45 protein-coding genes (2 of these 45 cut by a window edge) are annotated in these 57,671 nt (G+C 71.5%); 18 read left to right on the forward strand and 27 right to left on the reverse strand.

Annotated features, from left to right (window positions below):
- The 3 genes from ACH4K1_RS05930 to ACH4K1_RS05940 all read left to right on the forward strand — a co-directional run.
- Nucleotides 1-1,330, forward strand: partial view of a DUF692 domain-containing protein gene (locus ACH4K1_RS05930; RefSeq protein WP_398087448.1) — the 3' portion only. The gene continues 35 nt to the left of window position 1, outside the view; only the last 1,330 of its 1,365 coding nucleotides appear in the window; its start codon lies off the left edge, out of view; its stop codon occupies nucleotides 1,328-1,330.
- A gap of 5 nt (nucleotides 1,331-1,335) precedes the next feature.
- Entirely contained in the window at nucleotides 1,336-2,409 is a 1,074-nt protein-coding gene (locus tag ACH4K1_RS05935; RefSeq protein WP_398087048.1) for a TIGR04222 domain-containing membrane protein, read from the forward strand.
- Between the two features lie 180 nt (nucleotides 2,410-2,589).
- Nucleotides 2,590-4,152: an alpha/beta hydrolase gene (locus ACH4K1_RS05940; protein ID WP_398087050.1), complete on the forward strand. Its 1,563-nt coding sequence runs from the start codon at nucleotides 2,590-2,592 to the stop codon at nucleotides 4,150-4,152.
- A gap of 153 nt (nucleotides 4,153-4,305) precedes the next feature.
- Here ACH4K1_RS05940 and hemQ read toward each other — a convergent pair whose 3' ends face one another.
- Nucleotides 4,306-5,034 (reverse strand): hydrogen peroxide-dependent heme synthase, encoded by a 729-nt coding sequence (gene hemQ, locus ACH4K1_RS05945; RefSeq protein ID WP_398087051.1) that lies wholly within the window; start codon nucleotides 5,032-5,034, stop codon nucleotides 4,306-4,308.
- A 4-nt stretch (nucleotides 5,035-5,038) separates the two neighbouring features.
- On the reverse strand, nucleotides 5,039-6,538 hold the full coding sequence (gene hemG / locus ACH4K1_RS05950) for a protoporphyrinogen oxidase (protein WP_398087053.1): 1,500 nt from the start codon (nucleotides 6,536-6,538) through the stop codon (nucleotides 5,039-5,041).
- A gap of 126 nt (nucleotides 6,539-6,664) precedes the next feature.
- Between hemG and ACH4K1_RS05955 the strand changes: the two genes are divergently transcribed.
- Nucleotides 6,665-7,639, forward strand: a complete 975-nt coding sequence (locus tag ACH4K1_RS05955) for a DUF4349 domain-containing protein (protein WP_398087054.1) — start codon at nucleotides 6,665-6,667, stop codon at nucleotides 7,637-7,639.
- Between the two features lie 52 nt (nucleotides 7,640-7,691).
- Entirely contained in the window at nucleotides 7,692-9,080 is a 1,389-nt protein-coding gene (locus ACH4K1_RS05960) for an FAD-dependent oxidoreductase (RefSeq protein WP_398087056.1), read from the forward strand.
- Nucleotides 9,081-9,116: 36 nt separating this feature from the next.
- Here ACH4K1_RS05960 and hemE read toward each other — a convergent pair whose 3' ends face one another.
- The gene (gene hemE, locus ACH4K1_RS05965) at nucleotides 9,117-10,214 is read right to left on the reverse strand and encodes a uroporphyrinogen decarboxylase (RefSeq protein ID WP_228988877.1); all 1,098 of its coding nucleotides are present in this window, start codon (nucleotides 10,212-10,214) and stop codon (nucleotides 9,117-9,119) included.
- Between the two features lie 92 nt (nucleotides 10,215-10,306).
- Between hemE and ACH4K1_RS05970 the strand changes: the two genes are divergently transcribed.
- From ACH4K1_RS05970 to ACH4K1_RS05995, 6 genes are all read left to right on the forward strand, one after another.
- Entirely contained in the window at nucleotides 10,307-10,969 is a 663-nt protein-coding gene (locus tag ACH4K1_RS05970; RefSeq protein ID WP_228988876.1) for a DUF3000 domain-containing protein, read from the forward strand.
- 211 nt (nucleotides 10,970-11,180) lie between these two features.
- Entirely contained in the window at nucleotides 11,181-11,843 is a 663-nt protein-coding gene (locus ACH4K1_RS05975) for a response regulator transcription factor (RefSeq protein ID WP_018491682.1), read from the forward strand.
- Between the two features lie 114 nt (nucleotides 11,844-11,957).
- Entirely contained in the window at nucleotides 11,958-13,232 is a 1,275-nt protein-coding gene (locus tag ACH4K1_RS05980) for an HRDC domain-containing protein (protein WP_398087058.1), read from the forward strand.
- Between the two features lie 140 nt (nucleotides 13,233-13,372).
- Complete coding sequence (locus ACH4K1_RS05985; protein WP_398087060.1) at nucleotides 13,373-14,080, forward strand: ferritin-like domain-containing protein; 708 nt, start codon at nucleotides 13,373-13,375, stop codon at nucleotides 14,078-14,080.
- Nucleotides 14,081-14,204: 124 nt separating this feature from the next.
- Complete coding sequence (locus ACH4K1_RS05990; RefSeq protein WP_228988873.1) at nucleotides 14,205-15,431, forward strand: acetyl-CoA C-acyltransferase; 1,227 nt, start codon at nucleotides 14,205-14,207, stop codon at nucleotides 15,429-15,431.
- Nucleotides 15,428-17,557 (forward strand): 3-hydroxyacyl-CoA dehydrogenase NAD-binding domain-containing protein, encoded by a 2,130-nt coding sequence (locus ACH4K1_RS05995; RefSeq protein ID WP_398087062.1) that lies wholly within the window; start codon nucleotides 15,428-15,430, stop codon nucleotides 17,555-17,557. The genes ACH4K1_RS05990 and ACH4K1_RS05995 overlap by 4 nt, the downstream gene beginning before the upstream one ends.
- A 107-nt stretch (nucleotides 17,558-17,664) precedes the next feature.
- On the opposite strand, the gene ACH4K1_RS06000 is transcribed toward ACH4K1_RS05995, so the two are convergent.
- The 7 genes from ACH4K1_RS06000 to ACH4K1_RS06030 all read right to left on the reverse strand — a co-directional run bounded on the left by ACH4K1_RS06000 (nucleotide 17,665) and on the right by ACH4K1_RS06030 (nucleotide 29,224).
- Nucleotides 17,665-18,618, reverse strand: coding sequence for an endonuclease/exonuclease/phosphatase family protein (locus ACH4K1_RS06000; protein WP_398087063.1), 954 nt, complete (start codon nucleotides 18,616-18,618; stop codon nucleotides 17,665-17,667).
- A gap of 47 nt (nucleotides 18,619-18,665) precedes the next feature.
- Complete coding sequence (locus tag ACH4K1_RS06005) at nucleotides 18,666-20,633, reverse strand: hypothetical protein (RefSeq protein ID WP_398087065.1); 1,968 nt, start codon at nucleotides 20,631-20,633, stop codon at nucleotides 18,666-18,668.
- 5 nt (nucleotides 20,634-20,638) lie between these two features.
- Entirely contained in the window at nucleotides 20,639-22,735 is a 2,097-nt protein-coding gene (locus ACH4K1_RS06010) for a glycosyltransferase family 4 protein (protein ID WP_398087066.1), read from the reverse strand.
- Nucleotides 22,732-24,498, reverse strand: a complete 1,767-nt coding sequence (locus ACH4K1_RS06015) for a stealth family protein (protein ID WP_398087067.1) — start codon at nucleotides 24,496-24,498, stop codon at nucleotides 22,732-22,734. Before ACH4K1_RS06015 ends, ACH4K1_RS06010 begins: the two co-directional genes overlap by 4 nt.
- A complete protein-coding gene (locus tag ACH4K1_RS06020) occupies nucleotides 24,495-26,117 on the reverse strand; it encodes a sugar phosphotransferase (RefSeq protein WP_398087069.1) in 1,623 nt (540 codons plus the stop codon). Before ACH4K1_RS06020 ends, ACH4K1_RS06015 begins: the two co-directional genes overlap by 4 nt.
- A gap of 15 nt (nucleotides 26,118-26,132) precedes the next feature.
- On the reverse strand, nucleotides 26,133-27,623 hold the full coding sequence (locus ACH4K1_RS06025; RefSeq protein WP_398087449.1) for a stealth family protein: 1,491 nt from the start codon (nucleotides 27,621-27,623) through the stop codon (nucleotides 26,133-26,135).
- A 485-nt stretch (nucleotides 27,624-28,108) separates the two neighbouring features.
- Nucleotides 28,109-29,224, reverse strand: coding sequence for a hypothetical protein (locus ACH4K1_RS06030; protein WP_398087070.1), 1,116 nt, complete (start codon nucleotides 29,222-29,224; stop codon nucleotides 28,109-28,111).
- Between the two features lie 335 nt (nucleotides 29,225-29,559).
- Between ACH4K1_RS06030 and ACH4K1_RS06035 the strand changes: the two genes are divergently transcribed.
- A complete protein-coding gene (locus ACH4K1_RS06035) occupies nucleotides 29,560-30,639 on the forward strand; it encodes an LCP family protein (protein ID WP_398087071.1) in 1,080 nt (359 codons plus the stop codon).
- A gap of 39 nt (nucleotides 30,640-30,678) precedes the next feature.
- Nucleotides 30,679-31,080 (forward strand): NTP pyrophosphohydrolase, encoded by a 402-nt coding sequence (locus ACH4K1_RS06040; RefSeq protein WP_398087073.1) that lies wholly within the window; start codon nucleotides 30,679-30,681, stop codon nucleotides 31,078-31,080.
- Between the two features lie 56 nt (nucleotides 31,081-31,136).
- Here ACH4K1_RS06040 and ACH4K1_RS06045 read toward each other — a convergent pair whose 3' ends face one another.
- The 9 genes from ACH4K1_RS06045 to ngcE all read right to left on the reverse strand — a co-directional run bounded on the left by ACH4K1_RS06045 (nucleotide 31,137) and on the right by ngcE (nucleotide 43,261).
- The gene (locus tag ACH4K1_RS06045; protein ID WP_398087075.1) at nucleotides 31,137-32,603 is read right to left on the reverse strand and encodes an amino acid permease; all 1,467 of its coding nucleotides are present in this window, start codon (nucleotides 32,601-32,603) and stop codon (nucleotides 31,137-31,139) included.
- A gap of 191 nt (nucleotides 32,604-32,794) precedes the next feature.
- The gene (gene dxs, locus ACH4K1_RS06050) at nucleotides 32,795-34,708 is read right to left on the reverse strand and encodes a 1-deoxy-D-xylulose-5-phosphate synthase (protein WP_398087076.1); all 1,914 of its coding nucleotides are present in this window, start codon (nucleotides 34,706-34,708) and stop codon (nucleotides 32,795-32,797) included.
- Between the two features lie 167 nt (nucleotides 34,709-34,875).
- Nucleotides 34,876-36,177, reverse strand: coding sequence for a sugar ABC transporter permease (locus tag ACH4K1_RS06055; RefSeq protein WP_398087077.1), 1,302 nt, complete (start codon nucleotides 36,175-36,177; stop codon nucleotides 34,876-34,878).
- A complete protein-coding gene (locus ACH4K1_RS06060; RefSeq protein WP_065477835.1) occupies nucleotides 36,174-36,962 on the reverse strand; it encodes an ATP-binding cassette domain-containing protein in 789 nt (262 codons plus the stop codon). Before ACH4K1_RS06060 ends, ACH4K1_RS06055 begins: the two co-directional genes overlap by 4 nt.
- A 294-nt stretch (nucleotides 36,963-37,256) precedes the next feature.
- Nucleotides 37,257-38,369 carry a sugar ABC transporter substrate-binding protein gene (locus ACH4K1_RS06065; protein WP_073767177.1) on the reverse strand — a complete coding sequence of 371 codons (1,113 nt, stop codon included), beginning with the start codon at nucleotides 38,367-38,369 and terminating at the stop codon, nucleotides 37,257-37,259.
- Nucleotides 38,370-38,489: 120 nt separating this feature from the next.
- Nucleotides 38,490-39,689 (reverse strand): ROK family protein, encoded by a 1,200-nt coding sequence (locus tag ACH4K1_RS06070; protein ID WP_398087079.1) that lies wholly within the window; start codon nucleotides 39,687-39,689, stop codon nucleotides 38,490-38,492.
- 215 nt (nucleotides 39,690-39,904) lie between these two features.
- Nucleotides 39,905-40,846, reverse strand: a complete 942-nt coding sequence (locus tag ACH4K1_RS06075; RefSeq protein WP_398087080.1) for a carbohydrate ABC transporter permease — start codon at nucleotides 40,844-40,846, stop codon at nucleotides 39,905-39,907.
- Nucleotides 40,846-41,766 (reverse strand): carbohydrate ABC transporter permease, encoded by a 921-nt coding sequence (locus tag ACH4K1_RS06080; protein ID WP_228988856.1) that lies wholly within the window; start codon nucleotides 41,764-41,766, stop codon nucleotides 40,846-40,848. The genes ACH4K1_RS06075 and ACH4K1_RS06080 overlap by 1 nt, the downstream gene beginning before the upstream one ends.
- Before the next feature lie 49 nt (nucleotides 41,767-41,815).
- Nucleotides 41,816-43,261 (reverse strand): N-acetylglucosamine/diacetylchitobiose ABC transporter substrate-binding protein, encoded by a 1,446-nt coding sequence (gene ngcE / locus ACH4K1_RS06085; RefSeq protein ID WP_228988855.1) that lies wholly within the window; start codon nucleotides 43,259-43,261, stop codon nucleotides 41,816-41,818.
- A 506-nt stretch (nucleotides 43,262-43,767) separates the two neighbouring features.
- On the opposite strand from ngcE, the gene ACH4K1_RS06090 reads away from it, so the two are divergent.
- Nucleotides 43,768-47,658, forward strand: coding sequence for a GH92 family glycosyl hydrolase (locus ACH4K1_RS06090; protein WP_398087083.1), 3,891 nt, complete (start codon nucleotides 43,768-43,770; stop codon nucleotides 47,656-47,658).
- Nucleotides 47,659-47,765: 107 nt separating this feature from the next.
- Here ACH4K1_RS06090 and ACH4K1_RS06095 read toward each other — a convergent pair whose 3' ends face one another.
- Nucleotides 47,766-48,383 (reverse strand): histidine phosphatase family protein, encoded by a 618-nt coding sequence (locus tag ACH4K1_RS06095; protein WP_398087084.1) that lies wholly within the window; start codon nucleotides 48,381-48,383, stop codon nucleotides 47,766-47,768.
- A 237-nt stretch (nucleotides 48,384-48,620) separates the two neighbouring features.
- Between ACH4K1_RS06095 and ACH4K1_RS06100 the strand changes: the two genes are divergently transcribed.
- Nucleotides 48,621-49,082 carry an FxLYD domain-containing protein gene (locus ACH4K1_RS06100; protein ID WP_398087086.1) on the forward strand — a complete coding sequence of 154 codons (462 nt, stop codon included), beginning with the start codon at nucleotides 48,621-48,623 and terminating at the stop codon, nucleotides 49,080-49,082.
- A gap of 100 nt (nucleotides 49,083-49,182) precedes the next feature.
- Here the strand turns inward: ACH4K1_RS06100 and acnA are convergent, their stop codons facing one another.
- Complete coding sequence (gene acnA / locus ACH4K1_RS06105; RefSeq protein WP_398087087.1) at nucleotides 49,183-51,900, reverse strand: aconitate hydratase AcnA; 2,718 nt, start codon at nucleotides 51,898-51,900, stop codon at nucleotides 49,183-49,185.
- 392 nt (nucleotides 51,901-52,292) lie between these two features.
- On the opposite strand from acnA, the gene ACH4K1_RS06110 reads away from it, so the two are divergent.
- Nucleotides 52,293-52,766: a hypothetical protein gene (locus ACH4K1_RS06110; RefSeq protein ID WP_398087089.1), complete on the forward strand. Its 474-nt coding sequence runs from the start codon at nucleotides 52,293-52,295 to the stop codon at nucleotides 52,764-52,766.
- Between the two features lie 100 nt (nucleotides 52,767-52,866).
- On the opposite strand, the gene ACH4K1_RS06115 is transcribed toward ACH4K1_RS06110, so the two are convergent.
- The 4 genes from ACH4K1_RS06115 to ACH4K1_RS06130 all read right to left on the reverse strand — a co-directional run bounded on the left by ACH4K1_RS06115 (nucleotide 52,867) and on the right by ACH4K1_RS06130 (nucleotide 54,329).
- A complete protein-coding gene (locus ACH4K1_RS06115; RefSeq protein WP_398087091.1) occupies nucleotides 52,867-53,178 on the reverse strand; it encodes a hypothetical protein in 312 nt (103 codons plus the stop codon).
- Nucleotides 53,179-53,187: 9 nt separating this feature from the next.
- Nucleotides 53,188-53,460: a hypothetical protein gene (locus ACH4K1_RS06120; RefSeq protein ID WP_398087093.1), complete on the reverse strand. Its 273-nt coding sequence runs from the start codon at nucleotides 53,458-53,460 to the stop codon at nucleotides 53,188-53,190.
- 270 nt (nucleotides 53,461-53,730) lie between these two features.
- Nucleotides 53,731-53,970 (reverse strand): hypothetical protein, encoded by a 240-nt coding sequence (locus tag ACH4K1_RS06125; RefSeq protein ID WP_398087095.1) that lies wholly within the window; start codon nucleotides 53,968-53,970, stop codon nucleotides 53,731-53,733.
- 227 nt (nucleotides 53,971-54,197) lie between these two features.
- A complete protein-coding gene (locus ACH4K1_RS06130) occupies nucleotides 54,198-54,329 on the reverse strand; it encodes a hypothetical protein (RefSeq protein ID WP_398087096.1) in 132 nt (43 codons plus the stop codon).
- A 227-nt stretch (nucleotides 54,330-54,556) separates the two neighbouring features.
- Here ACH4K1_RS06130 and ACH4K1_RS06135 point away from each other — a divergent pair, with 227 nt between their 5' ends.
- Nucleotides 54,557-54,697: a hypothetical protein gene (locus tag ACH4K1_RS06135; RefSeq protein WP_398087451.1), complete on the forward strand. Its 141-nt coding sequence runs from the start codon at nucleotides 54,557-54,559 to the stop codon at nucleotides 54,695-54,697.
- 54 nt (nucleotides 54,698-54,751) lie between these two features.
- Nucleotides 54,752-55,480: an alpha/beta fold hydrolase gene (locus ACH4K1_RS06140; RefSeq protein ID WP_398087098.1), complete on the forward strand. Its 729-nt coding sequence runs from the start codon at nucleotides 54,752-54,754 to the stop codon at nucleotides 55,478-55,480.
- Nucleotides 55,481-55,634: 154 nt separating this feature from the next.
- Here the strand turns inward: ACH4K1_RS06140 and ACH4K1_RS06145 are convergent, their stop codons facing one another.
- Entirely contained in the window at nucleotides 55,635-56,078 is a 444-nt protein-coding gene (locus ACH4K1_RS06145; RefSeq protein ID WP_398087100.1) for a VOC family protein, read from the reverse strand.
- A 9-nt stretch (nucleotides 56,079-56,087) separates the two neighbouring features.
- Nucleotides 56,088-57,671, reverse strand: the 3' portion of a protein-coding gene (locus tag ACH4K1_RS06150) for a pPIWI_RE module domain-containing protein (RefSeq protein WP_398087102.1). 1,080 nt of this gene lie beyond the right edge of the window; only the last 1,584 of its 2,664 coding nucleotides appear in the window; the start codon falls outside the window, past its right edge; the stop codon is at nucleotides 56,088-56,090.

Raw genomic sequence — 57,671 nt, forward strand, 5'->3', positions numbered from 1 at the left:
GATCGCGCACGAGGTGGAGGCGCTGGCCGGGATCGACTGGGTGGAGGCCGTCGCGGAGAACCTCTGCGCCGACCACCTCCCGGACTCCCTGGTACGGCTGCGGGAGCGCGGCGTCACCGTCGTGCCGCACGGGGTGGCGCTCGGCCTGGGCGGCGCGGACCGCCCCGACCCCGACCGCCTCGCCTCTCTCGCGGCACGGGTCGAACTGCTGGGCGCGCCCCTGGTGACCGAGCACATCGCGTTCGTCCGGGCCGGGGGGCCGCTGACCGCGTCGCCGAGGCTGGAGGCGGGGCACCTGCTGCCGGTACCGCGCACCTGGGACGCGCTGGACGTGCTCTGCGAGAACGTGCGGATCGCGCAGGACTCGCTGCCGGTGCCGCTCGCCCTGGAGAACATCGCGGCGCTGATCTCCTGGCCCGACGAGGAGTTGACCGAGGGGCAGTTCCTGGCCGAGCTGGTCGAGCGGACCGGGGTGCGGCTGCTGATCGACGTGGCCAACCTGCACACCAACCACGTCAACCTCGGCCAGGACCCGGCGAAGGCGCTGGACGAGCTGCCGGTGGAGGCCATCGCGTACGTCCACGTGGCGGGCGGGGTCGAGCGGAACGGCGTCTGGCACGACACGCACGCCCACCCGGTGACCGCCCCCGTGCTGGAGGTGCTGGCGGAGTTGCGCTCGCGGGTCGATCCGCCCGGCGTGCTGCTGGAACGGGACGACGCCTTCCCGCCGGGCGGGGAGCTGGCGGACGAACTGGACGCGATCCGGGCGACGCTGCGGGCGGCGGCGGGCCCGGCCGCTCCGGAGGCCCCGGCTGCCCCGGAGGACCCGGAGGCCCCGGCGCACCGGAAGGGCCCCCGGGGTGCACGCCCCGCCGCACGGGACGAGCACCGCCCGCCCGGCGCCACCGCCGCCACCGCCACCGCCACCCGTGACCGTACGGCCGTCGCGCAGACCGCGCTCCTCTCCGCGCTGGTCGCCGGGACGCCCGCCCCGGCGGGTTTCGACCCCGTACGGCTGCGGGTGCAGAGCCGGGCGCTGGCCGCCAAGCGCGCGGACGTGGTCGCCAAGGTCGCCCCGGAGCTGCCGGAGATCTTCGGCGACGGCTACCGCGCCGCGTTCCTCGCGTACGCCGGCGTCCGCCCGATGGCCGGCGGATACCGGCGCGACGCCCTGGACTTCGCCGAGCACGTGCTGGTCGTGGACGGGCCCGCCGACCCCGTGGCGCGGCGCGCGTTGACGCACTGGTGGCAGGACCGCTCGGGCGCCCTGCCCCCGGGCCGTGCCACCCGCCTGATCCGGGCGGCCCGCGCCGTTCTCCTGGGGAGGTGACCGCCGTGAACGCTCTCGCTCTGCTGCTGAACCTCGCGGTCCTCGTCTCCACCGTGCTGCTCGTGGCGACCGCGGCCGTCGCCCGCTCCCGCCTCCCCTCGGCCGGCCCCTCCCCCGTCGTCCACGACCTCTACGAGGCGGCGTTCCTGAACGGCGGCCCGGGCAGGGTCGTGGACACCGCTCTCACCGCCCTGCACACGGACGGCCGGGTGCTCATCGGCGGGCCCGGCGTCATCACCGTCCAGCGCCCGCAGGCGAACGACCCGGTGGAACGCGCCGTGCTCCACGAAGTGGCGGTCGCCCCGAGCGGGGCACTGCACCTGCTACGGGAAGCGGTGATGCGCCACCCGGCGGTGCAGGAGATCGGAGACGGGCTGGCGCAACGGGGGCTGCTCGTGCCGCCCGCCGCGATCCGCACCGTACGGCGCTGGGGGCTGGTCCAGGGAGTGGGCTGCCTGATCGCCCTGCCGGTCTCCATCGTGCTCACGATCGCCCAGTACATGGCGTCCCTCTACCCGTACGAGGACCTGCCGGTCCCGTTCGTCCTGAAAATGCTGCCCGCCATCGTGCTCGGCGGGATCAGCGGTCGCGTCGTCGCCTCGGCGTCGGCGAAGCGGATCACCGGGGCGGGGCGCCGCGCCGCCCAGGGGTTCGGGGCCGCCCACGCGCAGGCGACCGCCCCGGCCCAGCTGGTCGCCGTGCGGGGGCTGCGCGCCCTGCCGGACCCGGCGCTGTACGCCCGACTGGTCACGGCGGCACGGATGGGCGCCCAGCGCCGGCGGTCCCCCGCGTACGCCTCCGGGTCCACCGCGGGGGCCACCGCCGTCGCCGCCACGACGGTCTGGTGCGCCGCCTCCGGCCCCGGCGGGTCGAGTTGCGGCGGGTCCACCGGGGGCGGCTCCGGGGGCTCCTCGGGGTCGGGGTGCGGGGGCGGCTCCGGATCGAGCTGCGGAGGCTCGGGCGGCTCCAGCTGCGGCGGCGGTGGCGGGTCGAGCTGCGGGGGCGGCGGGTCGAGCTGCGGGGGCGGGGGGTCGAGCTGCGGGGGCGGGGGCGGCTCCAGCTGCGGCGGCGGTTCCTGAACCCGGTGCCGCCGGACGGAAAAAGCCCGCTATGTACGGGTATTGACCGGCCATCACGGTGGTTGACGCGGACGTGCCGGGGCGGTGCTGGACATCGCAGTCCGTCCGCTCGACCATCCCTCTCCGCAACCGCGGAGAGGCACCGCCGTCCCTCTCCTCATCCGCAGAGAGGCACCGCGCGTGAGAACAGCTGCGCTCTACACGACGATCGGCTCCCTGGTCCTGTCCGCCCTGGCCACCGCCCCCGCCGCCGCCGGTGACGGCCGGAGCCCCGCCGAGGCCCGGGGCACCGCGATCGCCGCCGCCCGCGCCGCGTCCGCCGGGATCGACTTCGGCCCCTGCCCGCAGGAGGAGATGCTGCCGGACTCCCTGAAGTGCGGCACGGTGAAGGTGCCCCTCGACTACGCCCGGCCGGACGGGCGGCAGCTCGAACTGACCGTCAGCCGCACCCCGGCCACCGGGCCGGCCGAGGACCGGCAGGGTGCGTTCGTCTACAACCCGGGCGGCCCCGGCGCGTCCAGCATCACCTTCCCGATGGCCGGGGAGCTGCCGGAGTGGAAGGAGATCGCCGAGGCGTACGACCTGGTCGGCTACGCCCCGCGCGGAGTGAACGGCTCCTCCGCGCCGCTGAGTTGCCAGGACCCGTCCGCGTACACGAAGGGCCCGACCGACGCCCCGACGCACCCGACGCGGGCGGACAAGGAGCGGCAGGTGGCCCGCGCCGAGGCGTACGCGCGGGGGTGCGCCGAGCGGGCGGGCGAGACGCTGCGGCACTACACCTCGCTGAACAACGCCCGGGACCTGGACGTCCTGCGGGCCGCGCTCGGGGAGAGCCGGCTGACGTTCATGGGGGCGTCCTACGGAACGTACTTCGGCGCGCTGTACGCGACCCTGTTCCCCTCCCACGTACGGCGCATGGTCTTCGACTCGGTGGCCGACCCGGACCCGGAGCAGATCTGGTACCGCTCCAACATGGGCCAGTCGGTGGCCTTCGAGCGGCGGTGGGAGGACTTCCGGCGCTGGGTGGCCAAGCACGACGACGTGTACCGCCTGGGCACCACCCCGGAGGCCGTGGAGAAGCACTACGACGCGGTGCGCGCCGAGTTGGCGGTGAAGCCCGCGGGCGGCAAGGTCGGGCCGGGGCAGTTGCACGCGGCGTTCCTGTCGGCCGGTTACTACGACGACTACTGGGCGATGCGGGCGACGGCGCTCTCGGAGTACGTCCGGGGCAACCCGGAGCCGCTGGTGGCACAGGCGTCCCCGCGCGCGGTGGCGGCCAAGGACAACGAGAACGCGCAGGCGGTGTACACGGCCGTCGAGTGCAACGACGCGCCGTGGCCGGAGGACTTCGCGGTGTGGGACCGCGACCACACTGAGCTGGCGCGCGTCGCGCCGTTCGAGGCGTGGGACAACGCCTTCACCAATCTGCCGTGCGCGTTCTGGCCGGCGCCCCGGCAGCGGCCGCTGGAGGTCGGGACGCGGTGGGGCGCGCTGCCGCCGGTGCTGATCCTGGCGGCGGAGCGGGACGCGGCGACCCCGTACCGGGGGGCGTTGGAGCTGCGAAGGCGGCTGCCCGGTTCGTCGCTGGTGACCGAGCGGGGCGCGGGGACGCACGGGGTGGGCGGGGCCGGGAACCCGTGCGTGGACGACCATCTGCGCCGGTACCTGCTGACCGGCGAGGTGCCGGGGCGGGGCGCGGACTGCGCCGCGCGCCCGGAGCCCAACGCGGTGTCGCTGGACTGACGCCGGGGCGTACGGAGCGGGGGCCGCCGCACCTTCACGGTACGACGGCCCCCGAAGCCGAACCCGGTGTCGCTGGAACGGCGGACGGCACGGTCGGTGCCCTGGTGCCCGCCCTTCTGATCTTCCGGGTTGGGGTGGTGCGGGACTCGCTGGCTATGCGAGCCCGGCCACCAGGTCTGCGACGCTCTTCCTGCGGCCCGTGTAGAACGGGACCTCCTCGCGCACGTGGAGACGTGCCTCGGAGGCGCGCAGGTGACGCATCAGGTCGACGATACGGTGCAGCTCGTCCGCCTCGAAGGCGAGGATCCACTCGTAGTCGCCCAGCGAGAAGGAGGCGACGGTGTTGGCGCGGACGTCCGGGTAGCCCCGGGCCATCTTGCCGTGGTCCGCGAGCATGCGGCGGCGGTCCTCGTCGGGCAGCAGGTACCAGTCGTAGGAGCGGACGAAGGGGTAGACGCTGATGTAATCGCGCGGCGTCTCGTCGGCGAGGAACGCCGGGATGTGCGACTTGTTGAACTCGGCTGGCCGGTGCAGGGCCATGTTGGACCAGACCGGTTCCAGAGCGCGCCCGAGCCTGGTGCGGCGGAAGAGGTTGTAAGCGTCCTGGAGCTGGTCCGAGTCCTCGGCGTGCCACCAGATCATGATGTCCGCGTCGGCCCGCAGACCCGACAGGTCGTAGGTACCACGGACGGTGACGTCCTCGGCGGCGAGCCGGTCGAACAGCTCCTGGACCTCCTCGGCGTATCCGTCGCGGTCCAGGGGCAGCACGTCGCGCAGCTTGAAGACCGACCACAGGGTGTAGCGGATGACCTCGTTGAGGTCCTTGGCCTTCTTGCCGGCGTTCGGACCCTTGGGTGATGTCGCAGTCTCGGGAGCACTCATACGGCTATTGTCCCGCCTCGCTCCCCGTGCCCCGAACCCGGGTCGGGGTGGCGGTGATCTCCCCCGTGTCCACGCCGGTGATCCGTCCCGCCAGGTCGCGGACGATCTCGTCGGCCGCCCGGTGCGCGCTCGCGACGCAGGCCGGGATGCCGACCCCGTCGTAGACCGCGCCGCAGACCCGCAGCGCGGGCAGTGCGGCGACCTCGTCGCGGATGCGGGCGACCCGGGCGAGGTGGCCGACCGGGTACTGCGGCAGGCCGCCGATCCAGCGGGTGACCTCGGTGTCCACGGGGCGGGCGGTGAGGCCGGTGGCGGCGGCGAGGTCGCGCTGGGAGAGGGCGACGAGTTCGCCGTCCTCGCGGTGGATGTGGTCCTCCTCGCCGTAGCGGCCCACGGAGGTTCGCAGCACGAACAGGTCGGGCGCGGCGTCGGCGACCCACTGCCACTTGTTGCTGGAGAACGTGGACGCCTTGACGGTGTGCCCGTCGACCGGGGGCACGAGGAAGCCGGAGCGGCCGCGCAGGGCCTCGTGCGCCTCGATGTCGGCGCGCCGGAAGGCGAGGGTGACCAGGGCCATCGACGCGTACTCGACGCCGGAGAGTTCGGCGGAGGCGGCCGGGGCCTCGGCGGCCAGCAGGGTGGCGGCGGACCATGCGGGGGCGGCGAGCACGATGCCGTCGGCAGCGACGGTCCGGGCCTCGGTGCGGACGGCCCAGCCGGACTCCGTACGGGTCAGGCCGAGGACGGGGGTGGCGGTGAGGATCTCGCCGCCGCCGGCCCGTACGGCGTCCGCCACGGCGGCCGGGAGGGTGCCGATGCCGCCGTCGAGGCCCTGGAAGACGGGTCCGGCCTGCTGCCGGGCGGCGGCGCGCTCCTGGACGCGGCGGACGGCCTCCAGCAGCGGGCCGCCCTCCTTGACGGCCTCGAAGAGCTGGGGCACGGCGGCACGCATCGAGATCCGGTAGGCGTCGCCCGCGTAGACCCCGCCGAGGAGGGGTTCCACCAGCCGGTCCACGACCTCGCGGCCGAGCCGGTCCGCGACGTACGCGCCGACCGCGACGTCGTCGCCGACCGGGGTGGGGGTGAGGTCGCGCTCCTCGGCGATCCGGGCCAGGCCCTCGGGGGACAGCACCTGGCCGAGGACCGCCGGGTCGCCGGGGACGCCCATGACGTGGCCCCGGGGCATGGGGCGCAGGGCGTCGCGGGTCCAGAGGGAGGCCGTGGCGGTGGCGGGCGGCTGGAGGCGGTCGGCCAGGCCCACCGCCTCGGCCAGGGCGACCGCCTCGGGACGCCGGGCGAGCATCGACTCGGCGCCCAGGTCGATCTGGACGCCCGCGATCTCACCGGTCATGAGCTTGCCGCCGAGCCGGGCCGTCGCCTCCAGGAGGGTGACGCGCACTCCGGCGGCGACGAGGCGGTGGGCGGCGGCCAGGCCGGCGATGCCGCCGCCGATGACGACGACGTGGGCCGGGGGCGTGTCCGCACGCTGTTGGGAACGCTGCATGGGTCCACTCTCTCAAACCCGTTCCGCGTCCTGACCGTGACCACTTCGCAACCCCTGTCGGCAACCGGTGACGGGGCCGCCGCGTCGAACCGTCACCATCAACCGAAGTCCTTGGGGGGACCAGCCATGCAGGGGAACAGCGGAATCGATCGACCCTTCGTCCGGGGGCGGGCCGTGCTCGTCGCCGGGGCGCTCGGCCTCCTGCTCGCCGTCGGCGGCTGCGGCGCGTCGGGCGACTCGTCGGGAAGCGACGCGAAGGCGGCGGACGGGAAGGCCGCGCCGCGCGAGGGGTTCGCGGACGAGGGCGGGGCGACGGCCTCGCAGGCGGACGGGAAGGCGTCCGGGAGGAAGGCGGCGCCGAAGCCGGGGGCGGCGGCCACCCACGTCATCCGTACGGCCGCGCTCTCCGTGGAGGTGAAGAGCGTCCCGAAGGCGGTGGCCGCCGCACGCGCCGCGGCGGAGGGGGCCGGCGGCCTGGTGGCGTCGGAGAACACCGAGCGGCTCGACGACACGTACGAGACGTCGCACCTGGTGCTGCGGGTGCCGCAGGAGCGGTTCGGGGAGGTGCTGCGGGAGCTGTCCGGTTCCGGGAAGCTGCTCTCGCGCACCTCGAACGCGAAGGACGTCACCGACCAGGTGGTCGACGTGGGGAGCCGGATCGCCACCCAGCGGGCGAGCGTGGCGCGGGTGCGGGAGCTGATGGACGAGGCGGAGAAGATCAGCGACGTGGTCGCCCTGGAGGGCGAACTGAGCAGTCGCCAGTCCGAACTGGAGGCGCTGCTGGCCCAGCAGGCGAGCCTGAAGGACCGCACCTCGCTGGCGACCGTCACCCTGGACCTGACGCCGCCGAACGCCCCGGACGACGACGGGGAGGAAGAGGACCCGGGGTTCCTGGACGCGCTGGGCGGCGGCTGGGACGCGTTCGTGACGATGCTGCGGTGGATCGCGGTGGCGTTCGGGGCCGCGTTCCCGTTCCTGCTCACCGGGGTCCTGGCCGTGGTGGTCTGGCGGGTGCTGCGGAAGCGCCGGGCGGCCCGCCGCGCGGCGGCGGCGGTTCCGGCGCGGACCGCGGGGAAGGAGGGGAGCCCGGGGGCCTCCTGAACCGCCGCGGCACCGTAGCGTGGGGGCCCTGATCGGACGGAAGGGGCCCGGCGTGGCAGCGGAGCGACTGGTGGTCATCGGCGGGGACGCGGCGGGCATGTCCGCCGCGTCCCAGGCCCGCAGGCTGAAGGGGCCGGAGGAGCTGGAGATCGTCGCGTTCGAGCGCGGCCACTTCACCTCGTACTCCGCGTGCGGCATCCCGTACTGGGTGAGCGGCGACGTGGAGGCCCGTGACGACCTGATCGCCCGGACCCCGGAGGAGCACCGGGAGCGGCACATCGATCTGCGGATGCGGACCGAGGTGACGGAGCTGGACGTGTCCGGACGGCGGGTGCGGGCGCTGGACCGGGAGAGCGGGAAGACGTACTGGACGGGGTACGACAAGCTGGTGATCGCCACCGGGGCCCGTCCGGTGCGCCCGGAGTTGCCGGGGATAAACGCGGCCGGGGTGCACGGGGTGCAGACCCTGGACGACGGGCAGGCGCTGCTCGACTCGCTGGACGCGCTGGGCACGGAGGGCACCCGGCAGGCGGTCGTGGTGGGCGCGGGGTACATCGGCGTCGAGATGGCCGAGGCGATGCTCAAGCGGGGCTTCGCGGTGACCGTCCTGAACCGGGGCGAGCAGCCGATGTCGACGCTCGACCCGGACATGGGGCGCCTCGTCCACGGGGCGATGGACGGGCTGGGCATCACCACGGTCAACGGGGCGGCCGTGACCGAGATCCTGACCGGCCCGGACGGCCGGGTGACCGGGGTGGTGACGGACGGGGACCGGTACCCGGCGGACGTGGTGGTGCTCGGCATCGGCGTCGAGCCGGAGACGGAGCTGGCGCGGGCGGCGGGGCTGCCGCTGGGCCCGCAGGGCGGACTGCTGACCGACCAGGCGATGCGCGTGGCGGGCCACGAGGACATCTGGGCGGGCGGCGACTGCGTGGAGGTCCTGGACCTGGTGGCGGGACGGCCCCGGCACATCCCGCTGGGCACCCACGCCAACAAGCACGGCCAGGTGATCGGTTCCAACGTGGGCGGCGGCTACGGCACGTTCCCGGGCGTGGTCGGTACGGCGGTGAGCAAGGTCTGCGACCTGGAGATCGCCCGGACCGGGCTGCGGGAGAAGGACGCCGCCGCCGCCGGGCTGCGCTTCGTGACCGCGACCATCGAGTCGACGCAGCGGGCGGGGTACTACCCGGGGGCGAAGCCGATGACGGTGAAGATGATCGCGGAGCTGCGGACGGGGCGGCTGCTCGGGGTGCAGATCGTCGGCCGCGAGGGGTCGGCGAAGCGGGTGGACGTGGCGGCGGTGGCGCTGACGGCCGGGATGACGGTGGAGCAGATGACGGCGCTCGACCTGGGGTACGCCCCGCCGTTCTCGCCGGTCTGGGATCCGGTGCTGGTCGCCGCCCGCAAGACGGTGGCCGCGGTGCGGGGCGCGGAGAGCTGAGGAGGGCCCCGGGGCGCCGGCCCCGGGACCTTCCGCTCAGCGCGCGGTCTGCTCGTGGACGTAGCCCACGAGGCGGGTGAGCGCGTCCGGGTCCATGGTCGGCATGACGCCGTGGCCCAGGTTGAAGATGTGGCCCTCCAGACCGGCGGCGGCGTCCAGCACCTCGCGGGTCTTCTCCTCGACGGCCGGGGTCGGCGCGAAGAGCACCGCCGGGTCGAGGTTGCCCTGGAGCGCCTTGCCGGGGCCGACGCGGCGGGCGGCCTCGTCCAGCGGAACCCGCCAGTCGACGCCGACGACGTCCGCCCCGGCCTCGCCCATCAGGCCGAGGAGTTCGCCGGTGCCGACGCCGAAGTGGATGCGGGGGACGCCGTAGGGGGCGACGGCGTCGAAGACCTTGGCGGAGGCGGGGAGCACCGCGCGGCGGTAGTCGGCGGGGGCGAGCGCGCCGACCCAGGAGTCGAAGAGCTGGACGGCGGAGGCCCCGGCCTCGATCTGGACCTTGAGGAAGGCGCCGGTGATCTCCGCGAGCCGGTCCACGAGGTCGGCCCAGAGCTGCGGGTCGCCGTACATCATGGCCTTGGTGCGTTCGTGGTTGCGCGAGGGGCCGCCCTCGACGAGGTAGCTGGCGAGGGTGAAGGGGGCCCCCGCGAAGCCGATGAGCGGGGTGGCGCCCAGCTCGGCGGTGAGCATCCCGATGGCCTCGGTGACGTACGGGACGTCCTCGGGGGTGAGGTCGCGCAGCCGGGCCAGGTCGGCGCGGGTGCGGACCGGCTCGGCGATGACGGGGCCGACGCCGGGCTTGATGTCGAGGTCGATGCCGATGGCCTTGAGCGGCACGACGATGTCGCTGAAGTAGATCGCGGCGTCGACCTTGTGCCGGCGTACGGGCTGGAGGGTGATCTCGGCGACCAGCTCCGGCATCATGCAGGAGTCGAGCATCGCGATGCCCTCGCGGACCTTCAGGTACTCGGGCAGCGAGCGTCCCGCCTGGCGCATGAACCAGACCGGGGTGTGGGGCACGGGTTCACGCCGGCACGCCTTGAGGAACGCCGAGTCGTGGGTGGCGTGGCGGACCGCGTCGAGGCTGGCGGAGGTCGTCGTCTGCTGGCCCGAAGGGCTGTCGTTGGCACTCACGCACAGAATCTTCGCACGAGGGCCCAAGGAGCCCGGCCCCGCACGGGTGTCCCTCCCCGCACGCGGCCCGCCTTCCGCCTACTCTTCCCCGCATGGCTCCGGCTCAGGGACAGTTCTCCGATCATTCCGACGGCGTTGAAGGCAAGGACCGTGCGGAGGAGGGCCCTCCCGTGCCTCCCGCCTTCCTGGCGGCGGTCGACTCGCTGCGCTCCGCGCGGCTGCGGCCGGAGTTGGAGGTGGAGACGACCAGGCCGCCGCAGCGCCTCGCCCCGCACGCGTACGCCCTGGAGGCGGCGGTGGTGGACGGCGAGGACGATCTCGCCGACGGCAGACTGGTGCTGCTGCACGATCCGGCGGGGCACGACGCCTGGAAGGGCGCGTTCCGGCTGGTGACGCTGGTCCGGGCGGAGTTGGAGCCGGAGATGGCGGCGGACCCGTTGCTGCCGGAGGTCTGCTGGTCGTGGCTGACGGGGGCGCTGGACGCCCGGGGCCTGGCGTACGGGGAGGCCGGCGGGACGGTGACGCGCGCCGGGTCGCACTACTTCGGTGCGCTCTCCGCGCGCCGTCCGGCGACGCAGATCGAGATCCGCGCCTCGTGGACGCCGCGCGAGGGCCGGGGCGGCGTCCCGGAGACGGCGTCGCACCTGATGGCCTGGGGCGACCTGCTGTGCCAGATCGCGGGGCTGCCGCCCTCGGAGACGGCGGACGCGGCGGTGGTGACGCTGCCGCAGCGGCGCGGACCGCAGGTTTCGTAACGCACCGTCACCCGTATCGCACACCCACCGGCTCTCTTTTCGTACAATCGATCGCGCGTCCTATTTGCCCGAATTGTTACTCACCAAATCGCGATCTTTCCCTAAAGGAGGACGGGCCCGCTGCCGAAGAGGTCAATGACCCTTCAAGCACGGTTCGCCCCCGGTTCCACTCCCCGAGCCGGCCCGTCCCGCCACTCCCCCAGGAGGCCTGGTGTCCGTTCTCCTTGAGCAGCCCGCAAGCCTGGTCGCCTACCGCCCGAACAAGCCGACGGCCATGGTCGTCGTGGCCGACCCGCGCGTCCGTTCCACCGTCACCCGCCATCTGTGGGCCCTCGGAGTACGTGACGTCATCGAGGCGTCGTCCATCGCGGAGGCACGTCCCCGCGTCGGCAACCCGCGCGACATCTGCATTGCCGACGTCCACCTGCCCGACGGTTCCGGGCTGACCCTGCTGTCCGAGACCCGCGCCGCAGGCTGGCCCAACGGTCTCGCCCTCTCCGCCGCCGACGACATCGGCGCCGTTCGCAACGCCCTCGCGGGCGGGGTGAAGGGGTACGTCGTCACCGGCACCCGAACCAACATCGGCCACCCCGGCCGCCCCGGCGTCGCCCCCATCGGCGCCAACGCGGCCCGTATGCACCGCCGGCCCCCCGGTTCCCCGAGCCACCCGGGCGGCTACCGCGAACTGTCCGGGCGCGAGGTGGAGGTGCTCCGCCTGGTCGCCGAAGGCCAGTCCAACAAGGCCATCGGCGTCTCGATGGGCCTCTCCGCCCTGACCGTCAAGTCCCACCTCGCCCGGATCGCCCGCAAGCTCGGCACCGGGGACCGGGCCGGCATGGTCGCCGTCGCCCTGCGGACGGGCATCATCCACTGACCCCACCCCGCCGAGACGTGCCCCGAGGCGCCTTCGGCCGGAATACGCGCATGCCCGCCCGTCGACGGAACGTTCCGTCGACGGGCTCCGCGCATACACAGATACCCTTGACACGTGACCGACGCCCAAGAGACCGCAGCAGACACTTCACTGCGAACCACCGGGGGCGCTCCCCCGGACGACGTCGCCCCGGCGCCGATCCCCTTGCTCGAACCACGCGAGGGCATTCCCCCGGTGGTGACGTCCGACGACGCCCTGGCCCAGGTGATCGCGGCCTTCGCCGCGGGCACCGGCCCGGTGGCCGTCGACGCCGAACGCGCCTCGGGGTACCGCTACGGTCAGCGCGCCTACCTCGTCCAACTGCGCCGTGAGGGCGCGGGCAGCGCCCTGGTCGACCCGGTCGGCTGCCCCGACCTCTCCGGCCTCGGTTCCGCGCTGACCGGCTCCGAGTGGATCCTCCACGCGGCCTCCCAGGACCTGCCCTGCCTGCGGGACATAGGCATGACCCCCACCTCGCTGTTCGACACCGAGCTGGCCGGGCGGCTCGCGGGCTTCCCGCGCGTCGGCCTCGGCGCGATGGTGGAGAGCGTCCTCGGGTACGCGCTGGAGAAGGGCCACTCCGCCGTCGACTGGTCCACCCGTCCGCTGCCCGACCCCTGGCTGCGCTACGCCGCGCTCGACGTGGAGCTGCTGATCGACCTGCGCGACGCGCTGGAGGAGGAGCTGGAGCGGCAGGGCAAGCTGGAGTGGGCCCGCGAGGAGTTCGACGCCATCGCCTCCGCGCCCCCCGCCCCGCCGCGCAAGGACCCCTGGCGCCGCACCTCCGGCATGCACAAGGTGCGCCGCCGCCGCCAGATGGCCGTCGTCCGCGAGCTGTGGACCGCCCGCGACCAGGTCGCCCAGCGGCGTGACATCTCCCCCGGCAAGATCCTCGGCGACGCCGCGATCATCGAGGCCGCGCTCGCGCTGCCGGCCGACGTCCAGGCGCTGAGCGCACTGCCGGGATTCGGCCACCGCACGGGACGCCGCCAGCTGGAGCAGTGGCAGGCGGCCGTGGACCGGGCCAGGGCGCTGCCCGAGACGGCGCTGCCGCAGCCCGGCCAGCAGCCGGCCGGCCCGCCTCCCCCGCGCTCCTGGGCCGACAAGGACCCGGCCGCCGCCGCCCGCCTCTCGGCCGCCCGCGCCGCCGTCTCCGAGCTGGCCGAACGCCTGCACATGCCCCAGGAGAACCTGATCACCCCGGACACCGTGCGCCGGATCTGCTGGGAGCCGCCGAAGATCCTGACGCCCGGCGCGGTCGAGGACGCCCTCGCCGGGTACGGGGCGCGGAACTGGCAGATCCAGCAGGTCGCCCCGCTCCTGGTCCGGGCGCTGGCGGCCTCCGCCTGACCCCGCGCACACCCCTTGGACACCCCCCGGCAGCCGGCCGGGGGGTGTTCGACTTGGTCCCGGGCCGCGGGGGCCGCGGCGGCCGCGGGGCTCCCTGGAGCCACGAGGACCTCAGAACTCACGGGAAGGACGGGGCGGGGATGGCGAGCACGGGGTACGGCGACTGGATACGCGTCTTCGAGACAGCGCTGCGGGAGCGCGCGGAGCGGGGCGATCCGGACTGGCGGACCGGAGTGCCGCTGCACCCCGCGATCCGGCGGAGTGTGCAGCGCTTCCAGGTCGGCGAGGACGGCGACGGGGCGGAGCTGATCACCAAAGCGGAGGCGGCCGGTGACGCGGAGTACGCGGCGGCGGTGCGGATGTTCGTCGCGGAGGAGCGAAATCACGCCAGGTTGCTGGCGCTTCTGCTCACCTCCGGCGGTGCGCCGCTGATCGCCTCCCACTGGAGCGACCGGATCTTCGTGACGGTGCGCCGGGCGCTGGGGCTCCGCCTGGAGCTGCTGGTCCTCATGGTCGCCGAGGTGGTCGCGCTGCGCTACTACCGGGCCCTGCGGGACGGGGGCGAGGACGCGCTGACGCGGGAGGTGGCGGGGCGCGTCCTGGCGGACGAGGAGCGGCACGTGCCCTTCCACTGCCACCGGCTGCGCCGGGCGCTGCGCCCGCTGCCCTCGCCGGTGCGGCTGCTGGCGACCTCCCTGTGGCGTGCCGCCGTGGCCGCGGCCTGCCTGGTGGTCGCCGTGGACCACGGTCCGGCGCTGCGGCGGCTGGGGGTGGGCCCGGTCCGGTTCGCCCGTGAGACGGTCCGCGCCTCCGGACCGATCGCGGTGGCCATGCGCCGGACGGTGTGACCTTCGACGCTCCGGCCGTGGGGGGTGGGCAGTCTGGTTACCCGCAAGTAGCATGATGGCAGGCGGCGCGCCCCCGTGGCGTGCCCCGCAGCAGTGCCATCCCGCACCCTGGAGGAGAGCCATCGTGCCTCGTACCATCCGGGACGTCGTCTTCGTCGACGGCGTCCGCACCCCGTTCGGCAAAGCGGGCCCGAAGGGCATCTACCACGAGACCCGCGCCGACGACCTCGTCGTGAAGGCCATCCGGGAGCTGCTGCGCCGCAACCCGGACCTGGACCCCAAGAAGATCGACGAGGTCGCCATCGCCGCGACCACCCAGATCGGGGACCAGGGGCTGACGCTGGGCCGCACCGCCGGAATCCTGGCCGGTCTGCCGCAGTCCGTCCCCGGCTACTCGATCGACCGCATGTGCGCGGGTGCGCTGACCGCCGTCACCTCGACGGCCGGCTCCATCGCCTTCGGCGCGTACGACGTCGTCGTGGCCGGTGGCGTCGAGCACATGGGCCGCCACCCGATGGGCGAGGGCGTGGACCCCAACCCGCGCTTCGTGTCGGAGAAGCTGGTCGACGAGTCCGCCCTGTTCATGGGCATGACGGCGGAGAACCTGCACGACCGCTACCCCACGATCACCAAGGAGCGCGCCGACGCCTACGCGGTGCGCTCGCAGGAGAAGGCCGCCAAGGCGTACGCCGACGGCAAGATCCAGCAGGACCTGGTACCGGTCTCGGTGCGCCGCACCAACGCCGAGGCGGGCGAGACGGGCTGGGGCCTGGTCACCGCCGACGAGCCGATGCGCCCCGGCACCACCATGGAGTCGCTGGCCGGTCTGAAGACCCCCTTCCGCGCCCACGGCCGTGTGACGGCCGGCAACGCCGCGGGGCTCAACGACGGCGCCACCGCCTCGCTGCTCGCCGCCGAGGACGTCGCCCGCGAGCTGGGCCTCCCGGTCAAGATGCGCCTGGTCTCCTACGCCTTCGCCGGTGTGGAGCCGGAGGTCATGGGCTACGGCCCGATCCCGGCCACCGAGAAGGCGCTGGCCCAGGCCGGTCTGACCATCGACGACATCGGCCTCTTCGAGATCAACGAGGCGTTCGCCGTGCAGGTGCTCGCCTTCCTGGAGCACTACGGCATCGCCGACGACGACGCCCGCGTCAACCAGTACGGCGGCGCGATCGCCTACGGCCACCCGCTGGCCTCCTCCGGTGTCCGCCTCATGACCCAGCTGGCCCGGCAGTTCGAGGAGCAGCCCCAGGTCCGCTACGGCCTGACGACCATGTGCGTCGGCTTCGGCATGGGCGCCACGGTCGTCTGGGAGAACCCCCACTTCAACGCTGACGGAGGCGACAAGTGAGCTCCACCACTGAGCTTCTGAAGGGTGCGGCCGAGCTGTTCCCCGGCGAGGTCGTCACGCAGGCGCACGTACGCCACCTGGACCTGCCGTACGGCGCCGGGCGGTTCGCGCTCATCACCCTGGACAACGGCCTGGACCACACCAAGCCGACCACCTTCGGACCGCAGTCGCTGGCGAACCTGAACGCCGCGATCGACCAGGTCGAGAAGGAGGCCGCCGACGGCGCCATCACCGGTGTCGGCGTCACCGGCAAGCCGTTCATCTTCGCGGTCGGCGCCGACCTCAAGGGCGTCGAGCTGCTCGGCCGCCACGAGGACGCGCTCGCCATCGGCAAGGGCGGCCACGACGTCTTCCGCCGCCTCTCCGGCCTCGCGGTCCCGACGTTCGCGTACTACAACGGCGCGGCCATGGGCGGCGGCGTCGAGGTCGGTCTGCACTGCACCTACCGCACCGTCTCCAAGGCGCTCCCGGCGTTCTCGCTGCCCGAGGTCTTCCTCGGCCTGGTCCCCGGCTGGGGCGGCTGCGTGCTGCTCCCGAACCTGATCGGCGCGGACCGCGCGGTCTCGGTGATCATCGAGAACTCGCTCAACCAGAACCGCCAGCTCAAGGGCGAGCAGGTCTTCGACCTCGGCATCGCGGACGCGATCTTCGAAGGCGCGGACTTCCTGGAGCAGTCGCTGATCTGGACCGCCAACGTCCTCAAGGGCTCGGTCGCGCCTCAGCGCGCCGAGATCGACCGCGGCGACGCCTGGGACCAGGCCGTCGCCCGCGGCAGGGCCGTCGCCGACTCCAAGGTGCACGGCGCGGCCCCGGCGGCGTACCGCGCGCTGGACATCATCGCGGCGGCCAAGGACGGCGACCTGTCCGCCGGCTTCGACGCCGAGGACCAGGCGCTCGCGGACCTGATCATGGGCGGCGAGCTGCGCAGCGGCATCTACGCCTTCAACCTGGTCCAGAAGCGCGGCAAGCGCCCGGCCGGCGCCCCGGACAAGAGCCTGGCCCGCCCGGTCACCAAGGTCGGCGTCGTCGGCGCGGGTCTGATGGCCTCGCAGCTGGCGCTGCTGTTCCTGCGCCGCCTGGAGGTCCCGGTCGTCCTCACCGACATCGACCAGGAGCGCGTCGACAAGGGTGTGGGCTACGTCCACGCCGAGATCGAGAAGCTGCTCGGCAAGGGCCGCATCAACCAGGACAAGGCCAACCGCCTCAAGGGCCTGGTCTCCGGCGTCCTCGACAAGGCCGAGGGCTTCGCGGACGCGGACTTCATCATCGAGGCCGTCTTCGAGGAGATCGGCGTCAAGCAGCAGGTGTTCGCGGAGGTCGAGGCGGTCGCCCCGGCGCACGCGATCCTCGCCACCAACACCTCCTCGCTGTCGGTGACCGAGATGGCGTCGAAGCTGAAGAACCCCGAGCGGGTCGTCGGCTTCCACTTCTTCAACCCGGTCGCGGTCCTCCCGCTGCTGGAGATCGTCCGCGGCGAGCAGACCGACGACGCCTCGCTGGCGACGGCGTTCGGCGTGGCGAAGAAGCTGAAGAAGACCGCGGTCCTGGTGAAGGACGCCCCGGCGTTCGTCGTCAACCGCATCCTCACCCGCTTCATGGGCGAGATCCAGAACGTCATCGACGAGGGCACCCCGGTCGAGGTCGCGGAGCGCGCGGTCGAGCCGCTCGGCCTGCCGATGTCCCCGCTGGTGCTCCTGGAGCTGGTCGGTCCGGCCATCGGCCTGCACGTCTCCGAGACCCTGAACCGCGCCTTCCCGGAGCGCTTCACGGTCTCCGAAAACCTCGCGGCGGTCGTGAAGGCCGGCAAGCGCGGCTTCTACCTCTACGACTCCGGCGCGCCGGTCCTCGACCCCGAGGTCGCCGCCCTCCTCAAGCAGGGCGACACCGTCCTCACCGAGGAGCAGACCCGCGACCGCGTGCTCGACGCGGTGGCGCAGGAGATCGGCCTGATGCTGGACGAGGGCGTCGTCGCCGAGGCGCAGGACATCGACCTGTGCCTGATCACCGGCGCGGGCTGGCCCTTCCACCTGGGCGGCATCACGCCGTACCTGGACCGCGAGGGCGTCTCCCAGCGGGTGAACGGGAAGCCGTTCCTGGAGCGCGGTGTGGCGAGCGTGCCCGCGTAGCTCACGCGGCGTGAAGGAGGGCGGGCCGTACGGGACGATCTCCCGTACGGCCCGCCGTCATGTACGGGCCGGAGCCGTTCCCGAAGCCCCGGCGCCCCCGCCGCCGGTCAGGCGTCCGGGGCGAGGGAGAAGACCGCCGTCACCATCGCGTGATCGGATTCCTCGAACATCTTCGCGTCGCTGTGCCCGCCGGAGAAGTGACGGGTGTCGGCGAAGACATAGTCGATCTTCCGGTCGTCGGCGGTGGGTTCGCCGTTGCGGCACCGCTCGGGCTCGCCCCCCGTGCACACCACTCCCCCGGTCGATCCCTGGGAGAACCAGGCGCGGTCCGTCTCGTCGCCCTCCCGGAACCGTCCGCCGGGCTTGTCACCGTCCCCGGAGGGGTGGGCGTAGAGGAATCCCAGCGCGGGCTCGTTCGGCTGGAGGTTCAGGTCCCCGGCGAGCAGAACGGGGACCTTCCGTGGCACGGAACCCTCCGCCAACCGGTCCCTGATCTCCCGCAGCTGCTCGGGGGCCTTGGCATAGGTGTGAGCCGTGCACGCGAGCAGGGACTTCCGGGCGACCCGGGTGGGGGCGCAGAGGATCCCGCGCCGGACGGGAACCGTCCTCCCCGCGTTGGTGTACATCTCGTCTCCGGTGTGGGCGAAGGGCCGGTAGTCGGGCTCTTCGCCCACGATGGGCCCTCGGCTGAGGACCGCGGTGCCGAATGCGCCGGTGGGGCCACAGTTGGGGACGTTGTCCTGGGACGAGGCATACGTTCCGTGCATGCGCCGACCGGCCTTCTCCAGCAGTTCCAGAAGCGCCCGGTACTGCGTCTCGCAGACCTCGTTGAGCGTGATGACGTCGGGTTCGAACGCGGACGCCTCGCTCACCACGCGCTCGACGGAGGTGCCGGAGCCGGACCCTCCGGCGTTCCAGGGGCACACGGCGGCCGCCCCGCAGAGGTTGTAGTGGAGAACCCGGACCTCCCCCGGGGCGGGGGACTTCTCCCGCCCCTCCCAGGCGAGCATCCCGACCACGAGGGCCGCCGCGACCGCCAGGATCACGACGGCGGCCCCCACCACCCGTCCCTTTCCGGACCGGGCCGCCCACCACGCCCCCACGCCGTTCAGGACTGTTCCGCGTGGAAGGCGGGGCCGAGCGCGCTGCCCACCACCGGCGACAGCTGTCGACGCAAACACAGCCGGCCGTCGGTGCCGACGACCGCCACGACGACGGCTCCCGCGGCGTCGTACGCCATGGCCGGGGCGTGGGTGAACATCTCGCCCGACTCACGCCAGTGGGTGCCGGAGGCGTCCCGGTCGGGGACCGGGAAGGAGACGGCGAGTCTCCCTCCGGAGCTGCGGTGCGCCAGGAACGCCTCCCGTGCGCCTCGCTCGGGGGCCCACAGGGCCGCCACGGCCCCCGTGCCGCCACTGGTGCCGAGACTCGCGCCGCCGCCGGGCCAACTGCCGTTCTCATGCTGCCGGTAGGCCATGACCTGCTGGGTCGCGGCCTGCCGGTAGTAGAGGCAGGTACGGCCGCCGCCCGAGTCCACCGCGTTGACGCCGCCGGTCGCGACCCTGCCGGTCTTGAGCGTGGTGTCCTGGACGAAGGGGCCGCCCAGGAAGGTCTGGTGCCAGCGGCTCACCGTGTCCTTGCCGGGGACGTACAGCTCCACCGTGCCCTGCTCGGTGGTCATGGCGATGCCGGCGTCCTGCAGGAAGGAGCCGCCGAGGTTCTCCCAGGGCTCCCACACGCCGCTCTCGTTCCGGCGGCGCATGCTGATGCCCTGGGCGAAGTTCCGGGCGAAGACGTGGAGCCGCCCCTCGCCGTCGACGGCGGCCGAGGGCACTCCGAGCTCCCGCTGACGGCGCCCGTCGCCGTGCGTCCAGTCCGGGTTCTCCAGGGACTGCCAGCCGGCGAAACCGTTGCCGTCGGGGTCCTGCACCGTGTGGACGATGTCCACGGTGACCGCGCCTCCGGCCACCATGTTCCTTCGCAGCCCCACCAGTTCGGCCGGACCGCCCGGCGCCCCCGTCACCGCGACGGTGGGCGCGATCCAACCGTCGCCGAGGACGAAGGGGCCGCGCCACACGCCGGAGGCGGGGCCCGTCTCCGTCCAGAAGGCGAGCCGTCCGCCCAGGACCGCGAAGGCGTTCAGCCTGTCGCCGGGCCCCAGCCGCAACCAGTTGGCGGGGGGCGAGTAGCGGTAGGCACTGCTCATCATGTGCGTGCTGCGGTAGGGGTTGGCGCCCAACTGCCGGTCTCCGCACCGATCGCAGGTCCCCTGGGGGCAGTGTGTGGCGTCCAGGCCGGCGTACGTGGCGAGGTATTCGGCCTTCTCGGCCACGGCTACCGCGTCCAGGTTGTAGCCCCAGAAGCGGTTGGCGTACGCGCGGTAGTGCTCGACGACGGGCGCGTGCCCCGCGTCCCGGTGACGCTGCAGCGCGGCGAGGGCGAACTGGGTGACGGAGGTGTGGTCGGCGTGGTCGGACATGACGAATCCGTCCTTGCCGCCGTCGTGCTCGGGGTCGGGGTCCATCACCCGCGCCACGGTCGGGCGGACCTCGTCGAGCAGGGCGGCCAGGCCGACGATCAGCTGTTCGCGGGAGACGTGCTGCACCTCGTCGATCGTGGAGCCCCGCACCGGCAGCGTGGCCTGCGACCGGATGGCGCCCTCCCACAACTGGTGTACGCGGGTGCGCTCGCCGCCCATGGCGGGGGCTCCCATGTGCAGTTGGCAGAAGTACATGCGCACGGTGTCGCGTGCCAGCAGGGTGAAGCGTTCCACGACGAAGCCGGGCGCCAGCTGTACCGGCTCCCGGCGCCACGGACTGGTGCGGTCCCCGGTCGCCATGCGCGCGTAGGCGGAACGCAGACCGCAGCCGCGCGCGGTGCTGTAGCCGATGAAGTCCGGCTGGTGGGCCCGGCGTTGTGGATCGTTGGTGTCGACGTTGATGCCGTCCCCCTCGCCCGCGGTCACCACCACGGTCGTGATCGCGTGTCCTTCCTGAAGCGAACGGACCAGGTCGGGGTTCATGAAGTACAGATCGTCGTCCTGGTGCGCGACGATGTGCAGAAGGGAAGGTCTCACTCGGTTCATCGGTCCACCACGTTCATCGCCATGCCTCCGGACACCGAGCAGTAGGGGCGCACCCATACCGGTCGGGCCGGATGGACCATGACGTAATCCGACTGTTCAACCCCCGCCAACGCCACGGGCGGGTAGGGATAGGCGCTCTTGACGTCGGGGAAGTCTTCGAGCACCCGGCACACACGGGTCTTCTTCCACTGATCGGGGTACGGCTGCAGCCACCAGTCCCAGTCCTCCCAGCGCTCCAGGCGGTGGTCGACGACGTACCGGACAGGCACCTCCACCCGGAAGGCCCTGCTGCTCAGGACCTCGACCGGAACGGTGTGGTTGACCATGTGCTGACCACGCCGGCTGACGACGAAGCGCGCACCCGGCCTGATCTCCCGTTCTCCGCACAGCACCCCGGTGACGGTGATCCCGGACTCGTGCAGGTCGATGGAGGTGCACTCGACGTGCTCCCGGCGCATTACCGTGCGCAGCATCAGTTTGCCGTTCGGCTGCGCGTACGGGAGGTTCCAGCCGATCGGAGCGCTCGTGGGCCAGGCCACGAGCCGGGCACGGGCGTCGATCAGGGAGCGGGTGTCCCGGATGCCCGCCTTCATATGGACGTTCTCCGACCTGGCCGAGCGCATGGTCACCTTCCAGCGTCCGTCCCCCAGGGCGTCGAGGGCCGAGGCCGGAAGCTCCGCGCTGTAGAGCGTGCCGCCGTTGTCCTGCTGGGTACGGACGGTCGGCAGCTCCATGTCCGGCAGGGCTGCGGCGCCGGCGGCGCCGTGTCGCAGTACGAACTGCCAGCGGTGCTTGTCCTCGTGCGGCCCTTGTACGGCGAACCTCAGCCGGCCCGCTTCGTCGGTCGTGACGTCGACCGTGGCCGCTCTCATGGAGACCGGCGGAACGGTCGACCGCTCCGGCCCGCTCGTGCGCGGCGCGGCGGGCCGACGGTAGTCGCGGTCCGCGGAGGCGCGCCGGCGGGCCGCGTCCTCGAAGAGTTCGATGTAGCGGGCGGCGACCACGTCCGGGTCGTAGCGCGCGGAGTTGCGCAGCGCGGCCTCCCCCATGGTTCGGCGCAGGTTGCCGTCGGCCATGAGCAGACGCAGCCCCGAGGCGATCGCGGAGGCGTCCCCGGTGGGGACGAGGAGGCCGTCCTCGCCGTCCCGGAGGATCTCCCGCGGCCCCACCGGGCAGTCCGTCGAGACGACGGGCAGACCGCAGCGCATGGCTTCCACGAGCGTCATGCCGAAGGACTCCGCGCTGGAGGTGACGGCGGCGATCGAGCCCTTGACCCACTCCGATTCGATCGGCGAGAAGCCGCCCATCAGCAGGGCCCTGCCCGTCAGGCCGAGTTCGGTCACCAGTCCGCGCAGTTTCGCCGCCTCGCCCCCGTCCCCGTAGATGCGCAGCTGCCAGTCGGGGAACTCGTCGGCGATCATGCCGAAGGCGCGGATCAGCAGGTCGTACCGCTTGATGTGGTGCATGCGGCCGGCGCTGACCACGACCTTGCTGGTGCCGTCCGCCGGGGGGACGACCGGCCGCGGCACGCTGTTGGGGATGCCGACCACAGGGAGGCCGGGCACCGGGGTGTTGGCGAGGAAGGAGCGGGCGTCGGCCTCCGTGACCGTGGTGACGGCGTCCAGGCGCGGATACACCCGGGCCATCTCGGCACGCACCGCGGGCGGGATCGCCAGATGCGTCATGTGCTCCTGGGCGACGCGGAGGGCGGAGTCGCGAGTGTACGAGGCCACGAAGAGGTTGAGGCTGGGCCGGGTGCCGATGACGACGTCGGCATCGGTCGATGCCAGGTCGTCGATGATCCGCCGGTCGGTGAACCGGTTGTACTGGGCGTAGAACTCCTCCTGGCGCGGAACCACTTCGCTCGGCTCGTCGGACCCCGGGGCGGCGCGGTCGGCGGCGCCGGGGCGCAGGTCGACCAGGGCACGCACCCTGATGCGGGGCGAGATCTCGAACTTGGGGGCGGTCAGGCGACGGAAGACGGAGACGATCTCCACCTCGTGGCGCACCGCCAGCGCCTCGGCCAGGTTGATGACGGTTCGGTTGGTACCGCCGATGCCGTAGATGTTGTTGATCAGGAAGGAGATCTTCATCGGACGTCGGCGTCCTTCCGCTCGAAGGGGCTGGGGACGGGGTAGTAGGCCTGGAGGAAGTCGCTGAGCATGGCCGCCTGCCGTCCGACGTCGAAGGTGTCCGACAAGGTGTCGTTGATGCAGAACGCCTGCCGGTCGCGTCGGGCCAGCAGGATGCCCAGCCGACGCGCGATCTCGGGCTTCGCCAGGTCCAGGTAGGCGAAGCTGATCTCCGAGGGCACCGCGCGCGCCGTGAAGTACGCGTAGTAGTGGTACAGCGAGGACGGGATGGAGATGTCCGTGGGGCTGCGGAAGCGGCTGTAGGTGGTCCCGCGGTGGGCTTCGGCGAACTCGTGCTCGATCTCGTACAGCACGCTGCGTCGCAGGGCGTACGGGGCGTGTCGCAGCTTCTGCACGATGGCGGAGCCGAAGTTCTCCAGGAGGAGCCTGCGGTTGTTCTTTCCCGCCGCGTCCACCGGGCGGTCGCCGCCGCTGAGTTCCCAGCGCGGCACCTGGGAGGGCGACAGGAACGTCCGCGTCATCCCGTTGGAGAGGAAGAAGTCGCGCGGGGTGACCGGGCAGCCGAGGAACATGTCGTCGTTGAAGTACAGGAAGTGCTCGGACAGCCCGTCGATGTGGTGAAGCTGACTCTCGATCGCGTGCGAGTTGAAGGTCGGCAGCGCCGCGGGGTCCGCGAAGAGTTCGGAGTGGTCGACGACGGTGATCCGGGGGCTGCGGAGATTGAGCCAGTGCGGCCGCTGCCGGTCGGTCACCAGGTAGACATGGCGGACCCACGGCGCGTTCTGCTCCAACGCCCGCAGGGAATAGCGCAGTTCATCCCGGCTGATGTAGCGCGCCGCGTTGGCGGCCTCCGCGTGGTAACCACGGTCGCCGAACGCCTCTCGGCGGCGCCGCCACTCCTGGTCGGAGCCGTCCACCCAGGTGTAGACGACGTCGATGGGGAAGCGCACGTCCTCGGGAAGCGGCTCGGCGCAAGCGGCGATGGTCCGCACCGAGCGGGTCCGGCGCGTGTGCAGGGCGGCGAACCCGGTGAGCCTGCTGACGGGCGCGCTGACCCGCCCCTCGGCCGGCGAGACGTCCTCGGTGACGCGGTTGGGGCGGGGGGCGATCAGACGGCCGTCCTCGTCCGCCTCCCAGAACTCCAGGTCGCAGCCGTACTCCAGCCCCAGCACCAGGCTGTTGCCCGGGTCGCTCCACACCATGCCGAGGCGCAGGACCGCGGCCTCGCCGGCGATCCTGCGCGCCCGGGACGATCCGCACAGGGCGGGCCGGCCCCTGGCCGCCTCCCCCCGGCACGCGACGGCGTAGACGGGTCCGGTGTTCCGGGTACGGTCCAGCAGGCCGACGACGCGTGCCCGGTCGTGTGCGGCGACGGCCAGGACGGAACGGAAGTCGGATTGCCCGCGGATCGCGAAGTAGTCGATACCGGCCGCCTCCAGGAAGGAGACGACCAGTTCCAGATTGGCTTCGCGCAGGCCGAGCGGGGACACGGTGGGGCGTACGAGCGCTATCTGCGCGCCGTGGGCGGGGAGCACCGCCAGCCGCTCCTGTCCGCCGAACAGCTGGGGCCAGCGACGCCGCGCGCGGGCCGCGCGGACGGCACGGACGACCGCGGTGAGGTGGTGCGTACGCCGCAGCGCTCCCTTGAGGGCCGCGCGGAGCCGGATCGGTACCCGGCGTGCCACACGGCGTCTGAGGGAGGTCGGTACGAGGGTGCGGTATACCCCGACCGCGGCGGACGCTTCGGGATTGCCCATGCTCACGTGCGCTTGTCCGGGTCCTCTGATGGTCCCGGATCGAGCTCGAACGGGCTCGCGACGGGGAAGTAACGGTGCAGAAAGGAGATGACGGCGTCGGTGCCGCCACGGCTCAGGGAAACTTCGGCGCCGAGCCCGGACAGCTGCATCTGCTGGATGTCCCGGCGCACCAGGAGCCGGTCCAGGTGGCGTCGGATGCCCGGAAGCGCCGCGTGGAGCGCGACGGTCGCCTCCCCGGCGGGGTCGGCGAGCCCCGCCGTGCGGGCGAAGTGGTGCGTCAGGCCGTCCGCCGGGTGGGTGAGCGGCAGGACGGGCGCCAGCTGCGCGTCTGGGGGCTGCTCCGGGGCGTACCCGGAGGCGGCCAGACCGACGAGGGCGGAGCGGGTGTAGGGCTGGGGGCCCGGCGCGTAGCCGTGGCCGGCCGCCCGTCCGGTGGCGGCGTGGGCCGTGGCCGTCCAGGGGGCGAAGGATTCCTCGGCCGTCCACGGCCCGCGGCGCGGCCGGGCTCCGCCGTGCGGGCTGAAGTAGTCGAAGGGGCGCACCGGCCGCCCGAACACGGCGCCGGGGCGCATCAGGAGGAACCGGTCCGAGAGGTCGGGCAGCTGGTGCAGCCACATCTCGGCGTCCGGCCCCGCCTGGATCACGGAGAGGTGGTCGGCCGACCTCAGCCAGCGGGGGGCCGGGGCCTGCTCCAGAATGTGCACCACGTCCACCCAGGGGGCGTACTGGTGCAGAGACCTCAGTGCGGCGCGGAGCAGCTCCTCACCCCAGGGGGTGTCGTGCCGCCAGGGGATGACCGCGTCCACGGGGAAGGTGATCTCCTCCAGGCGCGGGATGTCGAAGTTCTCCAGCGTGACGGTGGGGTCCATGTCGCCGTCGATGTCCGAGTAGCCCGAGAGCCGTTCGATGCCGATCTCGACGCCGGGGGCGTCACGGGGCACCACCCGCTGGACACGGTTGGGGCGCGGCCCGACGAGGCGTTCGACGGGCAGCGCGTTGTTGACGGTCCAGAACTCGATCTCCACGCCCTGGTCGTCGCCGACCCACAGATTCTGCGTAGGATCGGTGCGGAGCCAGGTGATGCGGATCACTTTGGCCTTGCCGTAGTGCTTCCACGCCTTCATATGGCTGCCGGGGACGGTCCTGGTCTCGTTGTTGGCCGGGGAGGCGGAGACCACGTAGCCGGTGTGCTCCTCCAGCAGTGCCCGAAGGACCCTGCGGAGCTGCCCCTTGTCCTGCTGCTCCACGGCGAAGCAGATCCGCCGGTCGTCGAGTGCGGGCACGGCGAACCACGGGATCTCCGCCCGGTCGAGGGCGTGCGCGATCAGGTCGTGGTCCAGGCGCCTCGCGAGGTCCGCGGTAAGACCGCTGTGGACGTGGGCGATCCGGCCGTCGGGGGCTTTGATCCGGCGCTCGGAGACACCCCGGAAGTCGGACCTGCGGATGCGCCGCAGGGCACGCCGGTGCAGGCGCGCCTCGCGCCGGTCGAGGGTGCGGACCAGGCTCCGCTTGACCTTCCGGCGGACGCCGGGGGTCACACGGTTGGCAGCGACGGACCGCACCGGCAGCGGGACGATACGGCGGTACACCCGAGCGGCGGAGCTCAGTGCGGGTGGGCGGGCCACGTCATGAACTCCGTTTCATCGCTCGTAGGGACTGGGGGTGGGGAAGTAGCCGTTGAGGAAGCCGTCGAGCAGTTCCTGCTGGGCCTCGATGTCCTCCGGGGTGGAGAAGGCGTCGTTGAGGCAGAAGGAGTCCTGGTTGCGCCCGTCGAGGAGTCTCTGCAGCCGGTCGGCGAGGTCGGGCACGGCCAGCTGCAGGTAGGTGAAGGGCATGGAGGACGGCTGGGCGCGGCCGGTGAGGGCCGCGTAGTAGACCGCGAAGGACGAGGTGGGCGACAGGTCCGTCATCGCGCGGAACCTGCTGGCCGAGGTACGCGCCCAGGCCTGCGGGAAATCCCGTTCGGCCTCCTCGATCGCGCTGCGTCGCAACGCGTAGGGAATGTGCTCCATGGGCTGGGTGATGACCCTGCCGAAGCGTTCGAGCAGGAGCGCCCTGTTGTTCTTGCAGGCCGCGTCGACCGGTGTGTCGGTCTCGACGACGGGCCCCTGCGGGATGCGGTTGCGGGAGGGGAAGTAGCGCGCGACCCCACTGGGGGTGAAGAAGGAGTACGGCGTCACCGGGCGGCCGATGAACATGTCGTCGTTGAAGTACAGGAAGTGCTCCGACAGGCCCTCGATGTGGTGCAACTGGCTCTCGATCGAGTGCGAGTTGAAGGTCGGCAGGTCCGTCGGATCACGGAAGATCTCGCGGTGGCTGACCACCTGGATGCCCGGCACGTCCTCACGCATCCAGGCAGGCACCTGGTCGTCGGTGGCTATGTAGATGTTGCGTATCCACGGCGCGAAGAGGTGGAGGGACCGCACCGAGTAGCGCAGCTCGTCCCGGCTGATGAAGCGGGCGTCGCTCGCGGACTCCGCGTGGTACACCTCGCCCTTGGCCGAGGCCTTGCGCCTCTGCCAGGCGGGGTCGTTCCCGTCGACCCAGGTGTAGACGGCGTCCACCGGGAAGGTGATCTCGTCGGCCAGCTCCACCAGGAACTCGGGGCGGGTGGCCAGGAGAGGCGTGGAGCCGGACGCCGTCCAGTCGGAGATGAACCGGCTGAAGAGGCGGGCGGCGCCGAGAACGTTGGGGCCGTGCTCGGCGACGGCCCAGGTGACGCGGTTGGGCCGGGGCGCGACGAGGTGGCTGCCCTGGCGGCGCCAGAATTCGACGGCGCAGCCGTACTCATGGCCGAGCAGAAGGTGGCGGCCGGGGTCGGAGCGGGTCCAGCTCACCTGGAGAGCAACCGCCGTCCTGACGTCGCGCCAGGCCCTGGCGTCGCGGGAAGAGAGTGGCGGGGCCTGCCGGACCTGGTCGGGCCGGGTGACGCTGAGGTGTCCGGGGTACTGGCCGAGGCCCCGGAAGAGGACGTTGAGCACCCGTTCGCGCTCGTCCTCCGGTACGGCGACCACCGTGCCGTGGTCGGAAGTGCCGCGTACGGCGAAGTGGGCGATGCCGGCCGTGTCCAGCAGTGAGGTGACCGCGGAGCGGTTGGCCTCCCGGGCCGCCAGCGGCGTGACCGCCCGCATCGGGTAGACGTCGTCGGCCGTGGCGGCCGACGGAGGCGCGCTGTGCGGCTGCGCGGGCATACCGACGGGCGGACCGGGCGCGTCTGTCCGCCTCGCCGCGTACGCGGCGGGGCCGGGAATAGTGGTCACCCTTCGCGCCTCTCCAGAACCAACCGGTGCCACTGCCCAGCCATGGTGCCTCGTTCTCCCCGTGAAACGGCCGTGAAGACCGTCCCCCTGCCGCCCCCGAGCCGCTTCCGCCACTCCGTCCCGTTTTGAGGAAACAGGCGACCACTTTCACATGAATAATAAACCTTCACAGCACAGGCACATCTTCACCGTACGTGCGTTCTATGTCAACACGGCGTCGAGGCCGCGCCGCGGAATACACGGGACAGACAGGCGAACCGACCGCCGCACCCGCGCCGCGCAGCCGTCCACCGCTCGGCCCCGCGTTCACGTCCGCGCCGAACGGCCCGCGCACCGGCGGGGTCCGTCGGGGTGTCTCAGACGCGGACGGAGGGCCCCATGGCGAGCCCCGGTTCGTCGTTCTGGCGGGCGAGCCAAAGACCCCCGTCGGGGGTCAGCGCGGCAATGACCACCTTGCCGTAGGCGTCCAGAGCCAGCCCCGGAGTCCCCGTGCCGCGTTCACCGGTGGGTGACCACCACAGGCCGGCGCCCTCGTTCTCGGTCCCGCAGGCCGCCAGCATCACGTTGCCCTCGGGGTCGCAGTGCGCCAGGACCGTGCAGTCGTAGTCGTCCAGCGTGGCGCGCAGGGCCGCGACCGGCCCCGTGGGGGCACCGCCCAGCGGAATCACCCAGCCGCCCGGGCGGTGGGCGACGATGCCGCCGGACGCCGGATCGGTCCAGTAATAGGTGGCCCGGTCCGGGGCGGTCTCCAGCACCACCGCGGTGCCCGGCACCATGGCCACGGGGATGTTCTCCGCCCGCTCCGGGAGCGTGTGCGGTTCCGGCTGCACCCACCGGCCTGCGCCCTCCTCCCCTGGGAGCAGCACCTCGATCCGCCCCGAGGCCGCCGCCATCACGGCAGGCGCATCCTGGAACATGCTGCCCTGCAGATCGCGCCAGCCCTCCCACTTGCCGCCCTTGTCCTCCCGGCGCAGCATCAGGCCCCGCCCGGCGTTGCGGACCAGGACGTGGAGGGTGCCCGTGTCATCGACCGCGCCGGTCGGCACACCGAGCCGCTCGGCCTTGTCCCGGTCCTTGTGCGGGTTGCCGAGGGAGCGCCACGCGGTGAGCGGGCGACCCGACTGGTACTGGATGGCATGGACCAGGTCCACCGCCGCGGGCCCCTCCGGCTTCGGCACCGCCCGGCGGGCCAGAAAGTGCACATAGCCGTCGGCGCCCTGCGCGATGGAGAGGTGCGTCAGGTCGCGCAGCGGGAAGAGGTCGGGCCCCGTCCACGAGGAGCCGCCCGGCCGGTCCTGCGTCCAGCGGAGCAGGCCTTCCCGGTTCCGCGCGTACGCGGCGAGCCGCCCGCCCGATCCGAGCAGCAGCCATCGTCCGTCGACCGTGGCGTCGGCGCGATGGCTGCTCCGGCTTTCGAAGTCGCCCGGCAAGGTGGGCCTGCTCCGTGCGGATCGTGCGGATCTGACCGGCATAGGTGAAGTCGCCTTCTGGATTCTCGGCCCGTCTCGGAAGGCCGTCCGACGGCCCGCCCTTCGGGAAGGGGTGAGCCCATCATAGGTTCAGCACTTCTTCACACAGCGTTCGCCCGCCAGCCGAGGCTCGGGCACGTCTTTACCGCGCGAAAGGCTCTCGCGAGGCCGCCGGGACTACCGACGTACGATCGCACACTTCATTCGCAGCTCGTACGCCTGCTCGATGGATTGTCTATAGTTCTCGCACCAGCCATGTCGGACCGGCCCCTCCCCCCACCCGAGTCCACCCGCCACAGCCCTCCACCGGGCCGCGAGACCTAGGGACTCGAATCAGGATGAGCAACGACGTCATGCCTCCGGGCCGGCGCGCCGCCCGGCGTTCGGCACAGCCCCGCAAGCGCCGCCGCGGCCTTAAGATCACGCTCGGCGTCCTGCTCGTCCTGCTGCTCGCGGGCGGCGGCACCGTCTACTGGCTCTACAGCGGGCTCGACCAGAACATCACGGCCGTCGACATCGACAAGGCGCTGGGCGAGGACCGTCCCGAGAAGCTGCCCACCACCGGGCAGAACCTGCTGGTCCTCGGTTCGGACTCGCGCGCCGGGGCGGAGAACAAGAAGTTGGGCGGCGGCGGCAGCGTGGGTGGCGCGCGCTCCGACACCGCGATGGTGGTGCACATACCCGAGGGCCGGACGAAGGCGGTCGCCGTCTCCATCCCGCGCGACACGCTGGTGACCCGGCCCGAGTGCGTCAAGGACGACGGCTCCACGGTGTCGTCCAAGGAGCGGGTCATGTTCAACTCCGTCTACTCCCAGGTCGGTCCGGCCTGTGTGGTGAAGACGGTCGAGAAGATGTCCGGCGTCCGCATCGACCACTACCTGGAGATCAACTTCGCCGGGTTCAAGGACCTGGTCGACGCCATCGGCGGTGTCACCGTCGACGTCCCGCAGGACATCGACGACAAGTCGACCGGGCTGCACCTCACCGCGGGCCCGCAGAAGTTGGACGGCACCGAGTCCCTGGCGTACGTACGGACCCGGCACGGTATCGGCGACGGCAGCGACCTCGGCCGCATCGGGCTCCAGCAGCAGTTCCTGATGGCCCTGCTGAGCGAGGTCAAGTCGCAGGACCTGCTGGGCAGTCCGACGAACTCGTACAAGATCGCCAAGTCCGCCACCAAGTCGCTCACCACCGACTCGGAGCTGGGGTCGCTCACCTCGCTGGCGGAGTTCGCCCGTTCGATGAACGGCGTGGACCCGGCCTCGATGGAGACGATCATGCTGCCGGTGGCGTACGACAAGATCGACGACAACCGGGTGGTCGCGGCCGAGCCGCAGGCGGGCCGGCTGTGGAAGGCGATCCGCGAGGACACCGCCATCCCCGAGGACGCGAAGAAGTCCCCCGCCACCGGGGGCTGACGGCCCGTCGCACCGCCCTTCCCGTGACACCCTGCCGGGATGAGCGAGGAGAGCAGGGCGCTGGTGATCGTGGACGGGGCCAACGTGGTCGGCTCCGTGCCGGACGGATGGTGGCGGGACCGGCGCGGGGCGGCCGAGCGGCTGCGTGACTCGCTGGTCCGCCGCGCCGGGGAGGGGCTGCCGGGCCTGCCCGGCCCGCTGGAGCTGGTGCTCGTCGTGGAAGGGGCCGCCCGGGGCGTCGCCTCCGTGCCCGGCGTCCGGGTGGATTCGGCCCCCGGCAGCGGCGACGACCTGATCGCCGAACTGGCGGCCGGTGCGGGGACCGGCCGGGAGTGCGTCGTCGTCACCGCCGACCGCGGGCTGCGGCAGCGGGTCGAGGCGTACGGGGCCCGGTGCGTGGGGCCCCGTACGGTACGGACCCCGCCCCCCGGCGGGGGGTGACCACCGGAAGACCCGGCCGGGCGGGGACCGCTCAGGGGCCGGCCGGACGGCGTTCGCTAGCGGTTCTCCCCGGCCATGCGGCTGTGGGAGCGCCCGTAGGCGAAGTAGATGACCACGCCGAGCACCATCCAGACCCCGAACCGCACCCAGGTCTCCACCGGCAGGTTCAGCATCAGCCAGACCGAAGCGGCCACCGAGACGATCGGGAGCAGCGGCACCAGCGGGGTGCGGAAGGCGCGGGGCAGGTCCGGTCGGGTACGGCGCAGGACCAGCACGCCGAGGGCGACGACGACGAACGCGAAGAGCGTGCCGATGTTCACCAGGGTGGCCAGCTCCTCGATGCTGGTGAACCCGGCGATGACCGCGATCAGCACCCCGAGCAGGATCGTGGGGCGGTACGGGGTGTGGAAGCGCGGGTGGGTCTTGGAGAAGAAGCGCGGCAGCAGTCCGTCCCGGCTCATCGCGAAGAAGACGCGGGTCTGGCCCAGCAGCAGGATCATGCAGACCGTGGTGAGGCCGACCGCCGCGCCGAAGCTGATCAGACCGGCGTAGAACGGGTGCCCGGTGGCCTTGAAGGCGTCGGCGAGCGGGGCGCTCACGGACAGTTCGCTGTAGTGCTGCATCCCGGTGACGACGATCGAGACCGCCACGTAGAGCACCGTGCAGATGACGAGCGAGCCCAGGATGCCGCGCGGCATGTCGCGCTGGGGCAGCTTGGTCTCCTCGGCGGCGGTGGCCACCACGTCGAAGCCGATGAAGGCGAAGAAGACGATGGAGGCGGCGGTGAAGATGCCCATCACGCCGAAGTGGGTGGGTTCGTAGCCGAACATCAGCTGCACCAGCGGGGCGTCCCAGCCGCCGCCGGCCTCCTGCTTCTCGGCCGGCGGGATGAAGGGCTTGTAGTTCTCGGCCTTGATGAAGAACAGGCCGGCGATGATCACCATGAGGACCACGCCGACCTTGATCGCCACGACGACCGTGGTGACGCGGGCGGAGAGCTTCATGCCGATGACCAGGACGACGGTCAGGACCAGCACCAGGGCGAAGGCCAGGATGTCGAAGCCGAATCCTTCCGCCACGTCCGTCCCCGACAGCACGTCGGGCAGCGCCCAGCCCGCGTTGTCCATCAGGGAGCGGATGTAGCCGGACCAGCCGACCGCGACCACCGCGGTGCCCAGCGCGAACTCCAGCACCAGGTCCCAGCCGATGATCCAGGCCACCAGCTCGCCCAGCGAGGCGTAGGAGAAGGTGTACGCGGAGCCGGCGACCGGGACGGTGGAGGCGAACTCGGCGTAGCAGAGCGCGGCCAGTCCGCAGACGACGCCCGCGGCGACGAACGCGATCGCGGTGGCGGGGCCCGCCGTCTCCTTGGCGACCTGGCCGGTGAGGACGAAGATGCCGGTGCCGATGATGACGCCGACGCCGAAGACCGTCAGGTCCAGGGCGGAGAGGGACTTCTTCAGCCCGTGTTCCGGCTCCTCGGTGTCCCGGATCGACTGTTCGACGGATTTCGTGCGGAACAAGCCGTTTCCGCGGGGTGGTGTGACCTGCGCGCTCACCTGCGTTACCTCCACGCATTCGTTGTGAACGCCATGATTCGGACAAGTCCGACAGGGGAACGCGCCATCCGGCCCGTTTCATGCGAATGGGCCGGGAGAACCACCCGTACAGGGGTGGCCCTCCCGGCCCATCGGCCGCACGGCGGGGGTGCGGGTCAGTCGCGGGCGGGCTCCACGGCGCGGCTCTCGAAGCGGCCGTCGAGCTTGGCGACCAGGCCGGTGACCTGCCGGGCGATGTCCGGCGCGGTCAGTCCGATCTCGGCCATGACTTCGCCGCGCGAAGCGTGGTCGAGGAAGACCGGCGGGATGCCGAAGTCGCGCAGCGGCACGTCGACGCCGGCGTCGCGCAGGGCCTGGGCGACGGCGGAACCGACGCCACCGGCGCGGCTGTTGTCCTCGACCGTGACGACGACGCGGTGGTGCTCGGCGAGCGGGGCGAGCGCCTCGTCGACGGGCTTGACCCAGCGGGGGTCGACGACGGTGCTGGAGATGCCCTGGGCGTCCAGCAGGTCGGCGATCTCCAGGCACATCGGGGCGAGCGCACCGACCGAGACGATCAGCACGTCCGGCCGGGCGGCCTTCGGCTCGCGCAGGACGTCCATGCCGCCGGCCTTGCCGACCGCCTTGACGGCGGGGCCGACCGCGCCCTTGGAGAAGCGGACCACGGTGGGGGTGTCCTCGACGGCGACGGCCTCGCGCAGCTGGGCGCGGACCTGGTCGGCGTCGCGCGGGGCGGCGATCCGGAGGCCGGGCACGCACTGGAGGATCGACATGTCCCACATGCCGTTGTGGGAGGCGCCGTCCGTGCCGGTGATGCCGGCCCGGTCCAGGACGAAGGTCACCCCGCACTTGTGGAGGGCGACGTCCATCAGGACCTGGTCGAAGGCGCGGTTGAGGAAGGTGGCGTAGACCGCGAAGACCGGGTGGAGACCGCCGGTGGCGAGGCCGGCCGCGGAGACCGCGCCGTGCTGCTCGGCGATGCCGACGTCGTAGATACGGTCGGGGAAGGCCGCCTGGAACTTGCCGAGGCCGACTGGCTGGAGCATGGCCGCGGTGATCGCGACGATGTCCTCGCGCTCCTCGCCGAGCTTGACCATCTCCTCGCCGAAGACGGAGGTCCAGTCGAGGCCGGAGGTGGAGATCGGCAGTCCGGTGTCCGGGTGGATCTTGCCGACCGCGTGGAAGCGGTCCGCCTCGTCCTCCAGGGCCGGGGTGTAGCCGCGGCCCTTCTCGGTGAGGCAGTGCACGATGACCGGGCCGCCGAAGCGCTTGGCGCGCTGGAGGGCGGACTCCAGGGCCTCGATGTCGTGGCCGTCGATGGGGCCGACGTACTTCAGGCCGAGGTCCTCGAACATGCCCTGCGGGGCGATGAAGTCCTTGAGGCCCTTCTTGGCGCCGTGCAGCGTGTCGTACAGCGGGCGGCCGACGACGGGCGTGCGCTCCAGGAGGTCCTTGCCGCGGGCCAGGAACCGCTCGTAGCCGTCGGTCGTACGGAGCGTGGCCAGGTGGTTGGCGAGGCCGCCGATGGTCGGGGCGTAGGAGCGCTCGTTGTCGTTGACGACGATGACGAGGGGGCGGTCCTTGGCGGCGGCGATGTTGTTCAGCGCCTCCCAGGCCATACCGCCGGTGAGCGCGCCGTCGCCGATGACCGCGACGACGTGGTCGTCCTTCTTCAGGACCTCGTTCGCCTTGGCCATGCCGTCGGCCCAGCCGAGGACGCCGGAGGCGTGGCTGTTCTCGATGACGTCGTGCTCGGACTCGGCGCGGGAGGGGTAGCCGGAGAGGCCGCCCTTGCTCTTGAGCCGGGAGAAGTCCTGCCGGCCGGTGAGCAGCTTGTGCACGTAGGCCTGGTGGCCGGTGTCCCACAGGACCTTGTCCTTGGGCGACTCGAAGACGCGGTGCAGGGCGATCGTGAGCTCGACCACGCCCAGGTTGGGCCCGAGGTGGCCGCCGGTCTTGGACACCGCGTCCACCAGGAAGGTGCGGATCTCCTCCGCGAGCCGGTCCAGCTCACCGAGGCTGAGCCGGTCCAGGTCGCGCGGTCCCTTGATGCGGGTCAGCAGATCCACCCGTGCCTCCTTGCGTTTGAGCTGATCGAGCGTGCGTGCCGATCCGATGAGTCTAATGTTCCGCTCGCGCGAGTGGGCAGCGGGCGGCCCGGTTCGTAGCGATACCCGGACACGCGCAGGCGCCCGGCGTCCCCCTGGGGGCACCGGGCGCCTGCGCGGACGTGCGGTCAGGCGCGGCCCGCGGTCTTCTGGGTCTTCCGGGTGACGGAGTCGATGACCACCGTGGCCAGGAGCACGGCGCCGGTGACCATGTACTGGATGGGCGTGGCGATGCCCTCCAGCGACAGCCCGTACTGGATGGAGACGATCACCATGACGCCGAGCAGGGCGTTCCAGGTGCGGCCCCGGCCGCCGAAGAGGCTGGTGCCGCCGATGACGGCCGCCGCGATGACGTTCATCAGGAGGTCGCCGGTGCCGGAGCCCTGGTTGGCCGCCGCGATCTTGGAGGCCCAGAACAGGCCGCCGATCGCCGCGAAGGTCCCCGCGATGGAGAAGACGGAGATCCGGATCGCGGTGACGTTGATGCCGGCGCGCCGGGACGCCTCGACGCTGCCGCCGAGCGCGAAGATCTTCCGCCCGTAGGCCGTGCGGCGGAGCAGGAAGTCCGTGCCGACCAGGACGATCAGGAAGAGGACCAGGGCGAGCGGCAGGCCGCGGTACTGGTTGAACATGTACGCGGCGGCGAAGGAGAACACCGCGAGGACGGCGGTGCGCACGACGATGTCCGCCAGCGGCCGGGCCGGGATGCCGGCGGCCTCGCGGCGGCGGGTGTCCAGGAAGGCGGCGGCGAAGTAGCCGGCGACCGCGACGGCGGCGAGCCCGTAGGCGGCGGCGACGTCGGAGAAGTAGTACGTGGTCAACTGGCCGACCACGCCCTCGCCGTCCAGGTTGATCGTGCCGGAGTCGCCGAGCAGCTGGAGCATGAAGCCGAGCCAGAACAGCAGTCCGGCCAGGGTGACGGCGAAGGCGGGGGCCCCGATCCGGGCGAAGAAGAAGCCGTGGATCGCGCCGATCACCGCGCCGCTGACGACGGCGACGAGGATCGCCAGCCACTCGTTCATGCCCTGGGTGACGCTGAGCACCGCGACGAGGGCGCCGGAGACTCCGGAGACGGAGCCGACCGAGAGGTCGATCTCGCCGAGCAGCAGGACGAAGATGATGCCGACGGCCATCATGCCGGTGGCGACCATCGTGGTGGCGATGTCGCTGATGTTCTTCGCGGAGAGGAACTCGGAGTTCAGGCTCTGGAAGACGATCGCGATGATCGCGAGGCCGATGACGACCGGGATGGAGCCCAGGTCGCCGCCGCTGATCTTGCGCTTGAACTCGGTGACGTACCCGGCGAAGCCCTGCTCGCGGATGAGCAGGCGGGGGTCGACGACGGTGGCGGCGCCCTCGGCCGCGTCCGGGTTGCCGGCCGGCGGGGCGTCGGTCTTGGCCGGCGAGGGGGCGGACTTGTCGGTGGTCACTTGGAAACCTCCGCGTTGCGCGCCGCACGTCGGGTCACGGCGTTGTCCGTGGCGCCCGTGATGGCGGAGATGATCTCTTCCTGAGAGGTGGTCTTCACGTCGAAGACCCCGTTGTTCCGGCCCAGCCGGAGCACCGCGACCTTGTCCGCGACGGCCTTCACGTCGGCCATGTTGTGGCTGATGAGGATGACCGCGTGGCCGCGCTCGCGCAGCCGTTCGACGAGGTCGAGGACCTGGGCGGTCTGCTCGACGCCGAGGGCTGCGGTCGGCTCGTCGAGGATGACGAGCTTGGGCTCGCCGAGCATCGACCGGGCGATCGCCACGGTCTGGCGCTGGCCGCCGGAGAGCGAGGCGATCGGGATGCGGACGCTCGGGATGCGGATGGAGAGCGTGGAGAGCAGCTCCCGGGAGCGGCGCTCCATCTCCACCTCGTCCAGGACGCCGAACCGGCGCAGCTCCCGGCCGAGGTAGAGGTTGCCGACGACGTCGATGTTGTCGCACAGCGCGAGGTCCTGGTAGACGGTCGCGACGCCGAGGTTCTGGGAGTCGTGCGGCTTGTTGATCTGCACGGCCCGGCCCTCCCACTCGATGACGCCGTCATCGATGGGGTGCACTCCGGCGATCGTCTTGACCAGCGTTGACTTGCCGGCGCCGTTGTCGCCGACCAGGGCGACCACCTCGCCGGCGTGGACCTCAAGCTCTACATCGGTGAGTACCTGGACGGCACCGAAGCGCTTGGAGACCCCTCGCAACGCCAGCACGGGCGTAGCGGACACATGAACCATCTCCTTCGCCGCCTGACCGGCGGGGATGCCGCGCCGGGGGGAAGGCGCGGCGGTGTCGAGCAGAAGGGATACGCAGAAAGCGGGGAAGCGTTCCGTCCGGCGCCCCGCCCGGTAGCGGGACGGTTGGTGTGCGGGGCGCCGGACAGGCTTCGTGGCGCGTGCGGGGCCGGCGGACCGGGCGCACGCGCGGACGGTGGGCCGCCCGGTCCCCGCGGGGGGACCGGGTGGCGGTGGAGCGGGCGGGGCCGGGCCGCTCGGGGGCGGGTCCGGCCTCCGGGGCCCTGCTCCTCGGGGCTACTTCAGACCGATCTTGTCGCAGGCGGCCTTGTACTTGGCCGAGCAGATCTCGTCCAGGGTCCAGATGCCGTCCTTGACGACGGTGTCCTTGATGTTGTCCTTGGTCAGGGAGACGACCGGGACGAGGACCGTCGGGATGCCCTTGGTGGTGGCGCTGTCGACCTTCGAGGTGGCGATGGAGTCGAGCTTCTCGCCCTTGGCGAGCGCGACGGCCATCTCGGCGGCGACGATGCCCTCGGCCGGGTAGGACTTGTAGACGCTCATGAACTGCTCACCGGAGACGATGCGCTGCACGCCCGCCAGCTCGGCGTCCTGGCCGGTGACCGGCGGGAGCGGGGAGATGCCGGCGCCCTTGAGCGCGGTGATGATGCCGCCCGCCATGCCGTCGTTGGCGGAGTAGACGCCGTCGATCTTGTCCTTGCCGAGCGCGGTGATCGCCGCTTCCATGTTGGCGTTGGCGTTCTCCGGCTTCCACTCCTTGGTGTCGTACTCCTTGCCGTACTTCACCTTGCCGTCGAGGACGGACTTGGCGCCCTTCTTGAAGAGCGCGGCGTTCGGGTCGGTGATCGCGCCGTTCATCATCACGATCGTGCCGCCGTCGGCCTTGTCGCCCAGGGCCTCCAGCAGGGCGGTGCCCTGGGCCCGGCCGACCTCTTCGTTGTCGAAGGAGGTGTAGGCGTCGATGGGGCCCTCGGCGAGGCGGTCGAAGGCGACGACCGGAATGCCCGCGTCCTTGGCCTTCTTGACGCTGTTGGCGATCGCCTTGGAGTCCACGGCGCCCACGATGAGCGCGTCGACCTTGTTGGTGATCATGGTGTCGACCTGCTGCGCCTGCGTGTTCGCGTCCTGCTTGGCGTTGGCGTAGGTGACCTTCGCCTTGCCGCCGGTGAGCTCGCCGACCTTCTTCTCGATGATCGGCCGGTCGAACTTCTCGTAGCGGGCCGTCTGGTTCTCGGGGAGGAGCAGACCTATCTTCAGGTCGTCGCCCTTCTTCTCCGAGCCTCCTTCGGCCTTGTCGCCGGACTCCTTGGCGCTCCCGCAAGCGGCCAGCGAGATCGCCATGGTGGTGGCGGCAACGGCGACGGCGGCACGACGCATACGCGTGTTCATTCTCGAACCTCCCTGACGAGGCCGCGACGTTGCGGCCGAGGTGGCTGGAAGTCAACTCGGCCGCAGCGTCAGCGTCAAGGAGTAAATCCTTAACGAGATGACAACGGTGCCATTCGTTATCTAAGTGAAGGCAGGAGTCGCCATCGGGAGGGTGCTCTCCAAAAGGGTCGAATCCCCCATCTCGCTGAGCACCAGGGCGAGCGCGCCCAGCACCTCGGCACGGCCGCCGAGCGCCCCGGGGAGAACCGACAACTGCCGGGCCGCGCTGGGGATCGCGTACCGCGACACGGAGTCCCGTATGGGGCCCAGGACCAGCTCCCCGGCCTCCGCCAGCGAGCCGCCGAGCACCACCCGGCTGGGGTTGAGCAGATTGCACAGGTTGGCGACGCCGCTGCCGATGTGGCGGCCCACGTCGCCGATCACCCGGCGGCACCCCGGATCGCCCTCGCGGGCCAGCTGGACGACCCGCTCCATGGTGAGGCCGGGGCCGTGGCTGGGCTGGAGCAGCGGCAGGACGTACCGCGCGGCGGTGAAGGTCTCCAGGCAGCCGCGGTTGCCGCAGCGGCAGACCGGGCCCGACTCGTCGAGCGTGATGTGGCCGATCTCGCCGGCGGTGCCGCCGGGGCCCCGGTAGATGGTGCCGTCGATCACCAGGCCGGCGCCGACGCCGCTGGCCACCTTGATGTACGCGAGGTCCTTGACGCCCCGCCCGCTCCCCCAGACCAGCTCGCCCAGCGCCCCGAGGTTGGCGTCGTTGTCGACGTACACGGGCACGCCGAGGCGGCCGGACAGCTCCTCGCTGGGGTTGATGCCCGTCCAGCCCGGCAGGATCGAGGTGGAGCCCAGCGTGCCGGACTCGACGTCGATGGGGCCCGGCACGCCGAGACCGATCCCGATCACCTTGTCCGGGCCGATGCCGGTGGCCTCGATCAGCCGCTTGACCAGCACCTCGGCCCGGTCGAACCCCTCGGCGGACGAGGCGTCGACGTCCAGCGGCTCGGCCTCCTCGGCGAGCACCTGGTGGGCGAGGTTGCCGACGGCGACGCGCAGGTGCGTATGGCCGAAGTCGACGCCGATGACGATGCCCGCGTCCCCGCTGAGCGAGACGCTGCGCGCCCGCCGGCCGCCGGCCGAGGTGGGCGTGACCTCGACCGTTCCCCCGTCCTTCAGTTCCCGGACGATATTGGAGACCGTGGCCGCGGAGAGCCCGGTGCTCCGGGCGATCTCCGCCTGGGTGAGCGAACCCGCCATCCGTACGGCGCGCACGACCCGCTCCAGATTGGCCCTGTGCAGCGATGTCTGCGACCCGGGAGTCTCCATCGACTCATCCACTCCTGCCCTTGGCGGGCGGTCCGCGAGGACCGCCCCGGCCGGGGCCGCAGCGACGAGACCCCGGCTTCCTCCAACATGTGAACCCTAAGCTGACCTTTCGGGGGCGCCTCCCGTCAAGACCTGAGCACCGGCGCACCGACGACGGCCCGGTGCCCCGGCGGAGGGACTCCGCCGGGGCACCGGGCCGTACGTGAAGCGGGGCGCTACTTCAGGGCGCCCGCCGTCAGGCCGGAGACGACCTGTCGCTGGAAGACGATGTACGCGGCCAGCACGGGCAGCATCGCGATCACCAGGCCGGCGAAGAGGCCGGAGTAGTCGCCCTTGTACCCCTGGCTCGCGGCCAGTTCCACCAGGCCCTGGGCCAGCACCCGCTTCTCCGGGTCGGTGTTCAGCACCGTCGGCAGCATGTACTGGTTCCACTGCCCCAGGAAGTTGAAGATCCCGACGCTGATCAGGCCGGGCTTGGCCATCGGCAGCATGACCTGGAAGAACGTCCGGGTGTGCGAGGCCCCGTCGATGATCGACGCCTCCGCCACCGAGGTCGGCAGCGTACGGAAGAACGAGGTCAGGAAGAACACCGTGAAGGGCAGCGAGTACGCGATGTACACGGCGATCAGGCCGTGGATCGTGTTCAGCAGCCCCATGTTGTCCATGACGTAGAACAGCGGGACCAGCGCCAGCATGATGGGGAAGCTCATGCCGCCGACGAACAGGAAGTAGACGAACCGGTTGCCCGGGAACTCGAAGCGGGCCAGCACATAGGCGGCCATGGAGCCCAGCACCAGGGTGCCGACGAGCGAACCGCCCACCACCAGGACGGTGTTCAGGAAGTACTCGCTCATGTGGGCCTGGCTCCAGGCCCGGCCCCAGCTGTCGAAGTTCAGCGAGCTGGGCAGCGACCACGGGGTGTTGAAGATGTCCGAGTCGGTCTTGAACGAGGACATCACCGCCCAGAACAGCGGCAGGACGACCATGATCGCCCACAGGATGAGCATCCCGTGCGAGAAGACGTTGAGGACGTGGCCCTCGCTGCTCTTCGCGGGGGCCGAGGAGCCCTTGGAGACCGGGGCGGAGCGCTGGGCCGGGAGCTCGGCCGTGCCGGCGCCGGACGGGGGCCCGGAGGGAGGGGTGTCAGTGGTCTTCATCAGAACTCCAGCCGCTCGCGCCGGCCCACCCGCATGACGATGGCGGCGAACGCCAGGGTCACGAGGAGCAGGGCGACACCGATCGTGGTCGCGTAGCCCGCCTGTCCGTCACGGAACGCCGCCTGGTAGACGTACAGCGGCAGGACGGTGGTCGAGTAGTCGGGCCCGCCGGGGCCGACGCTCATGATGTGGACGATGGCGAAACCCTCGGCGCCGAGCGCCAGGATGCCCATGTAGACCCAGCCGGACTGGACCGTGTCCCACAGCAGGGGCAGCGTGATCCGGAAGAAGGTCGTGAAGCGGCTCGCCCCGTCCAGCAGGGCGGCCTCGTAGAAGTCCTTGGGGATGGAGGCCATGCCGGCGGAGAACAGCACCACGAAGAAGCCGGTCGTGCACCAGACGAGGACCGCCATGATGACCCACAGGGCCAGGTCCGGGTCGCCCAGCCAGGTCGGCACGTCGTCGAAGCCGACGGCCTTGAGGGTGCCGTTGATCATGCCCTGGGCCGGGTCGAAGGCGAACTGGAACAGGATGGCCACGATCGCGATCGAGAGCACCTGCGGGAAGAAGTACGCGATCTTGTAGAAGCCCGAGCCCCGTACGCCGGTGATGGCGGCGCCCTTGCGGCGCCGCCCGCCCACGTTGAGCATGAAGGCGAAGAAGAGCGCGAGGCCCAGCGTCACCAGCGGCAGCAGAACGGCCAGCAGCACACTGTGCTGCAGCGATTTCCAGAAGATGTCGTCGTCGAGCATCTTGGTGTAGTTGTCGAACCCGACCATCTTGAAGTCGGGGCTCAGGCCCGTCCAGTCCGTGAACGAGTAGTAGATGGACTGGATGAAGGGCCAGATGACGAAGATGACGTACAACGCCATCGGAACCACCAAGAACCCGACTATGAACCGGTATTTACCGTGTTGCATTGTTACCGACTCCGACCTTCCCGTGCTGCCCGCCGCTGGTGACGCGTGGTCACTGGTGCTTGAAGTGCTTGATGGACTGGTCCTTGGCGGTCGCGTCGGCGAAGGCCTGGATCTTCTTGATGGTCTCGGCCGGCTTGGCGCGGCCCGCCATCATCTCGCCGAGCGCGGCGACGCCGATCTGCTCCTTCTGGAGCTTCACGTACCAGTCCTGCAGGCGCGGGTTGACCACGTTGGTGCCGGCCTTCTCCAGCGCGGCGACACCGGACTTGAGGCCGTCGGACAGCTCGATGCCGTCGGTGCCGCCGTTGAAGGCGGAGAGCGACTTGGTGCTGGAGGTGAAGGACTTGGAGGAGGCCTCGCTGAGCATGATGCGCAGCTGCTCCAGACCGCCCTGGGGGTTCTTCGCCTTGCTCGGGACGATGAACGGCTCGCCGCCGGACGCCCAGATGGTGCCGAAGGGCATCTTGTCCGAGGAGTCGAGGCTGGAGGGGGCGCCCACGGACAGCTTGAAGTCCTTGGGGATGATCGCCGCTTCCTCGTTCTCCACCCAGGAGCCGTTCGGGATGAACAGCGCCTTGCCGCGGGCCCACGCGCCCTGCGAACCGCGGTGGTCCAGGCCCGGGGTGCCCTCCAGGATGTAGCCCTTGGCGACCAGCTCGTAGTACGCCTCGAAGGCGGCCTTGACCGCGGGGTGCTCCCAGGCCTTCGGCTCCAGGTTGTCGATCGCGTCGAGGACCTCGGAGCCGCCGATCTTGGCGATGAACGGGTACAGCGAGAAGGGGAGGTAGTACGGGTGCTTGCCGGGGTAGGTCCAGCCGGCGATGCCCTTCTTCTTCGCCTTCGCGCAGAGCGCGAGCATGTCGTCCCAGTTCTCCGGGTACGTGGCGTCGAGCTTCTCCAGCGCGGTCTGCGAGTACCAGACGCCGTAGACCGTGTACGCGTAGTACATGATCCAGACCGGGTCGCCGTCGAACTGGCCCATCTCGACGATGCCGGGCCGCAGGGTGTCGCGGACCTTCTTGGCGGGGTCGTCGATGGAGGGGGCGTCGAGCAGCGGGGTCAGGTCGGTGAGCTGCTTCTTGCCGACCAGGACGCCCATGTCCATCTGCTGGGCGCCGGAGTTGTCGATCAGGTCCGGCGGGGTGCCACCGTTGAACCGCGGCTGAAGAACCGACTGGATCTTCTGCGTCGCGGAGAACTTGACCTTCGCCTCGGGGTAGGTCTTCTCGTAGACGGCCTTGGCGTCCTCGGCGTACTTGGTGCCGAAGCCGCCGTCGAAGATGACGATCTCCAGCGGTGCGCTGCCGTTGACGGCCAGCGGGTTCTTCTCGGTCTTCTCGCCCTTTTCGACCTTGTCGTCGCTGCCGCTGTCGCCGCTCGCGCAGGCGGACAGGAAGCTCATCGTCGGAACGGCGATCAGGCCGAGTGCGGCAGACCGCTTGATCAGATCGCGACGGCCAAGGCCCTCATTGTTGTGGGCGGAGGTGGATCCCATGCTCAAGTCCTCGCCTTCTCCAGGACTCAGGCGGTGTACCGGTCACCCGTGGAAACTCGCCTCAGGCGAAGGGGCCCGCCACCGCGTTCAGTTGCGCTGTGGGTCATGCGGATGTGCAGATGTACCGGCCGGGCCGGTGCAGGGGGTGTCGGGAGACAGTACAGCGAGGACGGCCCAACCGCCCCCGCGACCGTCGCTGTTCTCCCCCGCGCGCGCACCTCCGCGTGAAACGGCTGTGCAGGTGCCGACAGGTATAGTCCACTCGTCGCCAACTGAGCAAGATCGAACGCAGGTTTGGGCGGCAGTCTTTCCCGAGTTGAGACCTCAGGGACCCCTGGGCGCCCCGCCCCCTCCTCCCGCGGCGGCTATTTCCCCATTCCGGCCGATTCGCCGAGGGGGTCCGCGGCAACACCCTTGACACGTCCCGCCCCTTGGCTCCCTACTGGACCTTGCACCCCGCTATGACAACGTTGTCCATGCATTTTCCCGGGGAGGAACGGCTCGGCATGCAGCCACCCAGCGGCCTCAACCACGGCGCCGACAAGGCCCCTCACGCGGTCCCCCGCCCGGCCCCCCGCCGGAGACGGACCCCCACAGCAGCCGCCCTGGCGGCGTCCCTCGCGCTGGTGGTGATCGCCCCCGCGGTCGCCACCGCCCAGCCCTCCTCGCCGGACCGGAAGCCGTCCGGCGACCGGGCGTTCACCACCTCCTTCGAGGCGGACGAGCGGCAGCCGGACTGGCGCGACACCGTCGAGGAAGGGCCCGACGGCGAACCGCGCTCCTCGGGCGTCGACGGGGGCTACTCCGCCGGCATACCCGGCAACGTCACCGACCGGGTGACGGCGGTGCGCGCGAGCGCCGAGAACGCCGCCGGCGGCGAGGTCAAGGAGAACCTCGTCGACGTCGAGCCGGGCTCCAAGTGGCTGACGTTCGCGAAGACCGGCTGGGTCGAGTTCGACCTGGACGAACCGGTCAAGGTCATGACGTACGCCCTCACTTCGGCCAACGACCACGCCGAGCGCGACCCGCGGGACTGGACGCTCAAGGGCTCGGCGGACGGCAAGGAGTGGACCGATCTCGACACCCGCACCGGCGAGACCTTCGCCGAGCGGCACCGGACGGAGACGTACGACATCGCGGGCGGCGCCGCCTACCGGCACTTCCGGCTGGAGATCACCAGGAACGGCGGCGCGGACGCCCTTCAGCTCGCCGACGTTCAATTCTCGAACGGTGACACCTCCGCGCCGGTGCCCGAGGAGATGCGCAGCCGGCCCGACCGCGGCCCCTCCGGCTCCCCCACCGCGAAGTCGGGCGTGGGGTTCACCGGAAAGAAGGCGCTGCGTTACGCGGGAACGCACACGCCGAAGGGACGCGCGTACTCGTACAACAAGGTCTTCGACGTGAACACGGCCGTCACCGAGGAGACCGAGCTGTCCTACCTCGTCCACCCCCAGATGAGCGGGACGGACCTGAACTACCCGGCCACCCACGTGGCGGTGGACCTCGTCTTCACCGACGGCACGTATCTGAGCGAGCTGAAGGCCACCGACAGCCACGGCGGCCTGCTGACGCCGCGGGGCCAGGCGGACGCCAAGCGCCTCTACGTCAACCAGTGGAACAAGGTCTCCGCCCGCATCGGCGCGGTCGCGGCGGGCAGGACGGTCGACCGCATCCTGGTGGCGTACGACTCCCCCAAGGGGCCGGCGAAGTTCCAGGGCTGGATCGACGACATCACGATCGCCCCGAAGAAGCCCGAGAAGCGCAAGGCGCACCTGTCGGACTACGCGCTGACCACCCGCGGCACCAACTCCTCCGGCAGCTTCTCGCGCGGCAACAACATCCCGGCCACGGCGGTCCCGCACGGCTTCAACTTCTGGACGCCGGTCACCAACGCGGGTTCCCTGAGCTGGCTGTACGACTACCACCGCGGCAACAACGCCGACAACCTCCCCACGCTCCAGGCGTTCGGCGCGAGCCATGAGCCGAGCCCGTGGATGGGCGACCGGCAGACGTTCCAGGTGATGCCCTCGGCGGCGAGCGGCACCCCCGACGCCTCCCGGACGGCCCGCGCCCTGCCCTTCCGGCACGAGAACGAGACGGCGAAGCCGCACTACTACGGCGTCACGTTCGAGAACGGCCTCAAGGCCGAGATGACGCCGACCGACCACGCGGCCCGGATGCGGTTCACCTATCCGGGCGAGAACGCCAGTCTGATCTTCGACAACGTCTCCAACGACGGCGGGATCACGCTGGACGCGAAGTCCCGTTCGTTCTCCGGCTACACCGACGTCAGGAGCGGCCTGTCCACCGGCGCGACCCGGATGTTCGTGTACGGCGTCTTCGACGCGCCGGTCACCGACAGCGGCAGGCTGAAGGGCGGCGGGGGCGACGACGTCACCGGCTTCTTCCGCTTCGACGCGGGCGAGGACCGCACGGTCAACCTGCGGCTCGCCACCTCCCTGATCGGGGTCGACCAGGCGAAGAAGAACCTGGCCATGGAGATCCCGGAGTCCACCTCCTTCGACCGCGTCCAGCGCAGGGCGCAGAGCGCCTGGGACGACGTCCTGCGGACGGTCGAGGTCGAGGGCGCCACCGCCGACCAGCTGACGACGCTCTACTCCAGCCTCTACCGCCTGTACCTCTACCCGAACTCCGGCCACGAGAAGGTCGACGGGAGGAACCGGTACGCCAGCCCCTTCTCGAAGGCGACCGGCGAGAACACCCCGACCCGGACCGGCGCGAAGATCGTCGACGGCGAGGTGTACGTCAACAACGGCTTCTGGGACACCTATCGCACGACCTGGCCCGCCTACTCCTTCTTCTCCCCGAAGAAGGCCGGGAAGCTGGTGGACGGCTTCGTCCAGCACTACAAGGACGGCGGCTGGACCTCGCGCTGGTCCTCGCCCGGCTACGCGGACCTGATGACCGGCACCAGCACGGACGTGGCGTTCGCCGACGCGTACGTCAAGGGCGTGGAGTTCGACGCCGAGGCGGCCTACGAGGCGGCGCTCAAGAACGCCACCGTCGCCCCGCCCTCCTCCGGCGTCGGCCGCAAGGGCCTGGGGACCTCGGTCTTCACCGGCTACGCGGACACCGCCACCCACGAGGGCCTGTCCTGGTCCCTGGAGGGGTACGTCAACGACTACGGCATCGCCCGCATGGGCCAGGAGCTGTACCGGAAGACGAAGAAGGCGCGGTACAAGGAGGAGTCCGCGTACTTCATGAACCGGGCGCAGAAGTACGTCAAGCTCTTCGACGCCAAGGCCGGGTTCTTCCAGGGCAGGAAGCCGAACGGCGACTGGCGGCTCCCCTCCGGCAGTTACGACCCGCGCGTCTGGGGCTACGACTACACCGAGACCAACGGCTGGGGCTACGCCTTCACCGCCCCGCAGGACAGCCGGGGCCTGGCCAACCTGTACGGCGGCCGCGCGGGCCTGGGCGAGAAGCTGGACACGTACTTCTCGACGCCGGAGACGGCGGGCCCGGAGTTCGTCGGCAGCTACGGCGGGGTCATCCACGAGATGACCGAGGCGCGGGACGTGCGGATGGGCCAGTACGGCCACAGCAACCAGGTCGCCCACCATGCCACGTACATGTACAACGCGGCCTCGCAGCCGTACAAGACGCAGGAGAAGGTCCGCGAGGTGCTGGGGCGGCTGTACGTCGGCAGCGAGATCGGGCAGGGCATCCACGGCGACGAGGACAACGGCGAGCAGTCGGCCTGGTTCCTCTTCTCCGCGCTCGGCTTCTACCCGCTGGTGATGGGCAGCGGGGAGTACGCGATCGGCTCGCCGCTGTTCAAGAAGGCGACCGTCCGCATGGACGACGGCCGCAAGCTGGTCGTGAAGGCCCCGAAGAACAGCGATACGAACATCTACGTGCAGGGCGTGAAGGTCAACGGCAAGAAGTGGAGCTCCACGGCGCTCCCCCACGACGTCCTGGCCAAGGGCGGCACGGTGGAGTTCGCCATGGGTCCGAAGCCGTCGGCGTGGGGCACGGGCAAGGACGCGGCCCCCGTCTCGGTGCAGAAGGACGACGAGGTCCCGACGCCCCAGGGCGACGCGCTGAAGGGCGACGGAGCGCTGTTCGACGACACCTCGGCCACCTCGGCGACGGTCGCGTCGGTGGAGCTTCCGCTCGACGGCTCCGCCTCCGCCATCAAGGGCGTCCAGTACACGCTGACCTCGGCGGCGGCGGACAAGGCCCCCACGGGCTGGACGCTCCAGGGTTCGACGGACGGCGAGAAGTGGAAGGACCTCGACCGCCGCTTTGGCCAGTCGTTCGCCTGGGACCGGCAGACCCGGGTGTTCTCGGTGGCCAGGCCCGGCTCGTACACGAAGTACCGGCTGGTGCTGACGGGTTCGGCGACGCTCGCGGAGGTGGAGCTGCTCTCCTGATCCGTACGCGCTGAAACCGGCGGCCGGCACCCCTCAGGACGGGGCGCCGGCCGCCGGCGTCTTACCGGTCGGCGGCTCGCGGGGGCCGCGGTCACTCGGGGCCGCGGTCACTCGGGGCGGAGGCTTTCCGGCAGGGCGACGTTGAGGGCGGCGACGACGGGCCGGCCGTGTTCGGTGCCGAGGCGGGAGAGGGCTCCGGTGGCGAGCTGGAAGAGACGGCCCTCGGCCGGGGTCAGCCCGAGGTAGCGGGCGGTGAGGACGCGCAGGAAGTGCGAGTGGGCGACGAGGGCGATGTCCGCGTTCCCGATCCCCTCGGCGGCCGACCGGACGCCCGCGAGCACCTGGTCGGCGCGCTGTCCGATCTGGGCGGGGCTCTCGCCGGGATGTTCGTCGGAGCCGGGGTCGACGCCGTCGGTCCACAGGTTCCAGAAGGGGCGGGTGCGGCGGATCGCCTTGGTGGTGATGCCCTCGTAGCCGCCGTAGTCCCATTCGCGCAGTTCGGGGGTGACCCGGGGGGCGTGGAGTCCGGCCAGTTCGGCGGTGCGGCGGGCGCGGGTCATCGGGCTGACGAGGGTGAGCCCGATGTTCCGGTCGGCCAGCAGCGGGACGAGCGCGCGGGCCTGGCGCTCCCCGGCGGCGGTGAGCGGGAGGTCGGTCCAGCTCGTGTGCTGTCCGGAACGGGACCATTCGGTCTCGCCGTGCCGGATGAGGATCAGCTCGCCCATGGTGCTCCGTTCGCTTTCTGTGCCGGTGGTGCGGGAGGCGCGGGGTGGGGCCACGTACCGTAGGGCCCTCATCCGATCAACGTCCTGTGGGGGGACCTCATGTCCGCGATCTTTCCGGCTCCGCCGCCCGAACAGCCGCAACCGGAGCACCGGGCTCCGGAAGCGTCGTTCCCGACGCCGCCTTCCCCGTGGGCCGCGCCCGCGGAGCCGCCGCACAGACAGCGTACGGGGCTGATCGTGACGCTCGCCGTGGGCGGCGGGCTCATCGTGACGGCAGGGGTGGTGGCGCTCGTCGTCTGGCTGATGTCCTCGGTCCGGGACTCCATCGCGCTGCCGCCGGAGCGGTCGGACGCGCCGTACTCCGCACCGTACGAGGAGGAGCCGTACGAGGAGGAGCCGGTGGAGCCGGAGCCGGAGCCCGCCCCCCAGGGAGACGTCTCGGTCACGAAGTGCTCGCGCGACTCCCTGATCGGCTGGCCGCACGCCGACCTGAAGATCGTGAACAGGACCGGGAGCCCGGCGGCCTACATCGTCACCGTCACGTTCGTGGACGGAGACGGTGCCGAGGTGGCCGACGGCGTCGCGACCACCGAGGAGGTGGCTCCCGGCGGTTCGGCCGAGGTGCGGGCCCAGGGCTCCGGCGAGGTGCCGCCGGGCACGAAGTGCCGGATAGGCGAGGTGGAACGGCACCCGCTGTGACGGTCCGGCGGACGGGCCGGACGCGGACGGGCCGGACGCGGAAGGGCCGCACCCCGGGGTTCCCGGGGTGCGGCCCTTCCTCACTCGGCCGCCGGATCGACTAGCTGCGGATCAGGCTGCGGAGCACGTACTGCAGGATGCCGCCGTTGCGGTAGTAGTCGGCCTCGCCGGGGGTGTCGATGCGGACGACCGCGTCGAACTCCACACCGGTGTCGGTGGTGACCTTGACCGTACGGGGGGTGGTGCCGTTGTTCAGCTCGGTGACGCCGGTGAAGGAGAAGGTCTCCTCGCCGGTGAGACCGAGGTTCTCGGCGCTCTGGCCCTCGGGGAACTGGAGGGGGAGGACGCCCATGCCGATGAGGTTCGAGCGGTGGATGCGCTCGTAGGACTCGGCGATGACGGCCTTGACGCCCAGGAGCGCGGTGCCCTTGGCGGCCCAGTCGCGGGACGAGCCGGAGCCGTACTCCTTGCCCGCGAGGATCACGAGGGGGATGCCGGCGGCCTGGTAGTTCTGCGAGGCGTCGTAGATGAACGACACCGGGCCGTCCGCCTGGGTGAAGTCGCGGGTGTAGCCGCCCTCGGTGCCCGGCGCGATCTGGTTGCGCAGGCGGATGTTGGCGAACGTGCCGCGGATCATGACCTCGTGGTTGCCACGGCGCGAGCCGTAGGAGTTGAAGTCGCGGCGCTCGATGCCGTGCTCCGTGAGGTACTTGCCGGCCGGGGTGTCGGCCTTGATGGCGCCGGCCGGGGAGATGTGGTCGGTGGTGACCGAGTCCCCGAGCTTGGCGAGCACCCGGGCGCCGGTGATGTCCTCGACCGGGGACGGGTCCATCGCCATGCCCTCGAAGTACGGGGGCTTGCGGACGTAGGTGGACTCGGCGTCCCACTCGAAGGTGTCGCCGGTGGGGATCGAGAGCGCCTGCCACTGGGCGTCGCCCGCGAAGACGTCCTGGTAGGACTTGTTGAACATGTCCTCGCCGATGGCGTTGGCCACGACGTCGTTGACCTCGGCCTCGGAGGGCCAGATGTCGGCCAGGTGGACCGGCTTGCCCTCCTGGTCGACGCCGAGGGCGTCCTTGGTGATGTCGACCTTCATCGAACCGGCGATGGCGTACGCGACGACCAGCGGCGGGGACGCCAGGTAGTTCATCTTGACGTCGGGGTTGATCCGGCCCTCGAAGTTGCGGTTGCCGGAGAGCACCGAGGTGACGGCGAGGTCGTTGTCGTTGACCGCCTTGGAGACCTCCTCCGGCAGCGGGCCGGAGTTGCCGATGCAGGTGGTGCAGCCGTAGCCGACGAGGTTGAAGCCGACCTTGTCGAGGTACGGGGTCAGGCCCGCCTTGTCGAAGTAGTCGGTGACGACCTTCGACCCCGGGGCGAGGGTGGTCTTGACCCACGGCTTGCGGGTCAGGCCCTTCTCGACCGCCTTCTTCGCCACGAGCGCGGCGGCGACCATGACGTAGGGGTTCGAGGTGTTGGTGCAGGAGGTGATCGCGGCGACGGTGACGGCGCCGTGGTCGATCTCGTACGTCGAGCCGTCGGGGGCCGTGACGGTGACCGGCTTGGACGGGGCGCCGTTCGGCGTGTTGGCCGGGGCGTCGGAGGCCGGGAAGGACTCCTTGCTCGCCTCCATGTCGTCCGTGACGTAGTTGCGGACGTCCTGGGTGAACTGCTGCGCGGCGTTGGCGAGGACGATGCGGTCCTGCGGGCGCTTCGGGCCGGCGATGGAGGGGACGACCGTGGCGAGGTCGAGCTCCAGCTTCTCGGAGAAGTCGGGCTCGGCGTTCGGGTCGAGCCAGAGGCCCTGCTCCTTGGCGTACGCCTCCACGAGGGCGACCTGCTGCTCGTCGCGGCCGGTCAGACGCAGGTACTTCAGCGTCTCGTCGTCGATCGGGAAGATGGCGGCCGTGGAGCCGAACTCCGGCGACATGTTGCCGATGGTGGCGCGGTTGGCGAGGGAGGTGGCGGCGACGCCCTGGCCGTAGAACTCGACGAACTTGCCGACGACGCCGTGCTTGCGGAGCATCTCGGTGATGGTCAGCACGAGGTCGGTGGCGGTCGTGCCGGCCGGGAGCTCGCCGGTCAGCTTGAAGCCGACGACGCGCGGGATGAGCATGGAGACCGGCTGGCCGAGCATCGCGGCCTCGGCCTCGATGCCGCCGACGCCCCAGCCCAGCACGCCGAGGCCGTTGACCATGGTGGTGTGCGAGTCGGTGCCGACGAGGGTGTCGGGGTACGCCTGGCCGTTGCGGACCATGACGGTACGCGCCAGGTGCTCGATGTTCACCTGGTGGACGATGCCGGTGCCCGGGGGGACGACCTTGAACTCGTCGAAGGCGGTCTGGCCCCAGCGCAGGAACTGGTAGCGCTCCTTGTTGCGGCCGTACTCCAGCTCGACGTTCTGGCCGAAGGCGTCCTTCGTGCCGAACTTGTCGGCGATGACGGAGTGGTCGATGACCAGCTCGGCCGGGGCCAGCGGGTTGATCTTCGCCGGGTCGCCGCCGAGCTCCTTGACGGCCTCGCGCATGGTGGCGAGGTCCACGACGCAGGGCACGCCGGTGAAGTCCTGCATGATCACGCGGGCCGGCGTGAACTGGATCTCCTGGCTGGGCTGCGCCTGGGAGTCCCAGCCGCCGATGGCCCGGATGTGGTCGGCGGTGATGTTCGCGCCGTCCTCGGTGCGGAGCAGGTTCTCCAGCAGGACCTTCAGGCTGTACGGGAGGCGCGCGGAGCCCTCTACCTTGTCCAGCTTGAAGATCTCGTACGACTCGTCGCCCACGCGCAGCGTGCTGCGGGCGTCGAAGCTGTTCGCCGACACGACAGTCTCCTTCTTCAATGTGCGCGTATCTCCGCGCCGCGCCTCATTGGCAGTCGGCGCCGCGTTGCCTTCCGCGGCCCCGACCATCCGCTAAGGTAAGGCTTAGTTAGGTAACCCTTACCGGGCGGCGGCTGTGGAACGCCTCGGCAGATATCTCGATGTCGAGATAACTCTAGTACATAGCCGCGGCTCGGTCATGCCCAGGTGCCCCGCACCCGTCGCCGTGCACGCCGCGCGTTCTCGCCGAAGACCGAGTGTCGGCGCCCGCGGGGAGACGTGGGCGGCCCCTGTGGGGGAAGTGGCCGGGGCAGCGCCACGCAGCTGCGCGGGCCGCCGGCGGGTGCGACCGTCTCACCGGCGGGAGTGTCGCACCCGGCCGATACCTTGCCGCCATGGCTGACATCTTTGAACTCTCCATCGTCCTGAACCTTCGGGAAAATCTGCCGGACGAGGAGATCGCGGAACTTCGGTGGCATCTGGGGCTGGGCGGCAAACCGGAGACCCTCCACCTCGTGACCTCGTTTCCTGTCGTAGTGGAGGACGCCTGCGGCAATCCCGTCGTGGAGAACCGTCCCGTGCCGTTGCTCGGTCGGCACGGCGAGGCGTGGAAAGTGGACGGAGCATTGGTCTCGGTGCTGCTGCGCCCAGAAGAAGCCCGTCACGGGTCATGGGCGCTGACCGTTCGGCAGGAGATCCACCCCGACGAGTTCGCATCCACCGGCGAACTGCTCAGGTGGCTGGCCACCAGAGCGGATGAGCGGCACCGTTCCTCCAGCGGTGAGGTCCGCCTGGGCTGGACCAGGTTCTACGAGTCGGACCGGTACGAGCCCTTGGTGGTGCGAAACGACGAGGTCATATGGCCGTAGAGCCTGGACGGCGGACCCGCCTGCACGGGGCGACAGGCCCCGGTGAGAACACTCGGCGTCCACTGCGACAGGTCAGGCCGGTCGACGGCAGGCGCGGCGGTCAAGCCGTTCGACGGTCGACGCGGCTTGTGCGGAAAGCGAAGAACACCGGCACCGCACAGGCCGCCACGCCCGCCGCGAGCAGCAGGGCGCCGGGAAGGGCCCGGGCCGCGACCGGACCGGCGACCGCCCCCACCGCGAATCCGGTGATCTTCACGCTGGCGCCGGCGGTGAAGACCTGGCTGCGCAGACGCTTCGGAGCCTCCTGGTGCCGGATGGCGAACAGAGCGGTCAGCTGGGGCCCCTCCGCGAGCCCCACCGCCAGGACGGCCGCGACGAGCACCGCGGGCGAACCCGTGGCGGCCGAGGTCAACGCGGCGGCCTAGACCAGGGAACCGGTCCAGATGATCGTCGCGGGGGCGACGGAGCGCGGGAATCGGGCGAGTAAGGCGCCGACGACCAGAGCCGCGGCCGCCGCGCAGGAGAGCAGCACCGCACCGCGACCGGCCCCGCCCAGGACGCGTTCGCCCAGGAGCGGAACGCACGCCGTCAGCATGCCCTGGGCGACACAGGAGACGACGGAGACGAGGGTCGCTCGGGCCAGCGCCGGGCTGCCGACGATCACCCGTGTCCCGGCGACGAGGTCGCCGGCCACCGAGGCCCTCCGAGCGCCCGGCCCGGACGAGCGGGCAACCTCCACGCGGCGGGCAGCGCCACGGCGACGAGCATCGTGGAGACCACCACGGCCGAGGAGGCTCCCGGCATCTCCGCGACCCCGCCGGCGAGAGCCGGACCAGCCAGAGCCGCCACGCCGAACGTCATGGCGTCGAGCGCGTTCGCCCGCGGCAGCCGGGCACCCCACACGGCAGCTGGTCCGTCTACCCGCCCGACAGAGCCGGCCCCGCCGGCCCTGTGACCACGGTGATCAGGACGGTGACGGCGAACGACAGCCGCCCGAGCCCCACCAGGACCGCCCCCAGCCCGCCGCGTACAGGGCGAGGGCCCCGGCCAGCAGCCTTCCCGGCCGCGCCGCCCGGTCGAGGAGCACCCCGAGCACCGGTCCGCCGACGACGGCGGAGAACGTGGGGCCCGCGACCAGCGACGATGCCTCGACGGACGATCCGGCGACGGCGAATCCCGCCAGCATCAGCGCCGGCCCCGCCATCTCGTCCCCGGCTCGGGCTACCGCCGCTCCTGCCAGACAGCGACGAAGTCGGTAACGCCTTCTCATGAGCGCGGCGTTACGGAGGTAACTCAGAACTCAGCAATATGCGTTACATCGCGCGCGTGCTTTCCGACAGTGACGACTGGTCCACCCGGCGCTCCGTGCTGACCACGGCGCGGAGGACCGCTGCCCTGGTCACCGCCCTCGCCGACGACCGCCCCGACCCGTCAGGGGTCGCCGGTGCGCTGCGCGACCACGGTGAGGCCGGCCCCGTCGGCCTCACCGCCGACGATGTCGCCGGGATGCGCGCGGCCGGTCTTCGCCGCGGGGCACGCCGACGACGCCGCGGTCGTCCTCAACCGCCTCCTGCGCCGACACACCGGGCCGCTCCGGCTGACCTCGCACGGCAGTAGCACCCCGTGGCACCCCCACCTCGACCGCGACGACGACGCCCCATGGGGCGAGTGGTTCCTCGCCCCGTCCTGCATGGCCCTGACCGTCCTCCTCCGGGACCGCCAACGCCCGCCCGCCAGGATCTGCGCGTCGTCCGACTGCGGGAACGTCGTCCGACTGCGGGAACGTCTTCATCGCCCGGGGCAATGGCCCGGAGCGCCGCTACTGCTCCCGCCGGTGCGCGACCCGTGAACGCGTGGCGGCCCCTCGGCGCTCCCGCTCCGCCGAACGGTCGAGCGGTGCCGAGGGAGTCCGTCGGCGGAACCGGCGGTAGAGTCCGGCCGAGGACGGCTGCGTCCGGTCGCGAACGATGGCACTCGGGGGCCCGATGACGACGACGCATGGCGTGCCGCTGGTTTTCGTCCACGGGACACGTTTCAGTGCGGGGCAGTGGAGCATGCAAGTCGCCGCGCTCCGCGAGGAGTTCCCCGTGAGCGCTATCGATCTTCCGGGCCACGGAAAGCGGTTGGCCGAGCCGTGGAGCATGTCCGCCGCCGTCGAGGTCGTGGCCTCCGCGGTGGACACGCTGGGGCGCGGCCCTGCCGTGGTGATCGGGCACTCGCTCGGCGGTTACGTCGCGCTGGAGTTCGCCCGCCGCCCGGACCTGCTGCGCGGGCTGGTCCTCGCGGGCGCCACCGCCTCCACCCGCGGCCCGTGGGCCGCGCCCTACCGGTGGGCCGCCGGGCTGGTGCGCCGGATCCCGGCGGACCGGCTGACGCGGTGGAACGACCGGCTGCTGCGGCGGCTCTATCCGCCCGAGGTGGTGGAGGCGACCATCGGCGCCGGCTACGCGTTCCCCACCCTGCCCGCCGCCTGGGGCGAGGTTCTGGGCCGCTTTGACGCGGGCGCGATGCGGCACGTGGCGGCCCCTGTGCTGATCCTCAACGGCGAGAAGGACACCGTCTTCCGGTCCGGCGAGGCGGACTTCGCCCGAGCGCATCCGCACGCCCGGGTCGAACTGGTCCCCCGCGCGAGGCACCTCGCGAACTTCGACGCCCCGGACGCCTTCACCGACGCGGTACGCCGTTTCGCGCGGCAGCTTCCCACCACCGCCTGAGCACCGCCTCGCCGCTCGCCGCCGTACGTCCCGTTGTGTCGCGTGAGCACAGGAAAAGGTCTCTCACGGCTGGCGACCCGCTGTGCTCCGGGCCCGGAGCACAGCGCACCACACCTCACTTCCGGAGAACCGCAGTCCTGCGGTTCCGGCCGCGTCAATCGAGGCAGAACTCGTTGCCCTCGACGTCCGTCATGACGATGCAGGACTCGTTCTCCTCGTCGGCGAGCAGCACGCGCTCGCACGCGGCCCCGAGCGGGATCAGCCGATCCCGCTCGGCCTCCAGTGCGGCAAGACGCTCCGCCCCGACGAGGCCGGTGCCGACCCGAACGCAGAGGTGGACCCGGTTCTTGACGACCTTGCCCTCGGGAACCCGCTGGAAGTACATCCGGGGCCCCACGCCGTTCGGGTCCTGGCAGACGAAGCCGGCGTCCCGCTTCTCGGGTGGCCGGGTCAGTTCGTACGCGTCCCACGTGTCGAACCCCTCGGGCGGCGGCGGGACGACGTAGCCCAACACCTCGCACCAGAAACGCGCGACGCGCTGCGGCGACGCGCAGTCGAAGGTGACCTGTACCTGCCTGACCGGTCCTGTCGAAGCCATCGGGCCACCCTAGTGGCTCACCTGTGCGGCGAGCCTCCCATTTTCGTCGGCCACCGGGAGGACGTACTGGCCCGCGAGACGTGCCAGATGCAGCGGGAGCGGGCGGGCCAGTGGCGGGTAGTCGTCGTGGTAGCGCAGTTGGTGGGTCAGTGTCGCCCACTCCGCCGGGCGGTCGGGCGCCTCTCCCTCGCGCCCGGTGTCCGCCAGTGCCTTCTCCGAGAGACAACCGAGGACCGTGATCTCCAGTTGGCCGGGGTTCCAGGCTGTCTTGGCAGGCGCCGAGCGGCCTTCCGCCGTGGGCACCAGCTTCATGAGGCCCTTGGGCCTCGCCGCCGTGTGCGGCGTGGCGGCGGTGCTGGCGAAGACCCGGCTCTCGTCGTCCATCGTCCCCCACACACCCTCGGCGAAGCCGACCTTGCCCCGCTGGTCGTGCGCGTACCACCCCGGGACCTCTTCCCTCCCGTTCGCGTCCCGCACGAGCACCATCCGCAGTTCATTGCCGTAGGCCGCGAGCCGCTGGCCGGGGTCGGCCTCGAATCCGACGGTGTCGCGGGCCAGCGAGCCGTTGCGCAGATTCGGCCAGCACTGGCGGAGGTTGCCCGCGTCCGCCATGAGCAGCGTCGGGCGGTCGCGGAGCTGGAAGAGCAGCGTACGGATCTCTCGCTCGATTTCCACGGTCGGCCCGGTGGCCCGGGAGAGAAGCAGCAGCAGTTCCGGATAGGGCACCCACTCGGCACGCTCGGAGTCCCACCCCTCGATGACGCCGGGCCCGGCGTCGGGACGGACCCGCACGGCGACCAGGCGTCGGACGGGCCGGCGCGTGGGGCCCTTCCTCGTGTGACGGACGAGCCAGAGCGCCGCGTACTGGAGGTCCCCAGGGATTCCGGCCCCCACCCGGTGCGCCGGGGAGCTGATCGCCCCGAGCTGACGGAACGCGTCCAACCAGATCCACCGGGCACGGTGTTCCAGGGCACCGGCCGGGTCGTCGGACACATTGAGGAACTGGCTGATCCATCCCTGCCTCGCCCAGGCGAGGCGCAGGGCGTGCTTGGGGTCGGAGTCCGGGTGGGCGGCGAAGCGGTCCTTGCTCGCGATCTCCGCGATCACGACGCCGACCCCGCCCCGCGGTGGGGTCATCCGCTCCGCCAGCAACGCGCTGCGCACCTCCACGGCCTCGGCGAACCGGACGGACTTCGGGCGGCTGCGGTCGCGGGAGACGGGCAGAGGGTCGACCAGCGGGCCGGCGGGCCGGGCCCTTACCCGGATGTCGACGCCCTCACACCGAACCCGCCAGGTGGCGTCGGTATCCTGGCCCACCTTCTCCGCGGGGGCAGCACCGATCAATCCGGGCAGTTCAGCGAGGAGCGCGGTACGGATCTCCGGGGACTGCCAGAAGATCTCGACGTCCAGAGCCCGGCCTTTCAGAGCTCGTGCCAGGGCCGCCCCCCGCATCAGGGCGAGTCGCGCCTCCCGGACGCCCGGTGCCGCCCTGGGCCCCGAACGGGGCAGCAGCGAGGGAGTGTTGCTCCGCGTCACCCGCGTGAGGTCGGGGACACGACGCAGCACCGGGCTCAGCCCTTCCTCCACCCAGGC

The organism is Streptomyces sp. NPDC017448 (genome assembly GCF_044330565.1).
GTDB lineage: Bacteria > Actinomycetota > Actinomycetes > Streptomycetales > Streptomycetaceae > Streptomyces.

What these genes read in the sequence shown, in the direction of transcription:
- hemQ (WP_398087051.1), bottom strand. Translation starts at nt 5,034, where the DNA reads ATGAGTGCTCCCGAGACTGCGACATCACCCAAGGGTCCGAACGCCGGC.
- hemG (WP_398087053.1), bottom strand. Translation starts at nt 6,538, where the DNA reads ATGCAGCGTTCCCAACAGCGTGCGGACACGCCCCCGGCCCACGTCGTC.
- ACH4K1_RS05955 (WP_398087054.1), top strand. Translation starts at nt 6,665, where the DNA reads ATGCAGGGGAACAGCGGAATCGATCGACCCTTCGTCCGGGGGCGGGCC.
- ACH4K1_RS05970 (WP_228988876.1), top strand. Translation starts at nt 10,307, where the DNA reads ATGGCTCCGGCTCAGGGACAGTTCTCCGATCATTCCGACGGCGTTGAA.
- ACH4K1_RS05985 (WP_398087060.1), top strand. Translation starts at nt 13,373, where the DNA reads ATGGCGAGCACGGGGTACGGCGACTGGATACGCGTCTTCGAGACAGCG.
- ACH4K1_RS06010 (WP_398087066.1), bottom strand. Translation starts at nt 22,735, where the DNA reads ATGAAGATCTCCTTCCTGATCAACAACATCTACGGCATCGGCGGTACC.
- ACH4K1_RS06025 (WP_398087449.1), bottom strand. Translation starts at nt 27,623, where the DNA reads ATGCGGGCGGTCACGCCGCTGGCGGCCCGGGAGGCCAACCGCTCCGCG.
- ACH4K1_RS06030 (WP_398087070.1), bottom strand. Translation starts at nt 29,224, where the DNA reads ATGCCGGTCAGATCCGCACGATCCGCACGGAGCAGGCCCACCTTGCCG.
- ACH4K1_RS06035 (WP_398087071.1), top strand. Translation starts at nt 29,560, where the DNA reads ATGAGCAACGACGTCATGCCTCCGGGCCGGCGCGCCGCCCGGCGTTCG.
- ACH4K1_RS06040 (WP_398087073.1), top strand. Translation starts at nt 30,679, where the DNA reads ATGAGCGAGGAGAGCAGGGCGCTGGTGATCGTGGACGGGGCCAACGTG.
- ACH4K1_RS06060 (WP_065477835.1), bottom strand. Translation starts at nt 36,962, where the DNA reads ATGGTTCATGTGTCCGCTACGCCCGTGCTGGCGTTGCGAGGGGTCTCC.
- ACH4K1_RS06065 (WP_073767177.1), bottom strand. Translation starts at nt 38,369, where the DNA reads ATGAACACGCGTATGCGTCGTGCCGCCGTCGCCGTTGCCGCCACCACC.
- ACH4K1_RS06070 (WP_398087079.1), bottom strand. Translation starts at nt 39,689, where the DNA reads ATGGAGACTCCCGGGTCGCAGACATCGCTGCACAGGGCCAATCTGGAG.
- ACH4K1_RS06075 (WP_398087080.1), bottom strand. Translation starts at nt 40,846, where the DNA reads ATGAAGACCACTGACACCCCTCCCTCCGGGCCCCCGTCCGGCGCCGGC.
- ACH4K1_RS06080 (WP_228988856.1), bottom strand. Translation starts at nt 41,766, where the DNA reads ATGCAACACGGTAAATACCGGTTCATAGTCGGGTTCTTGGTGGTTCCG.
- ngcE (WP_228988855.1), bottom strand. Translation starts at nt 43,261, where the DNA reads ATGGGATCCACCTCCGCCCACAACAATGAGGGCCTTGGCCGTCGCGAT.
- ACH4K1_RS06090 (WP_398087083.1), top strand. Translation starts at nt 43,768, where the DNA reads ATGCAGCCACCCAGCGGCCTCAACCACGGCGCCGACAAGGCCCCTCAC.
- ACH4K1_RS06095 (WP_398087084.1), bottom strand. Translation starts at nt 48,383, where the DNA reads ATGGGCGAGCTGATCCTCATCCGGCACGGCGAGACCGAATGGTCCCGT.
- ACH4K1_RS06110 (WP_398087089.1), top strand. Translation starts at nt 52,293, where the DNA reads ATGGCTGACATCTTTGAACTCTCCATCGTCCTGAACCTTCGGGAAAAT.
- ACH4K1_RS06125 (WP_398087095.1), bottom strand. Translation starts at nt 53,970, where the DNA reads ATGGCGGGGCCGGCGCTGATGCTGGCGGGATTCGCCGTCGCCGGATCG.
- ACH4K1_RS06140 (WP_398087098.1), top strand. Translation starts at nt 54,752, where the DNA reads ATGACGACGACGCATGGCGTGCCGCTGGTTTTCGTCCACGGGACACGT.
- ACH4K1_RS06145 (WP_398087100.1), bottom strand. Translation starts at nt 56,078, where the DNA reads ATGGCTTCGACAGGACCGGTCAGGCAGGTACAGGTCACCTTCGACTGC.